Annotated in this window: 39 protein-coding genes, 1 pseudogene and 1 riboswitch (1 of these 41 cut by a window edge); of the genes and pseudogenes, 28 read left to right on the top strand and 12 right to left on the bottom strand. The window is 59.0% G+C overall.

Annotated features, from left to right (window positions below; translation table 11 throughout):
* The 6 genes from IB250_RS24930 to IB250_RS24905 form a co-directional block, all read left to right on the top strand.
* A partial coding sequence (locus IB250_RS24930; RefSeq protein ID WP_192346062.1) for an RHS repeat domain-containing protein occupies positions 1–1,562 on the top strand: 1,562 nt, incomplete at its 5' end.
* Complete coding sequence (locus tag IB250_RS24925; protein WP_192346060.1) at positions 1,559–1,978, top strand: hypothetical protein; 420 nt, start codon at positions 1,559–1,561, stop codon at positions 1,976–1,978. The genes IB250_RS24930 and IB250_RS24925, both read left to right, overlap by 4 nt.
* A 46-nt stretch (positions 1,979–2,024) precedes the next feature.
* Complete coding sequence (locus IB250_RS24920) at positions 2,025–2,525, top strand: hypothetical protein (protein ID WP_192346058.1); 501 nt, start codon at positions 2,025–2,027, stop codon at positions 2,523–2,525.
* Between the two features lie 61 nt (positions 2,526–2,586).
* Complete coding sequence (locus IB250_RS24915; protein ID WP_192346056.1) at positions 2,587–3,003, top strand: hypothetical protein; 417 nt, start codon at positions 2,587–2,589, stop codon at positions 3,001–3,003.
* Between the two features lie 357 nt (positions 3,004–3,360).
* Complete coding sequence (locus tag IB250_RS24910) at positions 3,361–3,684, top strand: hypothetical protein (protein WP_192346054.1); 324 nt, start codon at positions 3,361–3,363, stop codon at positions 3,682–3,684.
* Between the two features lie 308 nt (positions 3,685–3,992).
* Entirely contained in the window at positions 3,993–4,832 is an 840-nt protein-coding gene (locus IB250_RS24905; protein WP_123500052.1) for a 23S rRNA (adenine(2030)-N(6))-methyltransferase RlmJ, read from the top strand.
* A gap of 151 nt (positions 4,833–4,983) precedes the next feature.
* Here IB250_RS24905 and msrA read toward each other — a convergent pair whose 3' ends face one another.
* The 5 genes from msrA to aceE form a co-directional block, all read right to left on the bottom strand.
* The gene (gene msrA, locus IB250_RS24900) at positions 4,984–5,631 is read right to left on the bottom strand and encodes a peptide-methionine (S)-S-oxide reductase MsrA (RefSeq protein ID WP_192346052.1); all 648 of its coding nucleotides are present in this window, start codon (positions 5,629–5,631) and stop codon (positions 4,984–4,986) included.
* Positions 5,632–5,839: 208 nt separating this feature from the next.
* A complete protein-coding gene (locus IB250_RS24895; protein ID WP_192346050.1) occupies positions 5,840–8,533 on the bottom strand; it encodes a putative bifunctional diguanylate cyclase/phosphodiesterase in 2,694 nt (897 codons plus the stop codon).
* A gap of 237 nt (positions 8,534–8,770) precedes the next feature.
* On the bottom strand, positions 8,771–10,165 hold the full coding sequence (locus tag IB250_RS24890) for an alkaline phosphatase D family protein (RefSeq protein WP_192346048.1): 1,395 nt from the start codon (positions 10,163–10,165) through the stop codon (positions 8,771–8,773).
* A gap of 486 nt (positions 10,166–10,651) precedes the next feature.
* Positions 10,652–12,607, bottom strand: a complete 1,956-nt coding sequence (gene aceF / locus IB250_RS24885) for a dihydrolipoyllysine-residue acetyltransferase (RefSeq protein ID WP_192346046.1) — start codon at positions 12,605–12,607, stop codon at positions 10,652–10,654.
* A gap of 11 nt (positions 12,608–12,618) precedes the next feature.
* On the bottom strand, positions 12,619–15,264 hold the full coding sequence (gene aceE / locus IB250_RS24880) for a pyruvate dehydrogenase (acetyl-transferring), homodimeric type (protein WP_123500060.1): 2,646 nt from the start codon (positions 15,262–15,264) through the stop codon (positions 12,619–12,621).
* A 384-nt stretch (positions 15,265–15,648) separates the two neighbouring features.
* On the opposite strand from aceE, the gene glnE reads away from it, so the two are divergent.
* The 9 genes and pseudogenes from glnE to IB250_RS28755 all read left to right on the top strand — a co-directional run.
* Positions 15,649–18,588 carry a bifunctional [glutamate--ammonia ligase]-adenylyl-L-tyrosine phosphorylase/[glutamate--ammonia-ligase] adenylyltransferase gene (gene glnE, locus IB250_RS24875; RefSeq protein ID WP_192346044.1) on the top strand — a complete coding sequence of 980 codons (2,940 nt, stop codon included), beginning with the start codon at positions 15,649–15,651 and terminating at the stop codon, positions 18,586–18,588.
* 286 nt (positions 18,589–18,874) lie between these two features.
* Complete coding sequence (waaF, locus tag IB250_RS24870; protein ID WP_063341776.1) at positions 18,875–19,909, top strand: lipopolysaccharide heptosyltransferase II; 1,035 nt, start codon at positions 18,875–18,877, stop codon at positions 19,907–19,909.
* 1 nt (position 19,910) lies between these two features.
* Positions 19,911–20,972, top strand: a complete 1,062-nt coding sequence (waaC, locus tag IB250_RS24865) for a lipopolysaccharide heptosyltransferase I (protein WP_008074629.1) — start codon at positions 19,911–19,913, stop codon at positions 20,970–20,972.
* The gene (locus IB250_RS24860; protein ID WP_192346042.1) at positions 20,972–22,093 is read left to right on the top strand and encodes a glycosyltransferase family 4 protein; all 1,122 of its coding nucleotides are present in this window, start codon (positions 20,972–20,974) and stop codon (positions 22,091–22,093) included. Before waaC ends, IB250_RS24860 begins: the two co-directional genes overlap by 1 nt.
* A complete protein-coding gene (gene rfaP / locus IB250_RS24855; protein ID WP_192346040.1) occupies positions 22,093–22,899 on the top strand; it encodes a lipopolysaccharide core heptose(I) kinase RfaP in 807 nt (268 codons plus the stop codon). Before IB250_RS24860 ends, rfaP begins: the two co-directional genes overlap by 1 nt.
* Entirely contained in the window at positions 22,899–23,633 is a 735-nt protein-coding gene (locus IB250_RS24850; protein WP_008074633.1) for a lipopolysaccharide kinase InaA family protein, read from the top strand. The genes rfaP and IB250_RS24850 overlap by 1 nt, the downstream gene beginning before the upstream one ends.
* Positions 23,630–24,382, top strand: coding sequence for a lipopolysaccharide kinase InaA family protein (locus IB250_RS24845; protein WP_192346038.1), 753 nt, complete (start codon positions 23,630–23,632; stop codon positions 24,380–24,382). Before IB250_RS24850 ends, IB250_RS24845 begins: the two co-directional genes overlap by 4 nt.
* Entirely contained in the window at positions 24,382–25,833 is a 1,452-nt protein-coding gene (locus IB250_RS24840; protein ID WP_192346036.1) for a lipopolysaccharide kinase InaA family protein, read from the top strand. Before IB250_RS24845 ends, IB250_RS24840 begins: the two co-directional genes overlap by 1 nt.
* 268 nt (positions 25,834–26,101) lie before the next feature.
* A pseudogene (locus IB250_RS28755) lies at positions 26,102–26,271 on the top strand (YceK/YidQ family lipoprotein); the annotation flags it as partial.
* A gap of 113 nt (positions 26,272–26,384) precedes the next feature.
* On the opposite strand, the gene IB250_RS24830 reads toward IB250_RS28755, so the two are convergent.
* Positions 26,385–27,581 carry a hypothetical protein gene (locus IB250_RS24830; protein WP_192346033.1) on the bottom strand — a complete coding sequence of 399 codons (1,197 nt, stop codon included), beginning with the start codon at positions 27,579–27,581 and terminating at the stop codon, positions 26,385–26,387.
* Between the two features lie 378 nt (positions 27,582–27,959).
* Between IB250_RS24830 and IB250_RS24825 the strand changes: the two genes are divergently transcribed.
* From IB250_RS24825 to IB250_RS24815, 3 genes are read left to right on the top strand one after another with little or no spacing between them, the layout of a single operon-like run.
* Positions 27,960–29,714, top strand: coding sequence for a carbamoyltransferase (locus tag IB250_RS24825; RefSeq protein WP_192346031.1), 1,755 nt, complete (start codon positions 27,960–27,962; stop codon positions 29,712–29,714).
* The gene (locus IB250_RS24820; protein ID WP_192346029.1) at positions 29,701–30,612 is read left to right on the top strand and encodes a glycosyltransferase family 2 protein; all 912 of its coding nucleotides are present in this window, start codon (positions 29,701–29,703) and stop codon (positions 30,610–30,612) included. Before IB250_RS24825 ends, IB250_RS24820 begins: the two co-directional genes overlap by 14 nt.
* Positions 30,609–31,895 (top strand): capsule biosynthesis protein, encoded by a 1,287-nt coding sequence (locus IB250_RS24815; protein ID WP_318652703.1) that lies wholly within the window; start codon positions 30,609–30,611, stop codon positions 31,893–31,895. Before IB250_RS24820 ends, IB250_RS24815 begins: the two co-directional genes overlap by 4 nt.
* 19 nt (positions 31,896–31,914) lie before the next feature.
* Here the strand turns inward: IB250_RS24815 and IB250_RS24810 are convergent, their stop codons facing one another.
* Positions 31,915–32,547: a toluene tolerance protein gene (locus tag IB250_RS24810; RefSeq protein WP_192346027.1), complete on the bottom strand. Its 633-nt coding sequence runs from the start codon at positions 32,545–32,547 to the stop codon at positions 31,915–31,917.
* A gap of 282 nt (positions 32,548–32,829) precedes the next feature.
* Between IB250_RS24810 and IB250_RS24805 the strand changes: the two genes are divergently transcribed.
* From IB250_RS24805 to hldE, 6 genes are all read left to right on the top strand, one after another.
* A complete protein-coding gene (locus tag IB250_RS24805) occupies positions 32,830–33,942 on the top strand; it encodes a capsular biosynthesis protein (RefSeq protein WP_192346025.1) in 1,113 nt (370 codons plus the stop codon).
* A gap of 5 nt (positions 33,943–33,947) precedes the next feature.
* Positions 33,948–35,159, top strand: coding sequence for an O-antigen ligase family protein (locus IB250_RS24800; RefSeq protein ID WP_192346023.1), 1,212 nt, complete (start codon positions 33,948–33,950; stop codon positions 35,157–35,159).
* 101 nt (positions 35,160–35,260) lie between these two features.
* On the top strand, positions 35,261–37,051 hold the full coding sequence (gene msbA / locus IB250_RS24795) for a lipid A export permease/ATP-binding protein MsbA (protein WP_008074646.1): 1,791 nt from the start codon (positions 35,261–35,263) through the stop codon (positions 37,049–37,051).
* Positions 37,051–37,947: a GNAT family N-acetyltransferase gene (locus tag IB250_RS24790; protein ID WP_063343903.1), complete on the top strand. Its 897-nt coding sequence runs from the start codon at positions 37,051–37,053 to the stop codon at positions 37,945–37,947. Before msbA ends, IB250_RS24790 begins: the two co-directional genes overlap by 1 nt.
* Before the next feature lie 16 nt (positions 37,948–37,963).
* Positions 37,964–39,385 (top strand): PIG-L deacetylase family protein, encoded by a 1,422-nt coding sequence (locus IB250_RS24785; RefSeq protein ID WP_192346021.1) that lies wholly within the window; start codon positions 37,964–37,966, stop codon positions 39,383–39,385.
* A 76-nt stretch (positions 39,386–39,461) separates the two neighbouring features.
* The gene (gene hldE / locus IB250_RS24780) at positions 39,462–40,883 is read left to right on the top strand and encodes a bifunctional D-glycero-beta-D-manno-heptose-7-phosphate kinase/D-glycero-beta-D-manno-heptose 1-phosphate adenylyltransferase HldE (RefSeq protein ID WP_192346019.1); all 1,422 of its coding nucleotides are present in this window, start codon (positions 39,462–39,464) and stop codon (positions 40,881–40,883) included.
* A gap of 121 nt (positions 40,884–41,004) precedes the next feature.
* Here the strand turns inward: hldE and IB250_RS24775 are convergent, their stop codons facing one another.
* The 4 genes from IB250_RS24775 to IB250_RS24760 all read right to left on the bottom strand — a co-directional run bounded on the left by IB250_RS24775 (position 41,005) and on the right by IB250_RS24760 (position 44,573).
* On the bottom strand, positions 41,005–41,973 hold the full coding sequence (locus IB250_RS24775) for a metal ABC transporter ATPase (protein WP_192346017.1): 969 nt from the start codon (positions 41,971–41,973) through the stop codon (positions 41,005–41,007).
* A gap of 81 nt (positions 41,974–42,054) precedes the next feature.
* Positions 42,055–42,870: an aldo/keto reductase gene (locus tag IB250_RS24770; RefSeq protein ID WP_192346015.1), complete on the bottom strand. Its 816-nt coding sequence runs from the start codon at positions 42,868–42,870 to the stop codon at positions 42,055–42,057.
* Entirely contained in the window at positions 42,867–44,042 is a 1,176-nt protein-coding gene (locus IB250_RS24765) for an NAD(P)/FAD-dependent oxidoreductase (RefSeq protein WP_123500093.1), read from the bottom strand. Before IB250_RS24765 ends, IB250_RS24770 begins: the two co-directional genes overlap by 4 nt.
* Positions 44,043–44,240: 198 nt before the next feature.
* Positions 44,241–44,573, bottom strand: coding sequence for a DMT family transporter (locus IB250_RS24760; RefSeq protein WP_008004867.1), 333 nt, complete (start codon positions 44,571–44,573; stop codon positions 44,241–44,243).
* A 103-nt stretch (positions 44,574–44,676) separates the two neighbouring features.
* Between IB250_RS24760 and IB250_RS24755 the strand changes: the two genes are divergently transcribed.
* Positions 44,677–45,567 carry a LysR family transcriptional regulator gene (locus tag IB250_RS24755; RefSeq protein ID WP_063341763.1) on the top strand — a complete coding sequence of 297 codons (891 nt, stop codon included), beginning with the start codon at positions 44,677–44,679 and terminating at the stop codon, positions 45,565–45,567.
* Positions 45,568–45,589: 22 nt separating this feature from the next.
* Positions 45,590–46,867 carry a lipid IV(A) 3-deoxy-D-manno-octulosonic acid transferase gene (gene waaA / locus IB250_RS24750; RefSeq protein WP_192346013.1) on the top strand — a complete coding sequence of 426 codons (1,278 nt, stop codon included), beginning with the start codon at positions 45,590–45,592 and terminating at the stop codon, positions 46,865–46,867.
* Between the two features lie 103 nt (positions 46,868–46,970).
* On the opposite strand, the gene IB250_RS24745 is transcribed toward waaA, so the two are convergent.
* Positions 46,971–48,410 (bottom strand): TolC family outer membrane protein, encoded by a 1,440-nt coding sequence (locus IB250_RS24745; RefSeq protein WP_192346011.1) that lies wholly within the window; start codon positions 48,408–48,410, stop codon positions 46,971–46,973.
* A gap of 194 nt (positions 48,411–48,604) precedes the next feature.
* A riboswitch (TPP riboswitch) is annotated at positions 48,605–48,710 on the top strand.
* A 166-nt stretch (positions 48,711–48,876) separates the two neighbouring features.
* Between IB250_RS24745 and thiC the strand changes: the two genes are divergently transcribed.
* Both thiC and cytX read left to right on the top strand, forming a co-directional pair.
* On the top strand, positions 48,877–50,766 hold the full coding sequence (gene thiC, locus IB250_RS24740; RefSeq protein ID WP_192346009.1) for a phosphomethylpyrimidine synthase ThiC: 1,890 nt from the start codon (positions 48,877–48,879) through the stop codon (positions 50,764–50,766).
* A 187-nt stretch (positions 50,767–50,953) separates the two neighbouring features.
* Positions 50,954–50,981: the start of a putative hydroxymethylpyrimidine transporter CytX gene (gene cytX / locus IB250_RS24735; RefSeq protein ID WP_192346007.1), read on the top strand. Its footprint extends 1,265 nt past the window's final position; only the first 28 of its 1,293 coding nucleotides appear in the window; it begins with the start codon at positions 50,954–50,956; the stop codon falls past the right edge of the window.

The following is a 50,981-nucleotide window of genomic DNA, read 5'->3' as shown; positions in this document are numbered from 1 at the left end:
CCGGTCGCGAACAAAACCGCCAACAAGGCCTGCTGCTCAGCGAATATGCCTACGACGACCAGGGCCGACTGAAGGCCCACGCCGTCAGCCAACAGCAAAAAAACCTGTACCGCCGCGACTATGCCTACAGCCTCAACGGCAATCTCGACCACATCGCCGACACTCGCCACGGCCAACGCAATTACCAGTACGACCCGCTCAACCGCCTGACCCGCGTCCGCCACTCCCGCGACGATCCGCCGGAAAGCTTCGCCCACGATCCGGCGGGCAACCTGCTGATGCAGGACCGTTCCGGCGCCGCGACCGTCAAAGGTAATCGCCTGCTGATGCAAGGCGACCGGCATTACGACTACAACGCCTTCGGCAATCTGATCCGCGAACGTCGCGGCACCGGGCAGAAACTCGTCACCGAGTATCGCTACGACTGTCAGCATCGCTTGGTCGGCGTCACCGCGCCGGACGGTCGTTTTTCAAGTTACCGTTACGACGCCTTCGGCCGCCGCATCAAGAAAACCGTTGATGGTAAAACCACCGAGTTCTTTTGGCAGGGCGATCAGGTCGTCGCCGAAAGCAGCCGCGAGCATTACCGCAGCTATGTCTACGAACCCGGCAGCTTCCGCCCGCTGGCGATGCTCGACGGCAAAGGCCCGCGCAAGGCTTGCCCGTTCTACTACCAGCTCGATCACCTTGGGACGCCTCAGGAACTGACGGACTTTGGTGGCGAGATTGTCTGGTCGGCGAAGTACAACGCCTACGGCAAAGTAACGCGTCTTGCGTTCGGCGGGGGCGAGCAGCTCGACCAACCGCTGCGCTTTCAGGGGCAGTACTTCGACGCCGAGAGCGGTCTGCACTACAACCGGCATCGGTACTATGATCCGGAGGTTGGACGGTACCTGACGCCTGATCCGATCAAGTTGGCGGGCGGGCTGAACCAGTATCAGTACACGCCGAATCCGACGGGGTGGGTTGATCCGTTGGGGTTGAGCGGGAATTGCCCGCCGCCGAATAAGCTTGCGTGTGGGGCGCCGGATGATACGACTGGCGCTAAGGTTGATGAGGGTGAGCCGGCGCTGCCGAAGCTGACAGGTGATCAGCGGAGGACGCGGATTGATGAGCTGGCTGAGGCGAATGCGAAGCAGAGGGTCGAGAAACTGGAGAGGCAACACAACATGCACACTGTTGAAAAGCACAGTTCAGAAATATCTGATACGGCGCTTAAGCAGCGGGCTATTGATGGTTCAAACCCTCATACGGGTGAGCTTCCCCCGAAGGGACCGAAAGGAAGTTTAAGCTCTCAGTTCAGTAACTGGCGGGTTCATTTCAATGCTTTAAATAAGGCTATGACAAGGGTGGAGTTAGGTTTGAGTCCGCACACCGGATTTGATCATAATAAAACACCGATAGTAAGGATGGAGCTGCCTGGGGCAGGTCGTGGGTATAGGCCGAATAAGAAAGATAATAACAGTCCGATTTTGAATGAGAATTTGAATTGGTTTGAGGTGAAATTTGATAAGCAAGACCAAACACGGCCATTTACAGGTTTTCCAACGGAGAGAAAATGATGTTGCGTGATCCATTTTTAGGTGAAAAATTTGAACCGGATTTGATGTGGTTCATTGGTGTTTTGGATGTCTATGATCGGGAAGAAACTTATGGCGCAGAGCTTGTTGTTTACGATCCTAATGATCGCGATGATAGAGTGGAACTGATTAAAAAATACTGTTTGAATTTGGATTACTTGTCTTATAGGCATAGGTTTTTATTGGTAGAGAATCTGGCTGCAAAATTGAATGATCAAAATTACGATTTTCAGCACTTGTTTGAGATTGATGAAAATGAAGCGTCAAGTTGGCCTCGTAGTGAATGGTACGAGCTAGAGAGTCCTCGGGGTTTTCTTCAGGACGTGTACACATTGGCTACAGAGATTTGGAAGGAGGACCTTCTCAAAGCTAGTCTTGAAGATCATAAAACGTGGTGATACAGCGTGCCGAAAGCACCTCAATCCAGCAGAGTGGATGATGCAGATGTCTGGACAGAAACTGACGCGTGAGTTAATTACAGAGTGGTCCTATGGACGGGCGACTATTGAGTTATCTGAAAGTGACTGCGACGGAGATGCTGCGAGCTTTGATAACGCTGTTGTAAATATTTTCGGAGCTAAAGGGTTATTAGAGTTCGCTGCTGATCCAGATTGTTCGTGTCGGGAGTATTTTGTAGAAAAGCTTGTGACACTGTTCTTATGGCTTTTTCGATCGAGTGGTGAGCTTCCATTTCATTTTTCACGCTTTCGAGGAATCAAGTCTAGAGAAAATTATATGCGTGAAGTGGAAAGCCAAGCGAAAGAGGTCTATGAAGTGTGTTTGGTTTTAGATGGTATGAGATTTATTAAGGAGTCGGCAATACAGTCTCTTTATAAGCAGCTTCTGGATTTTAGATATGATCATACAGAGAGTAATCGTGACTTTTATTGCAGGTGTTGGGCGGCGTTAAATCTTGAGTTGTTCAGTGTGAAAATAGCTGGCTAAAGACTTTGGTGTCGCCGATATCGAAATAAATTAATCTGTCATTTTTCAATTAGGTAGGAAAATGCTTATTGATCCTGGAGCTGGGCAATCGTATACACCCTCTTATTTTTTGGGGTGTTTTGATATTTATGATCGTGAAGAGACTCTGGGTGAGGAACTGGAGGGGTTCGATCCTAATGATCCGACGGACAGGGAGGAGCTAATTCTCAAATATTGCCTACCCAGAAAGCGATCATATCGGCAGAGATTTTTACTTTACAAATGTCTGGAGGAAGCTCTTCAGGACAAAAATTATGATTTCCAATCACTGCTGAAGTATGACCCTGAGGCGTATTCATCATTTCCTGATGGATGGGATGAGATGAAAAATACCAGGGCATTTTTTGACGACATTTTTCGCTTGGCAACTGTTGAGTGGAAAGACGACCTTCAAAAAGCCAGCCTTGAAGATCAACCCACTTGGACGACTGTCGGTTAGTTACGATGACGGTCGTACGTGCTGCGAAATTTCTGGACAAGGTCGTCGGAAGTTTCCTTCAAGTTGTAGCGGCTTTCATGAACTGGTGCGGAGTGAGTTCCATGGATAGTCTTTGGCTGTCACCGCGAAAGTGGTGGCAGGGTGTAGGAGCCCTCTCTCATGGTGCAACAGCTTTGTCGTTTGATTGCGGCGCTTAATTCGTGTCCGTAAGATCGTTCGCGGCGGCTGTGCGCAGGACACGCTTCGGCGTGGCCGAGGTTCATGAGTGCTCGGTACTCCTACTCCTGCGCATGGCTGCCACCCAAACCTGTAGGAGGGTGCGTTGGCAGCTCATATTCATACTCATGGAAATTACAAATGACGACGCTAACGCCAGATCCACCCTACGAAAATCCAATTCCCCACCCCGACAATCGCTTCATGGCACTCACCGGCAACTGCAACGACATGCCCACGCTGTTCGTCGATACCCACGCGCCGCTCGATGTTTTATACGACGCTGCCAACTATCGAATTCGCGCCGTCACGCAGGTGCTGGAGAACATGTCGATGCGCGGTTCAGTCGAGTGCGAATCCTTCATTCTTAGTGACTTTGCCTTGCTCTGCGCCATTCCGTTGCGCGATGGCTGTGATGTGCTGGATGTGATTGGGCGGCGGTTGCGGGCGATGTCTTCGCAATAGCGACTGGCTGCTTTTGTGGCGAGGGGGCTTGCCCCCGTTGGGCTGCGCAGCAGCCCCAAAATCTGCAACCCGGTTTTGTCAGTTGCTCCGAGGGGCTTGGTTTGGCGACTGCTTCGCAGTCGAGCGGGAGCAAGCTCCCTCGCCACAGGTTTTTGTGGGTGCTGGGATGTTTTGGGGTTGCCGCGCAGCCCAACGGGGGCAAGCCCCCTCGCCACAGGGTTTGTGGGGCTGCAAGTGCCCGCTCAGCCGTGAGGTCCTGACGTTCGGCCCCGTACAAGGTAAACTTCCCGGCCTTCGCAGGAGCAATCATGAATTATCGTCACGCCTTCCATGCCGGCAATCACGCCGATGTGTTCAAACACCTGACTTTGACCCGCCTCATCGCCCTGATGTCGCGCAAGGAGCAGCCGTTTGCCTATCTCGACACTCACGCCGGTATTGGTCTGTATGACCTGCAGGGCGATCAGGCGAGCCGTACCGGTGAGTACCTGGAAGGCATCGCGCGGTTGTGGGATCAGCCGGATTTGCCGGCGCTGACTGCCGATTACATGAAGGTGCTGCATGACATGAACCCGGATGGCCAGTTGCGCTATTACCCGGGGTCGCCGGAGTTGGCGCGGCGTCTGACGCGGCCGCAGGATCGGGTGATGCTCAACGAGAAGCACCCTGAAGACGGCTTGCTGCTCAAGGACAACATGGCCGGTGATCGTCGGGTGAAGGTGCACTTGGGTGAAGGCTGGCATGTGCCGCGGGCGATGTTGCCGGTGCAGGAGAAGCGGGCGGTGATGTTGATTGATCCGCCGTTCGAGCAGCTCGATGAGATGCAGCGTTGTGCGGCGTCGTTGAAAGAGGCGATTGGCCGGATGCGCCAGACGGTGGCGGCGATTTGGTACCCGGTGAAGGATCAGCGCATGTTGCGGCGGTTCTATCAGGATTTGGCGGGTACGGGCGCGCCGAAGTTGTTGCGGGTTGAGTTGTTGGTGCATCCGCTGGATACGCCCAATAGCCTGAATGGTTCGGGGTTGGCGATTGCCAATCCGCCGTGGGGGCTGGAAGAGGAATTGCGTGAGTTGCTGCCGTGGTTGTCCAAGAAGCTTGGGCAGACCCAGGGTGGGTGGCAGATGGATTGGTTGATTGCTGAGAGTTGATTGCTGATCAGATGGATTGATGGCGTCTGAAAGGACGCCTTCGCGAGCAAGCCCGCTCCCACAGGGGGGCTATGTCGATCACAAGAGTGTGGTCAGGCACAGATCCAGTGTGGGAGCGGGCTTGCTCGCGAAGCTTTTCAGGGCCCGAAAATCAGATCGGGCAGGTCACGCCTGTACCGCCAATCCCGCAATACCCTTCAGGGTTTTTCGCCAGGTACTGCTGGTGATACGCCTCGGCGAAGTAGAACGTCGGCGCTTCTTCGATTTCGGTGGTGATGGTGCCTTTGCCAGCCTTGGTCAACTCGGCCTGGAACACTTGCTCGCTGTGCTTGGCGGCGGCCAATTGTGCCGGGTTGGTGGCATAGATCACCGAGCGGTACTGGGTGCCGATGTCATTGCCCTGGCGCATGCCCTGGGTCGGGTTGTGCAGTTCCCAGAACATCTTCAGCAACGCTTCGTAGCTGACTTTTGCCGGCTCGTAGACCACCAGTACCACTTCGCTGTGGCCGGTCAGGCCCGAGCAGACTTCTTCATACGTCGGGTTCGGGGTAAAGCCGCCGGCGTAACCCACCGCTGTACTGACCACGCCTTCGCGCTGCCAGAACTTGCGCTCCGCGCCCCAGAAGCAGCCCAGGCCGAAGATTGCGAAATCCACGTCCATCGCGAACGGGCCCAGCAGCGGGGCGTCGTGGACGAAGTGTTTTTCCGGCACGGTCATTGGGGTTTCGCGGCCAGGCAGAGCTTGTTCTTTAGTTGGGAGCACGTTTTTGTTCACCAGGATTTCCGAGCGCAAGACCATGATCAGTCCTCTCAGTCAGGTTTGAATGTAAATACACAGACCACCAGTGTGCCCAATGATGCCAAGTTAATCACTACCCCTGTGGGGGCGGGCTTGCTCGCGAAGGCGGTATGTCAGGCAACAATGATGTCGACTGTCACACCGCTTTCGCGAGCAAGCCCGCTCCCACAGGGTTTTGTGTCCAGGCAGAAAGAGCATTCAGCCTTATTCAGGCGATCGGGCCGCGCGGATAGCGCTTGAGCTTTTCGATCAGCTCGGAACCGGGGATCGGTCGGTCGAACAGGTAGCCCTGGCCGACGTCGCAGCGGTGGCGGCGCAGGAAGGCCAACTGCTCGGCCGTCTCGATGCCTTCAGCCACGACCTTGAGTTTCAGGTTGTGGGCCATGGCGATCACCGCGGAGGTGATTTCCATGTCGTCCTGGTTGTCCGGGATTTCGTGGATGAAGCTTCGATCGATCTTGATGATGTCGATCGGGAATTTTTTCAAGTAACTGAGCGACGAGTAACCGGTGCCGAAGTCATCCATGGCCAGGGTCAGGCCCAGGCGCTTGAGCTGGTCGAGCTGCAAGTGGGTGTCTTCGGTGGCTTCCAGCAGCAGGCCTTCGGTCAGCTCCAGTTCCAGCAAATTCGCCGACAGTTCTTCTTCCTTGAGGATGTTGGCGATGGACGCCACCAGATCCGGGTCGGAGAACTGTTTGGGTGACAGGTTGATCGCCACTTGCAGGTTGCCGAGGCCGGCGGCGGTCAGGTCTTTGCTCATGCGGCAGGCCTGGCGGGCGATCCATTTGCCGATCGGGATGATCAGCCCGGTTTCTTCGGCAACGCTGATGAACTGGTCCGGGCGGATCATGCCTTTTTCCGGATGGTTCCAGCGCAGCAGCGCTTCCATGCCCAGCAAGCGACCGCTGCGCAGGCACAGTTTGGGCTGGTAGAACACGTCCAGCTCGTTCTGGGTCAGGGCGCGGCGCAGGTTGTTTTCGACGAACAGCTTGTAGCTGGCCTCGGCATTCAGCGCTTCGGTGAACACTTGCACCTGATGTTTGCCGTTGGCCTTGGCCTTGTGCAGCGCCAGGCCGGCGTTGCGCATTAGCGTCTGGGGATCACGGCCGTGCAGCGGCGCGCAGGCCAGGCCCACGGAGCCGGTGACGCTGATCAGCTGGTTATCGACGAACATCGGTTTGTCGAGGGTCGCCAGCAATTGGTTGGCGACCTGTTGGCCAGCCAAGAGGTCAGTGTCGTCCAGCAGCACTGCGAATTCGTTGCTGGCGAAACGCGCCAGACTGCCGCTCGGGCTCAGGCTGTTGCGTAGGCGCCGGGCCAGGCTGATCAGCAGTTTGTCGCCGGTCTGGTGGCCGAGGCTGTCGTTGATGCGTTTGAAGTTGTCGATGTCCACCAGCAGCAGGCTGATCGGCGTGTCGCTGTCTCGGGCGAAGCGTTCATCAAGGTTGCGGATGAACGCCGGGCGGTTGCCGAGGTTGGTCAGATTGTCGGTGTAAGCCAGGCGCTCGATGCGCTGCTGGGCGAGCTTGGTCTGGGTGATGTCTTCGTAGATGCCGATGTAGTGCGTCAGCTCACGATTGTCGCCGTAGACCTTGGAAATCGACAACTGGCCCCAGTAGGGTTCGAGGTTTTTGCGCCGGCTCTTGAACTCGCCCTGCCAGCTGTTGCTCTTGGCCAGTGCCGACGGCGCGTCGAACAACAGTTCGCTGAGGTTTTCCAGCGCCGGCAGTTCCGACAGCCGCTGGCCGTGGACTTCCTCGGTGGTGTACTGGGTGATCGCCGTGAAACTTGGATTGACGTACTCCACCACGCCGTCGCAATTGACCAGCAGAAAGGCGTTGGCGCTTTGCTCTACCGCACGTTGGAACAGGTGCAGAGCGCTGGTGGCGGTGCGGCGGTTGTGGTTGTTGATGACCTGGGCGAACTGATCTGCCAGCTCACCGGCAAAGGCGATTTCGTCCGATTGCCAGGCGCGCGTCGCACCGATCTGCTCCAGGCAGAGCACGCCGACCACTTGGCCATCGACGCGGATGCTGGCGTCGAGCATGGCGTTGACATCGCGCGGACGCAGGCTCTCGGCTATTTCCCGGGTGCGCGGGTCGCGCATGGCGTTGTGGGCATCAATGGCGCGACCGGTATGCAAGGCGTCGAGGTAATCGGGAAAACCGCTGACGTCGATCGGCTCGGGCAATTGGTGATTTCGGCTCGCGCGGTGATAGGCCGAGATCGGCGTCAGTAGCGAGCCATCGAGGTTCCACAGGCTGGCGCAGTCGATCTCATAGATGTCGCAGGCGCTGCGGGTGATCAGCTCGGCGGCTTCTTGCAGGGAATTGTTGGTGCTGTAGCGCTGGCGGGTCAGCAGCAGAATCAGATCTTGCTGGGCACGCACCCGGTCCAGGTGCTGCAGTTGTTCCTGCTGGGCGCGCTGATTGAGTTCCAGGGCGATTTGCAGGCGTGAATTCTGGGTTTCCAGATCCAGTACCGGCAGCAACGGCTCATCGATGAACAGGCCGTCCACTACCATCAGATAGCCGCGCAGCAGGTGTCGATTGTGTTGTTTGTAAGCTTCACCCAGTTCCAGCAGGCTCAGTACGCCTGCGGCGGTGTGCAAAGTGTAGCGGATCAGGTAATGCGGGCTTTCGGTGAGTTGCTGCTGGATCGTGTCATGCAGTTGATAGCGCGCTTCGGGCTCCATCAGGCTGGCGTAAGGCGAGCCGACCAGGGCGCAGAGCTCCACTGCCGGCAAGCCGAACTGTCGTTCGCAATTGGGGTCGAGAAACAGCAGCGCCCAGCTCGGTTCATTCAGCCGTTCGAAACGCAGCATGCCGAGCCGCGAGGGCACTGGCAACTGCGTCACTACCTCGGCCACCATACGGCTGGCGGCATCGGGTTGGCTCTTCATATGGAGGGAAACTCGCTTCGAATAGGCTGATCGCGCCGGGCTCTCGCCCTCTTTACTGTTGTCTACGGCAAGGTTGCATCATTGCGACACCGACTGACAAGAGACATGAAGGCCAAGTGCTATAAGAATATGTCGGCAGGCGCGAAGATTTCTCCAGCGAGGCGTCGAAAAGTAATGTTGTGAGTCAAAAGATCGCAGCCTTCGGCAGCTCAACAAGGCTGCGATCTTTTCCGTTAGTCAACGCAACTTGATGCTTATCGACTGCAGTTGCTTGCCATCCCGATCGTGATAATTGACGCAGACCTGTTCAGCATCGACGACCAGATGCGCGAAGTTATCCTGGCTGATCACTTCACTGGTCAGCTCATGCCGATAATCTCCCGCGGCCGTTCGGGCCAACGCCTGGTCGAGGATGAAGGTCGATGCCTTGGCATACGGCAGCAGTTTGCTGTTGCACAGCGGTGAAGACACGATGGTGTGAACTTCAAAATCCGGGTCGGCGCTGTGAGTCAGGCGACTGGTCAGTGAGCCGTGGACATCGCCGGAAATGAACAAGACGTTTTTGATGCCGCGTGTACGAATCGTCTCCAGCAGCCGTAGTCGTTGTTCCGGGAAGGCTTTCCAGGCGTCATCGCCGTTAAGTTTGCGGTCGGGGTAGAACATGACGCTGGTGACCACGAATTTGACCCTGGCCGTGCTGTTGATCAACCATTTGAGCAGCGCCTGTTCCTGTTCTTCATCAAGGATGCGCCGGTCGCTGGCCGACAGATTGCGTCGGGTTCGGCTGTCGGTGATAAACCATTCGATATCGCCATCGGAGAATTGATACCAATACCGTTGCAGTTTCTTGCTTACTTGCCCGTTGGCAAGCAACTCATAAGCAGGGCTGTGGCTGGCTTGATATAACTCATACGCCGCCATGGCGTTTTCGTATAAGTAAGCATCGGCCTTGCTTTCATTGGCGGGCCAGTTGTCTTCAATTTCATGGTCATCGAGGATCATGTAAGTTGGCACGCCGGACATTAACCTGGAGATATGCGGCTGAGAAAAAGCCGTGCGGTATTTGCTGAGGATGTCTTTGTATTCCCGGTCGGGGGCCACGAGGTTCAGGTCATCGACGTAGATTTGGTCGCCAGTCATCAGCATGGCGCTGATCGGCGGCTCGGCGCGTTCCGCCAGGCTTGTGATCGAGGCAAAGATCCGATCGCCCAAATGTGGAGCGAACGCAATGCCGGCGGTCATTCGCAGGTAACGACATGAGCCTGCGATATAGGCCCGTGGCGTGGTGGTTTTGCTGGATTGCGTGCGAAAGCGGTAGATCTCTCGCGGCCATTGCAGTGGCAGTTCCTGGATCGTCTCCACGGTATGCACCGGGCTCATGGGGCTGAACCAGCCCGCCTGGTATTCATAGGCGGTATCAGTGATGAGATCGTTGAGGGCAATTACATCGGACATGTCGCGCAAGATGGTCAGTTTTGCAAATACGCCCTTGGACCACTGTTCCTCACCGGCGCGTCGATAACGAATACCTGCAAATACCAAGGCGTCATTCTGCAATTCGCCGCGCAAGAAAATACGGGTGTGATTAGTTGTAGTGTGGCCAACAATAGGGCCAACAGTCGGTTTGAACATGTTCGAGTCCATTCGAAGTAATGCTAACTAAGCGGAATAAGTTATCGAAGTTTCTATTAGAAACTCTCCTAACTAAGACTAGTTATTGGTTCGCAAAAAATATCGGGCGGAAGTGGACTCGAGTTGTAGGCGGTGTAAGCCCTGAGTGTAGGAATAAAACTCGGAAGAGGGCCCAATGCCAGTCAGTTCAGCCCTAATGCGATCTGTAGCAGCTGTCGAGCCTGCGAGGCTGCGTTCGGCGGCGTAGCCGTCGTGAAACCGGCTAGCGCGGTCTAACCTGATGCACCGCAAGTTCTGATCTGACGACTGCTTCGCAGCCGAACGCAGCCTCGCAAGCTCGACAGCTGCTACCTGGAATGCTGAATCGGGCATGGCTTTCTTCAGGGCAAAAAAAGCCCCGCCAAATTGGCGGGGTTGAGGTACGAGCGTGGCGCTCGGAAAACATGGAACGCGACTGGCCCTCCGATGAGGGAGGGCCGGCCGGTGTTACAGCAGGATGGTGCGGATGTCCGCCAGCAGGTCGCTCAGACGCTTGGTGAAGCGTGCAGCAGCGGCGCCGTTGATCACACGGTGATCGTAGGACAGCGACAGCGGCAGCATCAGTTTTGGCTGGAAGGCTTTGCCGTCCCAGACTGGCTGGATGGTTGCCTTGGAAACACCGAGGATCGCCACTTCCGGCGCGTTGACGATCGGCGTGAAGCCGGTGCCGCCAATGTGGCCGAGGCTGGAAATGGTGAAGCAGGCGCCTTGCATGTCGTCAGCGGTGAGCTTTTTGTCGCGGGCTTTGGCGGCCAGCGCAGCGGCTTCGGCTGCCAGTTGCAACAGGCTCTTCTGGTCGACGTTCTTGATGACCGGTACCAGCAGGCCTTCAGGGGTGTCGACCGCGAAGCCGATGTTCACGTACTTCTTGCGGATAATCGCCTTGCCGCTTGGCGCCAGCGAACTGTTGAAGTCCGGCAGTTCCTTGAGCAGGTGCGCGCAGGATTTGAGCAGCAGCGGCAGGATGGTCAGCTTGACGCCAGCCTTCTCTGCAACGGCTTTCTGAGCGATACGGAACGCTTCCAGCTCGGTGATATCAGCCGAATCGAACTGAGTCACGTGCGGAATGTTCAGCCAGCTGCGATGCAGGCTCGACGCGCCGATTTGCATCAGGCGAGTCATCGGCACTTCTTCGATTTCGCCGAAACGGCTGAAGTCCACAACCGGAATCGGCGGGATGCCCGCGCCGCCGGTTGCGCCAGCAGCAGCGGCCGGTGCTTCCTTGGCCTTCTGCATCATGGCCTTGACGTAAACCTGCACGTCTTCTTTCAGGATGCGACCGTGCGGACCACTGGCGCCAACGGCGCTCAGCTCGACGCCGAATTCGCGGGCCAGTTGACGCACGGCAGGGCCGGCGTGAACTTTTGCACCAGGCTTGGCTGGAGCAGCGGCAGGCGCAGCAGCAGGTGCGACCGAGGCCTGAGCAGCAGGTGCAGCGGCAGGAGCGCTCGGGGCAGCAGCGGCTGGAGCCGGAGCCGCAGCAGGTGCCGCGCCTTTGACTTTCAGCTTCAGGATCAGGTCGCCGGTACCGACTTCGTCATCCAGCTTGATGGCAACGCTTTCCACCACGCCAGCGGCTGGCGATGGAATTTCCATGCTTGCCTTGTCGGATTCCAGGGTGATCAGCGACTGGTCGGCAACGACGGTGTCGCCAGCCTTGACCAGCACTTCGATGATCTTGGCCTTGCCCGACGAGCCGATGTCCGGGACGTGAATGTCCTGAACGGTGTCGGCAACCGGAGCCGCCGGAGCCGCAGCGGCTGGCGCTGGAGCAGCGGCAGCAGGCGCAGCAGCCTGGGCTGGCGCGGCCGGTGCAGCAGCACCCGCCACTTCCAGGTCCAGAATCAGGTCGCCGGTGCCGACTTCGTCGTTGAGCTTGACGCTGATGGCTTTGACTACGCCAGCGGCAGGCGATGGAATTTCCATGCTGGCCTTGTCGGATTCCAGGGTGATCAGAGACTGATCAGCCGCGACGGTGTCGCCGACCTTGACCTGGATCTCGATGATCTGGGCCTTGCCCGACGAACCGATGTCCGGCACGTGCACTTGCTGAATGCTGGCAGCAGCAGCAGGCGCTGCGGCTGGAGCGGCCGGCGCTTTGGCGGCAGCAGGCGCAGCTTCAGCCTTGGCAGCTGGCGCAGCGGCAGCCGCAGGAGCCGGCGCGGCGGCACCTTCGACTTCCAGTTCCAGCAGTTCGTCGCCTTCTTTCAGGCGATCGCCCAGCTTCACTTTCAGGCTCTTGATGATACCGGCCTTCGGCGCAGGCACTTCCATGCTCGCCTTGTCCGACTCAAGTGTCAGGATGCTCTGGTCGGCTTCGATACGGTCGCCGACCTTCACAAACAGTTCAATTACTTCACCTTCACCGCTGCCGATGTCAGGTACGCGAATGAGTTCGCTCACAGAGTGTCTCCTCAGCAGTCCAGTGGGTTGCGTTTTTCCGGGTTGATACCGAACTTGGCGATGGCTTCAGCCACCACTTTAGGTTCGATATCACCACGGTCAGCCAAGGCTTCCAGGGCTGCCAACACCACGAAATGACGGTCGACTTCGAAGAAGTGACGCAGCTTCTTGCGGCTGTCACTGCGGCCGAAACCATCGGTGCCCAGGACTTTGAATTCCTTGGACGGGACCCACTGACGAATTTGCTCAGCGAACAGCTTCATGTAGTCGGTAGAGGCGATGACCGGACCTTTACGGCCGTTCAGGCACTCTTCCACATAGCTCAGCTTAGGCTTCTGGCCCGGGTGCAGACGGTTGGTGCGCTCAACGGCCAGGCCATCGCGACGCAGTTCGTTGAAGCTGGTAACGCTCCACACGTCAGCGCCGACGTTGAACTGTTCACGCAGGATCTTCGCCGCTTCACGGACTTCACGCAGGATGGTGCCGGAGCCCATCAGCTGAACGTGGTGCGCCGCTTCGCGGGTGTCTTCCTCAAGCAGGTACATGCCTTTCTTGATGCCTTCTTCGGCACCGGCCGGCATGGCGGGCTGCTGGTAGGATTCGTTCATTACGGTGATGTAGTAGAAGACGTCCTGTTGCTCTTCGGTCATCTTCTTCATGCCGTCCTGAATGATCACCGCCAGCTCGTAGCCGTAGGTTGGATCGTAGGTGCGGCAGTTCGGGATGGTGGCAGCCAGGATGTGGCTGTGACCGTCTTCGTGTTGCAGGCCTTCGCCGTTCAGCGTGGTCCGGCCGGCGGTGCCGCCGATCAGGAAGCCACGGGTGCGGCTGTCGCCAGCGGCCCAGGCCAGGTCACCGATACGCTGGAAGCCGAACATCGAGTAGAAGATGTAGAACGGCAGCATTGGCTGGTTGTGGCTGGAGTACGAAGTACCGGCAGCGATGAAGGAGCTCATGGCGCCCGCTTCGTTGATGCCTTCTTCGAGGATCTGACCTTTCTGGTCTTCCTTGTAGAACATCACCTGGTCTTTATCGACTGGCTCGTAGAGCTGGCCGACGGACGAGTAGATGCCCAACTGACGGAACATGCCTTCCATACCGAAGGTACGGGCTTCGTCCGGGATGATCGGTACGATGCGCGGACCGATTTCCTTGTCCTTGACCAGTTGCGCGAGGATCCGCACGAAGGCCATGGTGGTGGAAATTTCACGGTCGCCCGAGCCGTCCAGGATCGCCTTGAGGGTGTCCAGTGGCGGGGTCGGGATGTTGAAGCTCTTGGCGCGACGCTGAGGCACGAAACCGCCCAGTGCGGTACGGCGCTCGCTCAGGTAACGGGCTTCGGCGCTGCCTTCTTCCGGTTTGAAGAACGGCAGGTTTTCGAGTTCGTCGTCTTTGACCGGGATATCGAAACGATCACGGAACAACTTCAGGCTGTCGACATCGACTTTCTTGGTGTTGTGCGCGGTGTTTTTCGCTTCGCCGGCACCGGTGCCATAACCCTTGATGGTCTTGGCCAGGATGACGGTCGGTTGTTCTTTGTGGTTGACCGCTTCGTGGTACGCCGCGTAGACCTTGTACGGGTCGTGGCCGCCACGGTTGAGCTTCCAGATCTCGTCGTCGGACAAGTCTGCAACCATCGCCTTGAGTTCTGGCGTGTTGAAGAAGTGTTCACGCACGAACGCGCCGTCTTTGGCTTTGTAGTTCTGGTACTCGCCGTCGATGACTTCGTCCATGCGGCGTTGCAGGATACCGTCGACGTCTTTGGCCAGCAGTGGGTCCCAGAAACGGCCCCAGATGACTTTGGTCACGTTCCACTGAGCACCGCGGAACACGCCTTCGAGTTCCTGGATGATCTTGCCGTTGCCGCGAACCGGGCCGTCGAGGCGCTGCAGGTTGCAGTTGATGACGAAGATCAGGTTGTCCAGCTTCTCGCGGCCGGCCAGGGAGATCGCGCCCAGGGATTCCGGCTCGTCGCACTCGCCGTCGCCCAGGAAGCACCAGACTTTCTGTTTGCCCGGCTGGATGAAGCCACGGTGTTCCAGGTACTTCATGAAGCGAGCCTGGTAGATCGCCTGGATCGGACCCAGACCCATGGATACGGTCGGGAACTGCCAGAAGTCAGGCATCAGCCAAGGGTGCGGGTAGGACGACAGGCCCTGACCGTCGACTTCCTGGCGGAAGTTGTTCATCTGGTCTTCGGTGATGCGGCCTTCCATGAATGCGCGGGCGTAGACGCCTGGCGAGGTGTGGCCCTGGAAGTAGATCAGGTCGCCGCCGTGTTCGTCGCTCGGAGCCTGGAAGAAGTAGTTGAAGCCGATGTCATACAGGGTCGCACTGGAGGCGAAGCTGGAGATGTGACCACCCAGGTCAGAATCTTTCAGGTTCGTACGCATTACCATGGCCATCGCGTTCCAGCGTACCAACGAGCGAATGCGGCGTTCCATGAACAGGTCGCCAGGCATGCGTGCTTCGTGGGTAACGGGGATCGTGTTGCGGTAAGGCGTGGTGATGGCGTAAGGGAGCTGCGAGCCGCTACGGGTCGCGAGTTCGCCCATACGGGTCATCAGATAGTGAGCACGGTCTTCGCCTTCTTTGTCGAGAACCGATTCCAGGGCGTCCAGCCATTCCTGGGTTTCGACGGGATCGAGGTCTTGCATGGCTTGCTCCAGGGCGGAAAGGCTTCCAGAATCGGTTGCCTGAGTTTGCGACTGGCCTTGTGGGCAGACGATATAAATTCTTGGATTGCCGAGAGGTATGTTCCGGCGGCGTGTAGTTTTACTACAAATCATCGGGCATTTCAGCCTTTCGAATGTATAGACGAGTAGTAAAACTACAGAAGATCGGCTTGTGGCCTCCGGCTGCGTTGTGAGAATAATCGTTAAGGTTGGTCTTTTGCCAACCAAAAAAGGTGAAGGCTTGATGATCGCTGCCAAAAATAAACAAATTTCAGCTATTTCTAACCTTTGTTCGACAGTCGGTCGGGTAGCGCATTTTCACAAATCACTACATGCAGCCCTTCACACGCCGATCAAGGATAGACCATGAGCCTCCCTTCGCTTGCCGAACTGCCCGGCGTACTCCTGCCCTTTGTCATCCGTGCCGAGCAGTCGTTCCGTACGGCCGTCGCGCTTCTTCCCGACGATCATGGCCTGTCTGCCTGGACGCCTGAGCGTTGGGCGCAATTTGCCCGCGTCACCGCGGCCAGCGACTTTGTCATCGAACAGAGTGTGCGTGACCCTTTGATGTTGCTGGAACTGGTGCAGTCCGGCGAGCTGGACCGTGGCTTTGCGTCGGGCGAATTGTGCGCACAGATTGCGACGGCAGTGAGCGCTGCCGAAACCGACGACCAGCTCGGCCGCGCCTTGCGTCGTCAGCGCGCACGCCACCAAGTGCGGATCATCTGGCGCGACCTGACCCGCCAGGCTGATCTGATCCAGACCTGCCGCGACCTCTCGGACATGGCCGATGCCAGCATCGATCAGGCCTACCAGTGGTTGTATCAGCGCCATTGCCAGCAATTCGGCACGCCTACCGGGCGGCGCAGCGGCGAGCCGCAACAGATGGTCATCCTCGGTATGGGCAAGCTCGGTGCCGTGGAGCTGAATCTGTCGTCGGACATCGACCTGATCTTCGCCTACCCCGAGGGCGGCGAAACCGTGGGTATGAAGCGGTCGCTGGATAACCAGGAATTTTTCATTCGTCTCGGCCAGCGTCTGATCAAGGCCCTGGACCCGATGACCGTCGACGGTTTCGTGTTCCGCGTCGACATGCGCTTGCGGCCTTACGGTTCGTCCGGCGCGCTGGTGCTGAGCTTCAACGCGCTGGAGCAGTATTACCAGGATCAGGGTCGCGACTGGGAACGCTACGCGATGATCAAGTCGCGCGTGGTGGCCGGCGATCAAGTGGCGGGGGCGCAACTGCAAGAGATGCTGCGCCCGTTCGTTTACCGGCGTTACCTGGACTTCTCGGCGATCGAAGCGCTGCGCACCATGAAGCAGCTGATCCAGCAGGAAGTCCGGCGCAAGGGCATGGCCGACAACATCAAACTCGGTTCCGGCGGCATTCGTGAAGTCGAATTTATCGCCCAGGCCTTCCAGCTGATTCACGGTGGCCGCGACCTGAGCCTGCAGCAGCGTCCTCTATTAAAAGTACTGAGCACCCTCGAAGGTCAGGGTTACCTGCCGCCAGCGGTGGTTAGCGAGTTACGCGAAGCCTACGAATTTCTGCGTTACACCGAACACGCGATCCAGGCCATTGCCGACCGCCAGACCCAGATGCTGCCGGAGGGCGAACAGGATCAGGCGCGCATTGCCTTTATGCTCGGGTTTGCCAACTGGACGGCGTTCCATGAACAGCTGATGTACTGGCGTGGCCGGGTGGCCTGGCACTTTGCTCAGGTGATCGCCGATCCTGATGAAGAGGACGGCGCCGAGAGCGAAGTGGTGGTCGGCGGGGAATGGCTGCCGCTGTGGGAGGAGGCGCAGGATGAGGAGGCCGCGTGCCGTCAGTTAGAAGAGGGTGGTTTCGCCGACGCCTCCAAGGCGCTGAAAGCCTTGGCCAGTCTGCGCGGCAGCCCTCAATTGCGCGCCATGCAGCGCCTGGGGCGGGAACGCCTCGATGCTTTTATTCCGCGCTTGCTGGCTCAGGCTGTGGAACATGCCAATCCCGATCTGGTGCTGGAGCGGGTGCTGCCGCTGGTGGAAGCTGTCGCGCGTCGTTCCGCCTATCTGGTGTTGTTGACCGAGAACCCCGGGGCCCTGCGCCGCCTGCTGACGCTGTGTGCCGCGAGCCCATGGATTGCCGAGCAGATCACGCGCTTTCCGCTGCTGCTCGACGAATTGCTCAACGAAGGCCGGTTGTTCAAGCCGCCGCTGGCGCCGGAATTGGCCGCTGAATTGCGCGAGCGTCTGACGCGGATTCCCGAAGATGACCTCGAGCAACAAATGGAAGCCCTGCGGCATTTCAAACTGGCGCACCGCTTGCGCGTCGCCGCCTCGGAAATCGCCGGCAGCCTGCCCTTGATGAAGGTCAGTGATTACCTGACCTGGCTCGCCGAAGCGATCCTCGAACAAGTGCTGGCCCTGGCCTGGCGCCAGACCGTGGCCAAGTACGGCACGCCGCTGCGCACCGACGGCAGCTTGTGCGACCCTGGTTTCATCATTGTCGGTTATGGGAAAGTCGGCGGCCTGGAGCTGGGGCATAGTTCGGACCTGGATCTGGTGTTCATCCACGACGGCGATCCGCAGGCGGAAACCGACGGGCCGAAGCCTATCGACGGCGCACAGTTTTTTACCCGGCTCGGGCAGCGCATCATTCATTTGCTGACGGCGCAGACCAACTCCGGTCAGCTGTATGAAGTGGACATGCGCCTGCGGCCGTCCGGTGCGTCTGGTTTGCTGGTGAGTTCCCTGGGGGCGTTTGCCCGGTATCAGGAAAACGAAGCCTGGACCTGGGAACACCAGGCGCTGGTGCGGGCACGGGTGCTGGTGGGCAGTCAGGATGTCGGCCAGGCCTTCGAGAAGGTTCGCGCTGCAGTATTGGCCAAGCCGCGGGACCTGCCGACCTTGCGCCAGGAGGTCAGCGAAATGCGCGCCAAAATGCGCGATAATCTGGGCAGCAAGAGCACGGCGGCGGGCACCGCGGCAAATGCCTTCGACGCCACGGCGCCGTTCGATCTCAAGCAGGATGCCGGAGGTATCGTCGATATTGAATTTATGGTGCAATACGCGGCTCTGGCATGGTCTGAAGCGCATCCGTCATTGCTGCGCTATACCGACAATATCCGCATTCTGGAAGGGTTGGAGGAGGTCGGGCTGATGCCCGCCGAAGACGCCAGCCTGTTGCGTGAAGCCTATAAGGCCTTCCGCTCCGCCGCTCACCGGGAGGCCTTGCAGAAGGACGCCGGTGTAATACCGGGCGACCAGTTCGTGGATGAACGACGACAGGTCATGCGGATCTGGCGCGAGCTGGGGTTAAGCTGAGCAGGCAACGAGATTCAAATGTGGGAGCGGGCTTGCTCGCGAAAGCGGAGTGTCAGTCACCATTTATGCTGGATGTGACGGCCTCTTCGCGAGCAAGCCCGCTCCCACAGTAGATCTGCAGTGGCTGGTAGATTGGGACAGCTAAGCTGTATCGCATGGATGTGCACAAAAATTGATCCGACGAGCCCCAATCGGCTCGTCCAAATGACCTGACGGTTCACCCCGAAGGTGCTGGATTCTCGAGGCGGGGAGGCGTATGCCTCCCCGGCTCGTTTTTGGAAACCACATGAAAATTCTGATCGTTGGGCCCAGTTGGGTCGGTGACATGGTGATGGCGCAGACACTTTTTCAGTGTCTCAAGCAGCGCCACCCGCAGTGCGAAATCGACGTGCTGGCCCCCGAGTGGAGCCGGCCGATTCTCGAGCGCATGCCCGAAGTACGTCAGGCCTTGAGCTTCCCGCTCGGCCACGGCGTGCTGGAGCTGGCGACGCGTCGGCGCATCGGTAAATCCCTGGCCGGTCAGTACGACCAGGCCATCCTGCTGCCCAACTCCCTGAAGTCGGCACTGGTACCGTTTTTTGCCGGTATCCCGAAACGCACCGGCTGGCGTGGCGAATTCCGCTACGGCCTGCTCAATGACGTGCGCACGCTCGACAAAGAACGTTACCCGCTGATGATCGAACGCTTCATGGCCCTGGCCATTGAGCCCGGCGTCGAGTTGCCGAAGCCGTATCCACGGCCGAGCCTGCAGATCGACCCGGTGACCCGCGACGGCGCGCTGGCCAAGTTCGGTCTGGCCCTCGACCGTCCGGTGTTGGCGCTATGCCCTGGCGCCGAGTTCGGCGAGTCCAAGCGCTGGCCGTCCGAGCACTACGCCAAGGTCGCCGAAGCGAAGATCCGTGAAGGCTGGCAGGTCTGGCTGTTCGGCTCGAAAAACGATCATGCGGTGGGCGAAGACATTCGTGCGCGGCTGATTCCGGGTTTGCGTGAAGAGTCGGTGAACCTCAGTGGCGACACGTCCCTGGCCGAGGCCATCGATCTGCTGTCCTGCGCCGATGCGGTGGTCTCCAACGACTCCGGCCTGATGCACGTGGCTGCCGCGCTGAACCGCCCGTTGGTGGCGGTGTACGGCTCGACGTCGCCGGGTTTCACACCACCGTTGGCCGAGCACGTCGAGATCGTGCGCCTGGGCATCGAATGCAGTCCGTGCTTCGATCGCACCTGCCGTTTCGGTCATTACAATTGCTTGCGCCAACTCATGCCCAAAGCGGTGAACGAAGCCTTGCAGCGGTTGCTGGGCACTGTGGTCGAGGTCAAATAGTTTGCGGGTACTGTTGATCAAGACTTCTTCGCTGGGCGATGTGATTCACGCGTTGCCAGCGTTGACCGACGCGGCGCGGGCGATCCCCGGCATCACGTTCGACTGGGTGGTGGAAGAAGGCTTCGCCGAGATTCCGACCTGGCACCCGGCCGTGGGCAAGGTGATTCCGGTGGCGATCCGTCGCTGGCGCAAGAACATCTGGCAGACCATCAAGAGTGGCGAGTGGAAGCGCTTCAAGCAAAGCATTCGCGCGACCAAATATGACTTGGTGATCGATGCCCAGGGCTTGCTGAAAAGCGCGTTGCTGACTCGCTACGCCAAAGCACCAGTGGCCGGGCTGGACAAAAACTCGGCCCGCGAACCCATCGCTGCGCGCTTCTATTCCCGACGTCTGGCCGTGGCCCGTGGGCAGCACGCGGTAGAGCGAGTGCGCCAGCTGTTCGCAGTGGCACTGGGTTACGACCTGCCTAAAGGCCTGGGCGACTATGGCCTGAACGTCGAACGACTGGTGGAATTGCCGCGCAAGAATCCGTACGTGGTGTTTCTCCATGGCACCACTTGGGACACCAAGCACTGGCCCGAAGCCTATTGGCGCGAGTTGGCCGAGCGTGTGGGTTACCTTGGTGTAGCGGTCAAGCTGCCGTGGGGTAATCCGGTCGAAAAGGCCCGCGCCGAGCGCATTGCCAAAGATATGAGACATGTCGAGGTGCTGCCCAAACTGAACCTGGCGGGTGTCGGCAAAGTCCTGGCCGGAGCGCAAGCCTGCGTAGCGGTGGACACCGGTCTCGGTCACCTCGCTGCGGCGCTGGACGTGCCGACCCTGTCGCTGTTCGGCCCGACCAACCCGGGCCTGACCGGCGCGTACGGCAAGTCGCAGATTCACATGGCCAGCGACTTCCCCTGCGCACCGTGCCTGCAAAAGAAATGCACCTATCAACCGACGGCCGACGATGCCCGTCGGTTCGACCTGAAACGCGAGTGGCCCCTGTGCTTCACGCGTCTGAATCCCGAGCGTGTCGCGAGCCGACTGAGCACGTTGTTACTGGCTGAGGAGCTGCGCTGATGCAATTGGCATTTGTCCTGTACAAGTACTTTCCCTTTGGCGGTTTGCAGCGCGACTTCATGCGCATCGCTCTGGAGTGTCAGCAGCGCGGTCATCAGATTCGTGTCTATACGCTGATCTGGGAAGGCGACATTCCACCAGGTTTCGAAGTACTGGTGGCACCGGTCAAGGCGTTCTTCAATCATCGACGCAATGAGAAGCTCACTGAGTGGATGGAGGCCGATCTGGTCAAACGTCCGGTGGACCGCCTGATCGGTTTCAACAAGATGCCCGGCCTGGACGTTTACTACGCTGCCGACGGCTGCTTCGAAGACAAGGCGCAAAACCTGCGCAACTCGCTGTACCGTCGTTGGGGCCGCTACCGGCACTTCGCCGAGTACGAGCGCGCGGTGTTCGCCAAGGACGCCAAAACCGAAGTGCTGATGATTTCCGAAGTCCAGCAGCCGCTGTTCATCAAGCATTACGAGACGCCGCTTGCGCGCTTCCATTTGCTGCCACCGGGTATCTCTCTGGACCGTCGCGCGCCGGCCAATGCTGCCGAGATCCGTGCCGGGTTTCGTCGCGAATTCAACCTGAAAGATGATGAACTGTTGCTGGTGCAAATCGGCTCCGGGTTCAAGACCAAAGGCGTGGACCGCAGCCTCAAGGCGCTGGCCGCCTTGCCCGCCGAACTGAGAAAGCGCACCCGGCTGTTTGTAATTGGCCAGGACGACCCCAAAGTATTCCAGTTGCAGAGCGCCACATTGGGGCTCGGCGACAACGTGCAGTTCCTCAAGGGGCGCAGCGATATCCCGCGTTTCCTGCTCGGTGCCGATCTGTTGATCCACCCGGCGTACAACGAAAACACCGGGACGGTGCTGCTTGAAGCGGTAGTGGCCGGCTTGCCGGTGCTGGTGAGCGCGGTGTGCGGCTATGCCCATTACATCGCCGAGGCCGACGCAGGTCTGGTGTTGGACGAACCCTTCGATCAGGCGCAACTGACGCAATACCTGACCGGCATGTTGAATGACGCAAATGCACGGGCGGCCTGGAGCCGCAACGGTCTGGCTTTCGCCGAGACGGCCGACCTCTACAGCATGCCGCAGCACGCGGCCGATGTGATTCTGGCGGAGCACGCTTAATGAAGTTGATGCTGGCTGAACCGTTCAAGAGCCTCTGGGCCGGGCGCGATCCGTTCGCCGAAGTCGAGGCCCTCAAGGGCGAGGTGTACCGCGAGCTTGAAGCGCGCCGGACACTGCGTACTGAAGTAGACGGTCACGGGTTCTTCGTGAAAATCCACCGTGGCATCGGATGGGGCGAGATTTTCAAAAACCTGCTGACCGCCAAGCTGCCAGTGCTTGGCGCGGGCCAGGAGTGGAAGGCCATTCAGCGCCTGCAAGAAGTCGGCGTGCCGACCATGACCGCTGTCGCTTACGGCGAAAAGGGCAGCAATCCGGCGGACCAGCATTCGTTCATCGTCACGCAAGAGCTGGCGCCCACCGTCAGCCTCGAAGATTTCAGCATCGACTGGGTCAAGCAACCGCCCGAGCCAAAACTCAAGCGCGCCTTGATCGCCGAGGTCGCGCGCATGACCGGCATGATGCACCGAGCCGGGGTTAACCACCGCGACTGCTACATCTGTCACTTCCTGCTGCACACCGATAAACCAGTGACAGCCGACGACTTCAAGCTGTCGGTGATCGATCTGCACCGTGCCCAGACCCGTCCGACGATTACCCAACGCTGGCGTAACAAGGATCTGGCGGCGCTGTATTTTTCGGCGCTCGATATTGGCCTGACCCGTCGCGACAAGCTGCGTTTCCTCAAGGGTTACTTCCAGCAGCCATTGCGCCAGATACTGGCTGAAGAAGCAGGATTGCTGGCATGGCTCGAAGGCAAGGCCAACAAGCTCTACGAGCGTAAACAGCGATATGGGGATGCGCTCTGATGTCGGGTTGGACACTGGAACCTGCTTACAGCGATCTGGCAGAAGACTTCGGCAGTCTTGACGCGGTATTCGCACTCGAAGGCGAGCGACTGACCCGTGATCCACTGTCCGAGGTCATTCGCGTCCAGCGCAATGGCGTCAATTATTACGTCAAGCGCTACACAGGCGCAGGTAAAGGCCTGCGCCGTTACCTGGGCAAGCCGCGGGTGAAAGCCGAATGGCAGAACCTCAAGCGTTTCGCCAAATGGGGCATTCCCACCGCCGAAGTAGTGGCCTGGGGGCTGGAACGGCGCGGCGCGGCATACGACCGTGGGGCGATGATCACGCGCGAGCTGCCCAATACCGAAGACTTGTCGGCCCTGGCAGGTCGGCATGATCCGAAACTGGCGGACCGCGCCTGGGTCGACAACATCAGTCGGCAGCTGGCGGGCTATACCCGGACCATGCACCATCATCGTTTTACCCACAATGATTTGAAATGGCGCAACCTGCTGATCGACGATGAGGCGCGGCTGTTTCTGATCGACTGCCCCAACGGTGATTTCTGGCGCGGCTTCTGGCTCAAGTACCGGATCACCAAGGACCTGGCGTGTCTGGACAAAGTGGCCAAGTATCATCTGTCGGCCACCCAGCGCCTGCGCTTCTATCTGCAATACCGCCAAAGCACCCGGCTCGATGCCGCCGACAAGAAACGGATTCGGCACGTAGTGAGATTTTTCGAGGGACGCGAATGACTGATTTTCTGGCTGCTGAAGACCGTGCGCTGCTTGAGCGTCATGGCCTCGGCACCTTCGACGCACTCTGGGCCAAACAGCTTGAGGCGGTGGATGAACCCAATACCGTCGGTGGTGGCTGGAGCAGTGTATTTCGGCTAGAGCTGGAAGGTCATGGTTACTACCTCAAGCGCCAGTGCAACTACCTGACGCGTACATTACATTCTCCCTTTGGTGAGCCGAGTTTTGCCCGTGAGTTTCGCACCATCAGGCGTTATCAGAAACTGGGCATTCCGGCGTTGCAGGCGGCGTTCTTCGGTGAGCGCAAAGTCGGCGGCGAAGTCCGGGCGATTCTGCTGACCCGTGCGCTGGACGGTTGGGATGATCTGGATTCACTGTTGCAGCGCTGGTCCGACCTGAGCTCGGTGCAGCACACGGCAATTCTGAAAGCCTGTGGGCAACTGGCGCGACGCCTGCATGAGGTGCGTCAACTGCACGGGTGCTTCTATCCCAAGCATATTTTTCTCCAGGCCACCGGTGACGGTTACCAGGCTCAGTTGATCGACCTGGAAAAAACCCGGCCATTGCTGTTTGGCCAACGTGATCGAGTCAAGGACCTGGAGCCGTTGCTGCGTCGGGCGTCGGAATGGAGCGAAAGTCAGCTGCGCGAGTTGTTGGCGGCTTATCTGGATCAACCCTTGAACAGTTCGCTGGTGGACAGTTGGGTATCGCGCCTGAGTGCGCGGCGCAGTCACAAGGAGACGCGTTGATGCGTTTGTCCGAACTGAAAAACGCCGGCCGCAGCCCGAGCCTGCCGCTGAACATTCCACTGGCCGATGCCGCGGGGCCTGCAGAGTTGCAATTGCTGAGCCTGCTGCGGGTGTTGCCGGGGCAGCGTTATGTGGGCGCCGGCGTCTGGCGCGGCCGGCCGGTGCTGGCCAAATTGCTGGTCGGCGGTAAAGCGGCGCGGCATTTTCAGCGTGAACTGGACGGCGTGCGTTTGCTCGCCGCTCAGGGGCTGACCACGCCGTTGTTATTGGCGGATGGCCTGAAGGACGGCGAGGGCGGCTGGCTGTTGTTCGATTTCCTTGAGGGCGCCGAGAGCCTGGGGGACGCCTGGAAACAGGTCGAACACTTGCCAGTGCTGGCGGATGAACAATCAGCCGTGCTGGCCGAGGCGTTGGGTGCGATCGCTCATCTGCACAGCAAAGGCCTGTGGCAGGAAGACCTGCATCTGGACAACCTGCTGCGTCATGGCGGTCAGTTGTATTTGATCGATGGCGCCGGCATCTGTGCCGAGACGGCTGGCAAGCCACTGTCGCAGCACAAAGTCCTGGAAAACCTCGGGGTGTTTTTCGCCCAGTTGCCCAAATCGCTGGAACCTTTCACCGAAGAATTGCTGGTGTATTACTTGTTGGGAAACGGCGAGCATGCCTTGCCCATGGAAGCGTTGCAGAAGCAGATCGACAAGGTCCGTCGCTGGCGTTTGAAGGATTTCCTGATCAAGGTTGGCCGCGAATGCACGTTGTTCTGCGTCCAGCGCGGGGCGTTCGGCTTGCGGGCGATTCGCCGTGAAGAAGAGGCGGCGATGTTGCCGGTGCTGGAGCAGGCCGATGCCTTGCTCGATCACGGCCATCTGTACAAGACCGGCGGCGCCGCGAGCGTCGGCAAGGTCGAAGTGGCGGGTCGCACATTGCTGGTCAAACGCTACAACATCAAGGGCTTTGCCCATTGGCTCAAACGTTTCTGGCGCCCGAGCCGCGCCTGGCACTCATGGCGTGAAGGCAATCGCCTGGTCTTCCTGGGCATCGCCACGCCCAAGCCGCTGGCATTGTTGGAGAAGCGTTTTCTCTGGCTGCGCAGCCGGGCGTACCTGGTGACCGAATATTTGCCGGGGCCGGACATCATCGAGCGCTTCGCACCCTACGTGGAAAGCGGCGAAGCGCCGCAAGCTGAGCTGCAGGCCCTGGATCACCTGTTCGCCGAGCTGATTCGCGAGCGCATCAGCCATGGCGATTTCAAGGGCCATAACCTGTTCTGGCAGCAGGATCGCTGGGCGCTGATCGACCTGGATTCGATGTGCCAGCACGGCTCGCTCACCAGTTATGCGCCGGCATATGCGCGGGATCGGGCGCGGTTCATGCGCAATTGGCCTGAAGGCAGTGCCCTTTACCAGGTCATCGATCAGCGTCTGCCCAAAGACATCTCCAGCGCGGCCTGAATTGGACCTTCGGTCCTTTCGCGGGCAAGCCCGCTCCCACAGGGATTTCTGAACGACCGGAACTACTGTGGGAGCGGGCTTACTCGCGAAGAGGCCCGAACAGCCAACCGAGAAAGCAGACAAGTTCTTGTGAACCGTCCTACGCGATCTTGGGAAGCCATGAGCTGTGACCGAAATCGCCCCGATGCTAGTTTGCCTGACGTTCTCGGAGGGAAGGCTGTGACGATCAAAATGGCAGTTTCATTGGGCGTTTTATCCCCGAGTCTAAAGCGGCCTCGCTTATGACTTCTGCGTATTGAACGCACCGTCCGATCCCACGGGTGTCCTTGTACCCCTGATTCTGCTCGATTCGAGTGTGTCGGGCATCCTGGATACGGTGTCCTTGCCGCACACATCAGCGTTGGCAACCTCCAGGTTTACTGGCGCCTCCCTCGCGGCTCTTCAATGCGAAGAGCCAGCGCAGGGCCTGTTGAGTGTGTGGGTGCGAGCTTGCTCGCGATGGCGGCGATGCGGCTTGCGCCTCTCTTAAAAGGCGATGCCCGTTCTGTTTTTTACGTGTTCAGATAGCGCACCATTCCCAGGTGGCTTCCGTTTGGGTGTCCAATCACATCCCCTGTTACTAGAAGCTTTCCGTCGTTTTGTATTTGGATGCGATGGGCCATATCAGTCCCCCCAAGGTTCGTCATGATCCTCCCGTCGGTGCCAAAAGTGGAGTCTACTTTTCCATTTTCGAGATAGCGCATCAGCGTAAAGTTGGCATCGCCGAGCGACGCTCCAGCAGCTACAGCTTTGTTGTCGGACTGTATGCTTATTGTAAAGTGTACGGCGTCGCGGTCATACCCTTCCATGTTAGGTGTCCCCCCGTAAAATGAATCGTCCAACTTTCCATCTGGATGGATGCGAGTTACCAGAGGCCGACTCTTGTCCTCAAAGCGGGCGTGACCCGAGGCGACAAATTTTCCATCCGATTGTTGTGCAATTCCTGAGATTTCCGCTCCAGAACTGCTCTCTACAGGAATGATGGCAACTCCAGCGTTGCCAAAGTAGGTATCAAGCTCGCCATTTTCCAAGTAGCGGGTAAACATCAGCTCGCTATTTTTTGAACCTGCAAACAGCAATCGACCAGACGCCAATGTGAGTATTGACGAGATGTAAATCTTGCCGGCTTTCACGACTCCATTCGAGCCAAACCTGATATCAGGATCACCGTTATCGCGAAGACGTCGGATAAATACTTCATAGTTATCAAAGCCGTAAACAATTGTGCTCACGAACACAATTTTCCTGTCGGCCTGTATTGCAACACAATTAGAGTTTTCCCTTCCAGACGATTGCTCAAAGATGAGTCGACCATCCTTGCCAAATGTGGGGTCAAGATCACCATCAGGCCGAACCCTGATCAGATACACCTTATGCACGAGCTCATCTATATTGCCGAAAGAGCCAAATATAACGGCTTTGCCATCGGGCTGCAGGGTAATCCCTGCTTGTTTGATGTACTTTCCAGGGACAAGGTCGATGTACTTTATTCCCCGATCGCCAAAAAGACCGTCTACAGCGCCGGTATCCAGATGTCGCACGAGCACCAGGCGGTCTTCCGCTCGAGTGACGCTGAGGATTTTTCCATCGGTCTGTAATATGGAAGAGCCAAAAGTTGTTATGCCTGGAATATTGAACAGTACCTTACCTTCATTACCAAAAGTCGGGTCAGGGGCGTTGTTGTTTTTATGGCTGGTGAGTGTGTTCATTGTCGGCTTTCCTGTACCGAATTAATAACAATTGCGCGAGTGGCAATATCTCCCCTCTAGTTATAAGCGTAATGTTTTGTAGTGGGCTACTGTCAGAAATGACAGTGGCGACCAGCGGTAGTAAGGCAGTATTTGTTATCGCTACCGTGCCAGAGAAGCTCTTCAGGAAGTGCGTGAAGGGACGGCGCCGTGGGTGGACATGCCTGCTTGTCGCTCAGGCAAGGCGAAAGCGTTCTCCCCGCGTCAATCAACCTCTGGGTCATTCCCGTCATCTTTACGCTATAATCCCGCCCTTTAGCTGTCTCTCGCCCCTTGCGAGGGCACATTAATTTTTGAGGCGCGTTGCGCCTGCATGCAGACTAAAGAGGCTAGACCCCTGTGGCATTGACGATTCTTGGCCTGTCCGGCGCCCTTAGCCATGATCCTTCCGCAGCCCTGTATATCGACGGCAAGCTGGTCGCTGCGGCTGAAGAAGAGCGCTTCGTGCGCGATAAACATGCAAAGAACCGCATGCCTTACGAATCGGCGAAGTTCTGCCTCGAGCAGGCTGGCATCAAGCCGTCCGACGTTGATGTGGTAGCGATTCCATTCGCGCCGATCAGCTTGTTCGGCAAGGCTCGCTGGCACTACGCCAAGCGTTACTGGTACGCCCCGGACCGCGCCCTCGACGCGATCCTGATGGGCAACCGTCGCTACAAGCGCTATCGCAACAAGATTGTCTGGTGCCTCGAGCAACTGGGCTTCGATCCGAAGAAAATCAAGATCGAGCCGGTCGAGCACCACCTTGCCCACGCCTCCAGTGCCTATCACTGCTCCGGTTTCAAAGAGAAAACCGCGATCCTCGGGATTGATGGCAAGGGTGAGTACGCCACGACTTTCTTCGGTTACGGCGAAAACGGCAAGATCCACAAGATCAAGGAATTCTTCGATCCGGACTCCCTCGGCGGCCTGTATGGCGCGATCACCGAGTTCCTCGGTTTCGAGATGCTCGACGGTGAGTTCAAGGTCATGGGCATGGCGCCGTACGGCGACGCCAGCAAATACGATTTCTCGCGTCTGGCCTCGTTCGAAAACGGCGAGTTGGTGATCAACACCGACTACGCCAACGTCATCGGCCTGCGCCGTTATAAAGAGAAGGGCAAAGGTTTCTACTTCTCGCCGAAGCTGATCGAGTGGCTGGGGCCCAAGCGCGAAGGCGACATCGCCGACGAGCCGTACATCCACTACGCCGCGAGCATGCAGGCGCTGTTCGAGAAACTGGCGTTGCAGATGATCGACCACTACCTGGGCGATGTGCTCAAGGAAACCGGCAAGCTGGCCTTCGCCGGTGGCTGTGCGTTGAACGTCAAGTTGAACCAGAAAATCATTGCCCGCGACGACATCAAAGAGTTGTTCGTTCAGCCTGCGTCCGGCGATGCCGGTACCGCGGTTGGCGCGGCGGCTTACGTGTCCCACGCCCGTGGTGTGCCGGTCGAGAAGATGGAACACGTCTACCTCGGCCCGTCCTACAGCAACGAAGACGTACTCGCCGCCTGTGCCCGTCACCCGAGCAAGCCTGCGTGGCGCAAGCTTGAGAACATGCCGGAGCAGATCGCCAAAATCATGGTCGACGGCAACCCGGTGGCCTGGTTCCAGGGCCGCATGGAGTTCGGTCCGCGTGCCTTGGGCGGTCGTTCGATCATCGGTTGCCCGAGCGCGACCGGCGTGGCTGACCGCATCAACCACCAGATCAAGTTCCGCGAGCGCTGGAGGCCTTTCTGCCCGTCGATGCTCGACACTGTTGCGCCGCAAATGATCAAGATCGATCACCCGGCGCCGTTCATGACCTTCACCTTCGAAGTGGCTGAAGAGTGGAAGACCCGCGTGCCGGAAGTCGTCCACGAAGACGGCACCTCCCGGGCCCAGGTGTTGAAGCGCGAATACAACCCGCGCTACTACGACATGATGAAGGCGCTGGAAGTGCTGACCGGTAACGGCGTGTCGCTGAACACCTCGCTCAACCGTCGTGGCGAGCCGATGATCTGCTCGCCGACCGACGCCTTGAACATGTTCTTCGGTTCTGACCTGCAGTACCTGATCATGGAAGACATTCTGGTGGTCAAAGAAGGTGCGGACGAGTATGCGGTTGACTGACGTGCTGATCAGTGTCGTTATTCCCGCTTATAACTACGCCAAAACCCTGCCGCGTGCGGTGAATTCGGTGTTGGCGCAGTTGGGTGATGCCCAGGCCGAGTTGCTGGTGATCGATGACGGGTCCACTGACGCGACGCCGCAAGTTCTGGAGCAGCTCCTGACTGAACATGCGGGACGCTTTAGAGCTCTGCGCAAACCCAATGGCGGTTTGTCTTCGGTGCGTAATCGCGGGATCGAGGAGGCTCGGGGACAATACCTGATCTTCCTTGATGCCGATGATGAGATGGCGCCTGGTGCGCTGGCTGCGTTGACCCGGCATATCTCCAGCAACCCTGACAGCCGTTTGATTATTGGCGGTCACTGGTCGGTGTTCGACGACGGTCGTCGTGTCCAGCACGCAGTCAAACCCTTGCCAGCCACCCCGCGCCAGCGTGTGCGTGGCTACTTGCTGGACAAGACGGTATCGCTTTCCAACGGCGCCTGCGCGATGCATCGCGAAGTGTTTGCGCCGGGCAACTATCCTGAGCACTTGCGCAACGTTGAAGATATTCCTGTGTTTGCTCAGGTGCTGGCGCGTTTCCCGTGCAGTGTGCTCGATCAGCCGCTGGCGCTGATCTACAAGCATGACGACAGCATGCGCCATGACCTCAAGCAAAGCCTGGCGGCGGGCGTGGGGATGGTTGACGAGGTATTTTCCTCGGCCCGAATGCCTCAAGAACTGCAGGACCTGCGCCAGGCTTTCCTGGCTCAGCGCTGCCTGTCGTTGTTCCGCGATTGCTACAGTGCCGGCGATTATGTCAACGCCAAGGCTTTTTACGCCCGCGCTGTGCGCGCCGATCTGCGCTCGCTCACACGCTGGTCCTACACCCGCAAGGCCATCCGGTTGTTGTTCAAGTGAGTGCGCCGCCATCTGACGCAATTGTGTTCCAGGCTGAGGGATGCTGGGCACAAAAAGCGCGTGAGCTGGATCGTTATCGCTGGAAGCTGCTGCGCGAGCGTCATGGTCGCTGTGGCAGCTTGTTGCGTCTGGTTCGTGATGTGCTGGTGGATGTGGCGGTCGGGATACGCGCCAAGGCGTGCTTGAGTGCTTCGGTGGTTGCTGCACCCTGTGAGGTGCTGTTGCTGCATTCGGCGCCAAAGTCCATGGCGTTGCAACGCAAGAATATTCTGATCGAGGGCCTGCGCAAGCGCGGGCACCACCTGACAGAGGCCGCGTTGCGTTCTCCATCGGACGCCTGCGCCCAGCGCATGCTCCTGGCGCCGCCGCAGCCTGTGCCGCTGCGTTATCTAGTGTACGCCGCCCATGCCCAGTGGCTGGTGACGACGTATTCGCCCAAGGTGCTGATCAATGAACGCAACGGCAGTCTTCATGCGCCGTTCCTGCGCTTGGCATTGGCTGCGCGTGGTGCCCGATTGCTGCAACTGGCCCATGCCACGACGCTGGAATCTTCACGGCGATTAGGGATGAACGATTACGACTATTACGGCGTCTTTGGCCATAGTTCGCTGGTTGCCTTGCAAGAAAGAGCATTGCGGTTCGGTGAGTCGACGGTGGTGTTGATCGGTTCTTACCTCGCCGATGAAACCTATGATCTGCCAGTTGCCGATCCTGCTCTCCATACGTTGTTGATTCTGGGGGTTGGCCCTGATCGGGAAAAAGAGTCGGGCTACCAGCGCACCTATCAGTTACTGCGCGACTGGGCCGAGCAGCATCCGCATTATCGCGTGCTGTTCAAGCGTCATCCGCGCAGCAAGGCGCAATTCTGGAACGATGCCGCTGCGCAGTTAGCCAACATCGACTTGCTGGACAGCAAGTGTTCACTGGCGGACGCTCTGGCGAAGGCCAGCGTTGTCGTCAATATCATGTCCAATGCTGGTATCGAGGCAGGGCTGGCGGGCCGGCCGGTCATCCACGTGAATGCGGGCGGCGATGTGGATATTTTCTCTCACTCGCTGTTTTTTGGGCCTCAAGTGCGCGATGAGCATGAGTTTTCCCGCCAGCTACAAGCGCTTGAGCAGGATTATCCGGGGCATGTGGCCCAAGCCCGACGATTTGCCGATTACCACCTGGTATACGGTTCTCAGGGTTTGGCAAAGACCATTCAACTGGTTGATAACTTGTTGCGAGGCGCAGACCCTGCGCGTGACTTCGAGACCTTCAGGCTGTCTGCCGCCGGCTGACACTGATGGCTTGAAGGGCTTAAGGGGTGAGCGCCAGGCTCAGTTCCCGTCCATTGCACACACGTTGGTGGTTCAGGTAATGCTCAAGGAACTGGTTGTCCTTGAGTAGCCACTCGCGATCCTGGCGATAGCGCAACATATGCTTGAAATTGCGCAGGCGCAGGCCTTTGCGCAGCGGCTTGCGATAGGCGCGCAGGTCAGCGATGTCAATCAGCCCCAGCGTGTTTTCAGGCGTCAATACCACATTGCCCAAGTGCGCGGAGCGAAAGTAAATGCCGTCCTCATGCAGGCGTGCAATGAACTCACCCAGTTGTGCCCGAAGAAATTCGTTGTTATCGGTGCCTAGCAACTGACGCAGCGTGCGACCTGGCAGAGGATCGTAATGCACGGCATCGCGCTCGATGCTGGGGATGCGATAAACCTGGCGTACCGTTGGGCATTCGATATTGCGTTCGCGCAGTGCTCGGCAGTTGTCGGCGAAGCGCCGGGCGTAAGGCGCCCAAAGCGCAGAAGTCAGCAGGCGTTTACGGCGAAACAGCTTGAGCATCGAGCCATCGGCCAGGCACAAGACTTTATCCCCTTTACCATCGGCCTCGAGAACGTCGGCGCCCTCGCGCATGTTGAGATAAGCGGTATGGTCGAGCGTTTGCATCAAGGCTCCAAGGTTTGGCCTGATGGGATGGTCAGCCGGCTATGTTACCGCAGTGCGCATGCTGCAAAAAACCGCTGTGCTACAATCGCCGCACTTTTTAAGAGACAGTTGCCCGTTCACGGGGTTGCCTGGCGCAATACCACAGAGTGCTTGCTTCTGATTCTTGGTTTTATACTTCCATACGCGGACGAGCGAATAACAGGGTGTTGATGTCTGCGGACTTGTCGCACGTGGTTATGTTGCGCTTTGGCGCGTGGATGCGGCCTATTTTCTGGACACCCTATGACGACAATGCTGTTCATTTCCTTGGCCAAGCATCAAGGCCTCTATTTCAATCGGTTACTCAACGAGACCGAGCTACAAGGTAAAGTCGTTACCCCACCACAGATGCCTTGGCCAAGGTTGTCGCAGACATCCAGAGTGCTTTCGCGAATCGACTGGCTGAGCCTGATCGAAGAAAAATGCGAGGAGCGACGCGTCAAGAACAAAAACGATGGTCGCTTGTATCGTCTGTTGTTACGTCTTGAGCTGATTTGGATGGCGCTGCGTGCCCAGGCTTTGCTTGATCGTGAGCGCCCCGACGCGCTGGTGTTCTGGAATGGTTCCCATCGTTACTGCCGATTGCTGACGGCCTTGGCGCCGGCGGGTTGCAAGACGTTCTTTTTCGAGAACGGCTTGTTGCCCGATACCACCACCGTTGATCCGCGGGGCGTGAACTACCTGAATGCCGTTCCGCGCGAAGCCGGTTTTTATCTCAACTATCCTTATCCGGTTCCTGAAAATCAGGCAGCGCCCGTGCTGATTCCACGCCAGCCTCGTACCAGTGGCCCGGCACCGATTGTGCTGCCGGAGCAGTTCGTCTTTATTCCGTTCCAGGACGACCGCGATAGTCAGGTTCGGCTGTTTTCTCCCTGGATCAAGAACATGCGCGAGATGTTCGCCTTGGGCGAGCGCTTGGCCAAAGAGACTGGATTGACAGTGGTGTTCAAGGAGCATCCATCCAGTCGCGAAACGTATCCTGAGTTGCATGAGCGTACTCACGGGCGTCTGTTGTTCGCCAACGGCAACGCCACTCAGCAGTTGATCGAGTCCAGTCAGTTTGTGATCACGCTGAACTCGACGGTTGGCCTGGAAAGCCTCCTCTTGGGTAAGCCCGTGCTGACCCTGGGGCAGGCGTTTTTCAATATCGAGGGGCTGGTAATGCATGCCGATAACGCCGAGCAAGTGATGGAACTGGCACGCACTTTCCCGCAATGGCCGCTCGATGATCGGTTGCGGCGTAATTTTCTCCATTACCTCTCTGAACACTACTGTATCAAGGGTGGCTGGAAGAACGCCGACAAGGCCCAGTTGCAGCGGGTCGCCAATCGAATGCTGGGTAAAGCCGAGTGCTGACAGGAATGAAAAAACTGATCGATAGGAATGCCCTGGCGGCGTGGGCGTCTATCGGTCTTCTCGTGCTGCTGTGCGGGGCATGGGTACTGCCGGACAATAAGCTTTATCACCAAATGATAATTTTCCTGCTCTGGTTACCCGCCATGTTGGCGCTGTTCCATCGGGATTTTCGGCTGATGCTCAAGCAACCGGAGTGCATCCTCTTCGCCATTTTCGTGGCTTGGACATTATTGGTGCTGATGGTTGAGGGGGGCGCTAACGTCGTCGGCAAAAGCAAGGTGACGCTCTACGTGTCCCTTGCCCTCTTAGGCGTGCTACTGGCTGCCCAGAACCGCAAGTGGCGGTTGGAATCCATGTTGTTGTACGCATCGATTATCGGCGGTTTTTTTGCTGCGGCTTCCTGGGTCTACTTTTATGAAACGTCCGCTCGGCCGTTTAGCGGCAGGCTGATTGCCATTGGCTTGTGGGACACTGCGATCATGGCCGCGCACGGGGTGGGGGCTCTGGCGATTCTTGGCGTTTTCACGCTGCAGACCAAGCGCTTCAATCCCTGGGTGATGGTGTTGCTGCTGATTCCGGCGCTGGGGTATGCGTTATTCCTGGGCTTTAGCCAAACCCGTGGTGTATGGATCGGCTTGCTGGCCTGCCTGTTCGTGATGGGCGTGGCGCGACCGACGCGCCTGGGTAGCGGACTGATGATTTTGACGGTTTTGGGGTTGGCGTCCATCGCTGTATTCAAGCCGGAAATCCTCATGCAGCGTGGCGTTTCTTTTCGTCCCGAGCTGTGGTGCGGTGGCGTTCAATTGATGCTGGACCACTGGGTGATGGGGTTGGGATTTCATGAGTACCTGATTCCTGTCCCTGAAATCGGACAGGCATTCAAACATCCCCACAATCTTTTTCTGGATATCGGTGTGCGGCTCGGTGTGCCTGGCCTACTGCTGTTCGGCTGGCTGTGGCTGGTGGTTGGCTGGCGTGGCTGGGTTTCGCGCGCGCAGCCACTGGGGCAGGTGTTGCTGGCGCTCTGGGTGTTTTCCGGGACGTCGTTGATGACCGATGGCATCGGCCTCTGGCTCAAGCCCAACGCGGACTGGTTGATCACCTGGTTACCGATTGCCTTGAGTATCGTATTGGCCACTCGTGGTAGCAATCAAACCAAAACTTCCCTCTGGAGTGTTTCAGCTACTGATACTCCTGGCCCGGTAGCGAAGTGCTGAAGCGTTTTCGGCACCGCGTCCGGGCTGAGCCTATGTTGTAATTCGTTCGCTGTTACAATCCACAGGTTGTCTGTCTTTTTCAAACGTACGAGGCGTGCCGAATGGCCAATTCCGACCAGCAATCAAGCATGAAGATTTACCTGCGGTTGCTGAAATACGTGCTCCCGTACTGGGGCGCTTTCGCCCTCAGTATTGTCGGCTTCGTGCTATTCGCATCCAGCCAGCCGATGCTGGCGGACATGCTCAAGCATTTTCTCGACGCCTTGCAAAAACCCAATGACACCAAGTTTCTGGGTGTCTCGCTGGTACTCGGCGTACCGTTATTGATTGTGCTGATTGCCGTCTACCAGGGTATCGGCTCATTTCTGGGTAACTATTACCTGGCCAAGGTTGCCCGTGGCGTGGTCCACGACCTGCGTTGCGCCTTGTTCGACAACCTGTTGACCCTGCCTAACCGCTACTTCGACAACAACAACTCCGGTCACCTGATTTCCCGTATTACCTATAACGTGACCATGGTTACCGGTGCCGCCACCGATGCGATCAAAGTGGTGATCCGTGAAGGCCTGACGGTGGTGTTCCTGTTCGGTTACCTGCTGTACAGCAACTGGAAAATGACCCTGGTATTGCTGGCAATCCTGCCGGTCATCGCGATTCTGGTAAGTAGCGCCAGCAAAAAATTTCGCAAGCAAAGCAAGAAAATCCAGGTGGCGATGGGCGATGTGACCCATGTGGCTTCGGAGACGATCCAGGGCTATCGCGTGGTTCGCAGCTTTGGCGGTGAGACTTACGAAATCGAGCGGTTCCACAAGGCCAGCGCCGACAACATGAACCGCAGCCTGGGCATGACCCGCACCCAATCGATCTACACCCCAATGCTGCAACTGGTGATTTACATCGGCATGGCCGTGTTGATGTATCTGGTGCTTTACCTTCGCGGGGATGCCTCTGCTGGTGAACTGGTTGCTTACATCACCGCTGCCGGTTTGTTGCCCAAGCCGATTCGTCAGTTGTCGGAAGTCAGCGCCACGATCCAGAAAGGACTGGCCGGTGCGGAGAGCATCTTCGAGCAGCTCGACGAAGAACCGGAAGTCGATACGGGCACCAAGGAAATGGTGCGCGTCAGCGGTCGCCTGGAAGTGCGTAACCTGAGCTTCCAGTACCCTGGCACCGAGAAACTCGTGCTCAACGATATTTCCTTTACCGCCGAAGAGGGCCAGATGGTTGCTTTGGTGGGGCGTTCAGGCAGCGGCAAATCCACCTTGGCCAACCTGATTCCGCGTTTCTATCACCACGACAAGGGCCAGATCCTGCTCGACGGTATGGATGTCGAGGAATACAAGCTGACCAACCTGCGTCGTCACATTGCCCTGGTGACCCAGCAGGTCACCCTGTTCAACGATAGCGTCACCAACAACATTGCCTACGGCGACCTCGCCGGCGCACCGTTCGAAGATGTGCGCAAGGCAGCCGAAGACGCCTACGCCGCCGAGTTCATCGAGCAAATGCCTCAAGGCTACGACACCCTTGTGGGCGAAAACGGTGTGCTGCTTTCCGGCGGTCAGCGCCAGCGTCTGGCGATTGCCCGGGCACTGCTCAAGAATGCGCCATTGCTGATACTCGATGAAGCCACCTCGGCCCTCGATACCGAATCCGAGCGCCACATTCAGGCGGCTCTGGAACAAGTAATGAAGGGCCGTACCACGCTGGTGATCGCTCACCGCTTGTCGACCATCGAGAAGGCTGACCTGATCCTGTTGATGGACCAGGGCCGCATCGTCGAACGCGGCACCCACGCCGAGTTGTTGGCGTTGAACGGTCACTACGCACGCCTGCACGAGAAGGACTTCGTCGAAAGCACCGACGAGGCGATGACGGAGTCCCACGTTTGATTTTGAGTTACTGGCGAGCCTGGAGAGAAAGCGGCTGGGCGCCCATCGATGCAACGGCTTATAGCCAGGCCTGGCAACAGTTCGGCGGCAGCGTGGCGACTCATCCCGAAGTGGTTGAGCGTCTGGCAGGGCTGGTAGGCATCCCGGTGCGTTATCTGGGCTGGTTCGTCGACGGTGAGTTGTGCGCCGCGATGCCGACCTGGGGCCGTCATGTGGCCTTGTCCAAGGAAGTACTCAAGCGTGAAGGCAAACGTGGCCTGCTCGATCTTGGCAATGCCGAGATCATCCTGCCGGTTGCCGAAGACGTCCAGGTTCGTGTGCGGCATCGCGCGCGTTATGTGTCCGAACTCAATGCCCCAAACATCACCGGTCTCGCTGAGCAACCTGAAGGCCTGGCGCTGGCTCGTGAGCCCGAGGACTACAGTAAGAAATTTCGCTACAACCAGCGTCGTGACCAGCGTTTGCTTGAAGAGGCGGGTGGCATCATCCGACCGATGCTGGAGCTGAGCGCCAGCGAACAGGCCACCATCTATGCTGACCTGTTCCAGCGCCGCTGGAACTTTGAAGCACCGGGCAAGGCGCGTCTTTCTGAAGTGTTCAGCCTGTTGCGTGAGTTTATGACCGGGTCCTTGATCTACCTGAACGACGAACCGGTGGCGATCCAGATTCTGTACCGGGTCGAGGCGCCCAAGTGGGTCAGCCTGGAATACATTAACGGCGGTGTCGACCCGCAAAACCGCGAGTTCAGCCCTGGCAGTGTACTCAGTTTCGTCAACACCCAAGCCGCATGGGAGCAGGCCCGCGCCGTGGGCAAGCCGCTGCGTTACTCGTTCGGCCGCGCCGATCGCGAATACAAGGATCGCTGGTGTCACCGGGTTCCGGTCTATCAGGTTTGAGCGAGGACAGGCAGTCATGAGCGCACGCAAGCAACAATTGCTTAAACGCCATCGCCAACGCAAACGTGTGGTGCTGATCGGTGCGTTGTTGGCTGCATTATTATTTGGCATTTTTGTCGCCTGGTGGCCGTTGCCGCTGTTCCTGCTGTTGGGCTGGATCGCCCATGAAGCCTGGTTCGCCGACCATCTGTTCTATGCCCCAGGCGACGATTATCGCTATGACTTCCCGGCGGATACGCCGCAGTTCCCCACCACCCTGGTCAATGGTGCCTTGCAGGTGACGGGGGACTTTGGCGTGGCGCAAACCCTGGTTTTGCAGGTGCGGGTCAAGAGCCATTGGCTGGGTCGCTTTCTTGACCCCCAGGTATGGATCGGTGACGACCGTCAGGATCTGGAGCGCGGTGTCGCGGGAGAGCGTTTTCTCAATCTGTCCGGGCAAGGTTCGGCGCTGGCTGCCGGGACCCTGACCTTACGTGGACGCTTTTGCAGTCTGGCGCCACAGGCAACTTTGCACGCCCTGAATAATCCGGATTTTGCTCAGCAGCGTCTGCTAATCATCGCCCCCCATGCCGATGATGCTGAACTGGCTGCTTTTGGTCTTTATAGCCGGGCGTCCGAGGTGGCTATCGTCACACTGACCCAAGGCGAGATTGAGGCCGAAAACTATCGCGATATGGGCCTCGACACCGCTCAGGCCGCCCGTCTGAAGGGGCGCCTGCGCAGTTGGGATAGCCTGGCGGTGCCGCTGTGGGGTGGGGTGGCGCAACAACAGTGTGTGCAATTGGGCTATTACTGCTTACAACTGAATGCGATGGCGCAGCAGCCGGAGCAAAACTTCGGTTCCCGGGAGTCGGGGGAGAGCGATATACGTGACGTGCGTCGGCACAATGCCCTGCGCCTGCCGGGTGACGTCGATGGTCAGCCCCATTGGCGCAACCTGGTAGCTGATCTGGCGCATCTGCTTGAGCATCACCGTCCCGACGCGGTGCTGACGCCCCATCCCGAACTGGATCCCCACTGCGATCATGTCGCCAGCACGCGCGCCTTGATGGACGCGATTGAACTCAGTACCTGGCGCCCGCGCACCCTGCTGCTCTATGCCAATCACCTGCACGACAACGACCGCTGGCCGATGGGCCCGGCGGGTTATGGCATTGCCCTGCCGCCGACCATCGAGCCGTTGCCGGCTGATGGGCTATGGAGTCCGTTGCTGGACGCGCCAACCCGCATGGACAAAGCCATGGCCTTAGGCATGCAGCACGACTTGCAGGGCCGTCCACCGCTCAAAAGACGTCTGCGCCGGGTGATTCAGCGGTTGTTGGCCGGGCGTCGCTGGCCCCGCACAGGTGAAGACGAGTTCTTCCGCAAAGCAGTGCGCCGACATGAACTTTTCTGGGTGCGTCCGCTGGATGCCCCTCCACAGAATGACCGCCACTGAGCCTGTGTGCTCGGGTGCGGCCGCATTCTTTCGCTATGTTATTATCCGCGACGCTTTTATTGCCCCTGGAGTTTCCATGAAGTTATCCATGCCACGATTCGATCAGGCCCCTGTCCTGGTGGTCGGCGATGTCATGCTCGACCGTTACTGGCATGGTGGTACCTCACGGATTTCCCCTGAGGCGCCGGTACCGGTAGTCAAGGTCGAGCAAATCGAGGACCGCCCGGGCGGTGCCGCCAACGTTGCCCTGAACATTGCCGCGCTCGGTGCGCCGGCCTCGCTGGTCGGCGTGACCGGCGACGACGAGGCTGCCGACAGCCTGGTCAACAGCCTCAAAGGCGCCGGCGTGCGGGCGTTGTTCCAGCGCATCGCGCACCAGCCGACCATCGTCAAGCTGCGGGTGATGAGCCGCCACCAGCAATTGCTGCGTATCGACTTCGAAGAACCTTTCGCAACCGACGCCCTGGCGCTGGGCGAGCAAGTCGACGGATTGCTCGAAGGCATCAAGGTGCTGGTGCTGTCCGACTACGGCAAAGGCGCGCTGAAAAACCATCAGGTGCTGATCCAGGCTGCCCGTGCTCGTGGGATTCCGGTGCTGGCCGACCCCAAGGGCAAGGATTTCTCGATCTATCGCGGCGCGAGCCTGATCACCCCGAACCTCAGCGAATTCGAAACCATTGTCGGTGGTTGCGCCGATGAGCACGAGCTGGTGAGCAAGGGCGCGCAGCTGATGCACGACCTCGACCTCGGCGCCTTGCTGGTGACCCGTGGCGAGCACGGCATGACCTTGCTGCGCCCGGATCATCCGGCACTGCACCTGCCGGCCCGTGCCCGTGAAGTGTTCGACGTGACCGGTGCCGGTGACACGGTGATTTCTACCCTGGCGGCAGCGATCGCCGCTGGCGAAGAACTGCCCCACGCGGTGGCCTTGGCCAACCTGGCGGCAGGCATCGTGGTCGGCAAGCTCGGTACCGCGGCCATCAGTGCCCCGGAATTGCGTCGTGCGATCCAGCGTGAAGAAGGTTCCGAGCGTGGTGTGTTGGGGCTGGAGCAGCTGTTGCTGGCAGTCGACGATGCACGTGCACACAACGAGAAGATTGTGTTCACCAATGGCTGCTTCGACATCCTGCATGCCGGCCACGTGACCTACCTCGAACAGGCGCGTGCCCAAGGCGATCGTCTGATCGTGGCGGTCAACGACGATGCGTCGGTGAGCCGCTTGAAAGGGCCGGGTCGGCCGATCAACAGTGTCGACCGTCGTATGGCCGTACTGGCCGGTCTGGGCGCCGTGGACTGGGTCATCAGCTTCCCTGAGGGCACGCCAGAAAACCTGTTGCGCGAGGTCAAGCCGGATGTGTTGGTCAAGGGCGGCGATTACGGGATCGAGCAAGTGGTTGGCGCAGACATCGTCACTGCTTACGGCGGGACTGTGAAAGTGCTGGGGCTGGTGGAAAACAGCTCGACCACGGCGATTGTCGAGAAGATCCGCAATCACTGATAGCAGTGAGAGTGCTTGATCGTTCCCACGCTCTGCGTGGGAATGCCTCTATCGACGCTCTGCGTCCACTTTGAGACGCGGAGCGTCTCGGGCTGCATTCCCACGCAGAGCGTGGGAATGATCAGGGGCGTGCTGCCTTGCGCGGCACGATTCTTTTCAGCAGTTGCTTTGCTTTTCCGTGCAGGCGGGCTAAACCCGAATCCTTCCCCGGCGGGGTCAAACCCTGTTGCCGCACCCAGTCTTTCCAGCGAATCCGCTCATCCTTCACCAGCCATCCTTCCTGTCGGGCAAAACTCTCCGCCAGATATAGCCCGCGGGTACTCGCCGGGTACAACTGATCTTTTTTCAGGGTATACAGCTCGGCCATCGGCTGGCCGTCCTGCAGTGGCATCAGATACAAATCGGGACGTTTGCGATCGAGCCGGGCCACCAGTTGATCGCCTTCCAGTCGTTCGTCGACATGAAACAGGCTTAGGGATTTGGCTTCCTTGGGCACATCCAGGCGCAAGTCGTAGATCAATTGCAGCGACGCGGTCGGCAAATGCACGTAGGCCCGAGGACGCTCGATCAGCGGCATGTTGGCGCAGCGCACCGGCCGTGCCGAGCCGGACAGCGGTGTCAGGCGAAACGGCAGGGCTTCGCGGTAATGCAGGGCGGATGAGTAGGGTGCGGGCAGCCAGGTGTCGTTGAAACGCCCGCTGAGCCAGCCTTCCGGGGTTTCCAGAAGGCACTCTTCGGCGATTTCCTGGGTCGCCGTGTGCAGCGGCAGGGTCAGTTCATGGGCCGGCACGTAACCCGAGATCAGTTTGAGCACCACATCGCCGCGGTCCTGCCGACGCTGACGCACCAACACCCAGTAATCGCGATTCTGCCAATGCAGGGTCAGGCGCACAGAAACCCCAAGATTCGCCAGTTCCAGGGCAAACCGCTCGCTGTCGGGCACCGTCACCGGGCGGCGACGTTGCAGGGTCTGGGAGAAATTCAGCGGCATCCCGACGCTCTGGTAACTCAGGCCTTCGGGTGTCGCTTCGACGAATAACGGCAGGGTCTTGAAGTTGCTCGGGTTCTTTCTTATCAGCGTACGCGGCATGTCGGCTCCTGCTTAAGGCCGCGTGGGCGGCATCAATGGCTAGGGTCTGTTGACGTTTGGCGTCGCGGTCGTCACCAAACGTCAACAGACCCTACGAAGGACCTGGGCAACGGTCGCGACGTTGTGGGCGAGGTGCAGCGGATTGATGGTCCCGACAATAGCACTGGCCACACCCGGGTGTTCAAACAACAACTCGAAGCTGGCGCGCACCGGGTCCACACCCGGACTCAAGCAGACGTGGCCACTGGCCAGGGCTTTTTTGACCAGGATCGCTTTGCCGTGAGCAGCAGCATAGTCAATGACCGGCTTCTCGTTCTGCTCGTTCAGATTGTAGGTGACCATCGCGCAATCACCTTGTTCCAGAGCCTTCAAGCCGCCTTCGACGGTTTTACCGGAAAAACCGAAACCGCGAATCTTGCCTTCGCGCTTGAGCTCGGCGAGGGTCGCATAGACCTCGCTGCCATTGAGGATCGCCAGGTCGTTGCCGTCGGAATGCACCAACACCAGATCGATAACATCCGTTTCCAGGCGTTGCAGGCTGCGTTCCACCGAGAGGCGCGTATGGGCGGCGCTGAAGTCGTGGTGCGACTGGCCGTCGGCAAATTCTTCGCCAACCTTGCTGACGATCACCCAGTCCTGACGTTGACCCCGCAGCAACGGGCCAAGACGCTCTTCGCTGCGGCCATAGGCCGGCGCGGTGTCGATCAGGTTGATGCCCAGGTCGCGCGCGAGTTTGAGCAGCATGCGCGCTTCGTCATCGCCGGGGATCTGGAAGCCATTGGGGTATTTCACCCCTTGATCGCGGCCAAGTTTCACCGTGCCCAGGCCCAGGGGCGAAACCAGCAGGCCGGTGCTGCCCAAAGGGCGATGCAGATCGTGCAGGGTGGGTTGGCTCATGGCAGCAGTTGCTCCCAGGCAGGGACGCCCATCGGCGGTTTTGGCAGTTCCGGCAGCGGCGCCGGATGGCTCGGCTGGATGCCGTCGCGTTGCAGTGCGGCGAGGACGCGGTCAGCGAAGTCCGGAGCCAGGGCCAGTTTGGTCGGCCAACCCACCAGCAGGCGATCTTGCTCGGCGAGGAAGGCATTGTCCGGGCGGGTCAGGCCTGATTGCAGCGGCTCGGCGCGCTCCACTCGCAAGGTCGCCCACTGCGCGGTGCTCAAGTCGATCCACGGTAGCAGGTTGCCGAGTTCTTTTTTCGCCGTGGCGATTTGCGCCGCAGGATCGCGGGCCACACCTTCGGCTTCGGCGATATCGCCTCCCAGGTACCAGACCCATTGGCCATCGGCGGCCGGGTGGGTGGTCACGGTGATGCGCGGCTTCGGCCCGCCGCCCAGGCAATGGGCGTACAGCGGTTTGAGGCCCGGGCCTTTGACGATGATCATGTGCAGGGGGCGGCGCTGCATGGCCGGCTGACTCAGGCCCAGCGCCGTGAGCAGATCGGCGGTGCCGGCACCGGCGCTGAGGACGATGCGCTGGGCGCGAATCTCGCGCTCGTCGACTTTCAAGCCGACCAGTTCGCCGTTTTCCAACAACGGTTCGATGTGCTGACCCGCCAGCAAGCCGTCGCCAGCCAGATCGGCCAGGCGCTGGATCAGGCTTGGCACATCGACCACCAATTCCGCCAGGCGATAGACCTTGCCCTTGAAACGCTTGTCTTGCAGGGCTGGCGGCAATTGTTCGCCCTTGACCTGATCGACCCGACCGCGCACGGCTTTGCTGGCAAAGAAACTGGTGAGGTTGCCGGCGAGGGTGCCGGGGGACCAGAGGTAATGGGCGTCGGACAGCAGACGCACGCCAGACAGGTCCAGCTCACCGTCGCCGGCCAGCGCTTCACGCCAGCGACGCGGCATGTCGGCAATGGCTTCCGAGGCGCCGGTCAGGGCGCCGTGCAACGCGTACTTGGCGCCGCCGTGGATGATGCCCTGGGACTTCACGCTCTGCCCGCCACCGAGGCTGGCGCTTTCCACCAGCACGGTCGAAAAACCCTGGCGGCGCAGGCGCGCATTCAGCCAGAGGCCGGCGACACCAGCGCCGACAATCAGAACGTCGGTGGAAATAACGGATGGCATGCAGCGACCTCAGTGTTCAAGACGAGGGCGCAGTATACAGACTCGAAGAAAAGGGGATTGTTGGTGATCAATCGGATGGATGCAAAACCTGTGGGAGCGGGCTTGCTCGCGAAAGCGGTGTGTCAGGCAACATAGATGTCGACTGACAACCCCTCTTCGCGAGCAAGCCCGCTCCCACAATGGATCGCACTTCGGGTTTTAATGCCCGGCGGTTTTGGAGAAAAGCTGGATGACTACGACACCCAATACGATGAGCGCCATCCCCAGCATCGCCGGCACATCCAGCTTCTGCCCGTAGATAAACAGCGCCGCAACGCTGACCATCACGATGCCCATGCCGGCCCACACCGCGTAGGCCACGCCCACCGGAACGCTGCGCACCACCAGGGTCAGCATCCAGAAAGCAATGCCGTAACCGACGATGACCAACAGCAACGGCAATGGCGTGCTGAAACCTTTGACCGCTTTCATCGAAACAGTAGCGATCACTTCGGCGCAGATGGCGATGGCCAGGTAGTAGTAAGCGGTCATGGGTCAATCCTCGTGTGAAGCGTTGCTTTCTGAGGTCGGCATTCTAGAGATTCGCCAGATGCGGTAAAGTCATTACCTATCTGTTATGAAGATGGGTTGAGCCATGAACATGCAATGGAATCTGGAACAACTGCGCTTGTTTGTCAGCGTCGCGGAACAACGTTCGTTTTCCGCGGTGGCGCGGGATCAGCGCAAGGCACAGTCGGCGGTCAGCAGTTCGATTGCGCTGCTGGAAGAGGACCTGGGCGTCAGCCTGTTCGATCGCAGCAGTGGTCGTCAGCCGAAACTCACCGAAGCCGGCACCGCCCTGCTTGAGGAGGCGCGGGAAGTGCTGCGTCAATGCGAGCGCCTCAATGGCCGGGCGCTGGCGATGATGCGCGGCCAGGAAGCGAGTCTGCGTGTGGCTCAGGACGAGGCGATGCCCTATCAAGCAGTGGTTGAAAGCTTCGAGGCCCTGGCAGAAAAATTTCCCAGCCTCGAAGTGCAGCTGACCAGCGCCGCCCAAGGTGATGTCGCGCGCAAATTGGTGGAGCGCCGGGCTGATCTGGGCTTGCTGTTTTATCATGAGCAAATTCCCGAAGCCCTCGAGCGGCGAGTGCTGGGTAGCGTCGAAATGGTGACGGTGTGCGGCGTGGGGCATCCCATGGCGAAGCAGGCGCAGGTCGATTGCCAGCAAATGGCGCAGCATCGACAGTTGCTGATGTCCACGCAATCCAGCGTCTATCCCGGCAGTGAGCCGGCCAGCCCGCAGGTCTGGCGCGCCGACAGTTTCTATGTAATGGCTGAATGGGTCATGCGCGGTCTTGGTTGGGCCTGGTTGCCGCGACATGTGGTGCAGTACCCGGCGTATCAGAATCAGATGGTCGAACTGGCCAGCGAATGGACGCCGCCAGCGTTGATTGTCGAACTGGTCTGGCGCCGCGACGAACCCCTCGGCCCGGCGGCCCGTTGGCTGGCTGAACGTTTTGCCGTGCACTTGCAGGCGATCGGCTAAAAAACCGATAAACTCCGCCGCCATGAATAGAACTCTCTACACCGCGCTGTTTTACCTGGGGCTGCCATTGGTAGCGATTCGGCTTTGGCTACGGGCGCGCAAAGCACCGGCATACGCCAAACGCATTGGCGAACGGTTCTCCCTCGCGCTACCGGCAATGAAGCCGGGCGGTATCTGGGTACACGCGGTGTCGGTGGGCGAAAGCATCGCCGCCGCGCCGATGATCCGCGCCTTGCTGCAGCGTTATCCTTCGCTGCCGATCACCGTCACCTGCATGACCCCGACCGGGTCCGAACGGATCCAGGCACTGTTCGCCAACGAGCCGCGCATTCAGCACTGCTATCTGCCTTACGACTTGCCCTGCGCCGCGGCGCGATTCCTTGATCGGGCCCGACCGAAACTGGCGGTGATCATGGAAACCGAGCTCTGGCCCAACCATATCCACCAATGCGCCAAACGCGGGATTCCCGTGGCGCTGGCCAATGCACGACTGTCCGAGCGTTCGGCCAAAGGCTATGGCCGCTTCCATAAACTGACCGGGCCGATGCTCGCCGAGATGAGTCTGTTCGCGGTACAGACCGAAGCCGAGGCACAGCGCTTCCGCGATTTGGGCGCGCGCCCGGAAACCGTCGAAGTGACCGGTTCGATCAAGTTCGACCTGACCATCGACCCGCAACTGCTGCAACGTGCCGCCGAGTTGCGTGGGCAGTGGCAGGCGCAGGATCGCCCGGTATGGATCGCCGCGAGTACCCATGAAGGCGAAGACGACGTGGTGCTGGCTGCCCATCGTCGGCTGCTGGCCAATCATCCCGATGCCTTGCTGATTCTGGTGCCGCGTCATCCGGAGCGCTTCAATCCGGTGTTCGAGTTGTGCCGGCAGCAGGGTTTTGCCACGGTACGGCGTTCGACGGGCGAGCCGGTTACCGCAGACACTTCGGTGCTGTTGGGCGACACCATGGGCGAGTTGCTGTTTCTCTATGCCTTGGCCGATAGCGCTTTCGTCGGCGGCAGCCTGGTGCCCAACGGCGGCCATAACCTGCTGGAACCGGCGGCCCTGGCCAAACCGGTGCTCAGCGGGCCACACCTGTTCAACTTCCTCGAGATCGCCGCGCAGTTGCGTAGCGCCGGGGCATTGGCCGAGGTCGATGATGCCGAAGGTCTGGCGCTGGCGGTGCAGCGGCTGTTCGAATTGCCGAGCGATGCGCAGCGGATGGCAGAGGCGGGGCTGAAAGTGATGCGCACCAATCAGGGCGCGTTGCAGCGGTTGCTGGATGGGTTGGGGCGGTTGATCGAGCGTTAGACAGAGTCGCGCGAATAAAAAAGATCGCAGCCTTCGGCAGCGCCCAACGGGCGCGTAGGAGCTGCCGAAGGCTGCGATCTTTTGATCTTTTGATCTTTTGCTTTTATTGAGCCGGATTAGCCCTCAGCTGCTCCGCCGCAGCCTTGGCCAGATCCGGTGGCAGGAAGTCCTTGTCCGGGTTGTAGTCGGGTTTGAGGTAACGCGTCAGGTCCTGCAAATCCCCCGGGTTCAAGGTGCCGGCGGCCTGCTTCAAGCGCAGGTTGTCGAGGATGTAGTCGTAGCGGGTGTTGTTGTAATTACGCACCGAGGTGTACAGCTGACGCTGGGCATCGAGCACGTCAACGATGTTGCGCGTTCCCACCTGATAACCGATTTCGGTCGCTTCCACCGCGCTCTGGTTGGAGATGATCGACTGTCGGCGGGCCTGTACCTGCTCGACGTCGGTGTTGACGGCGCGATGCAGGTTGCGGGTGTTTTCCACGACCTGACGACGCAGCGCTTCGCGTTGCTGCTCGGACTGAGTCAGCCGCGAGTAGGACTCACGCACCTGCGAACTGGTCAGCCCGCCGCTGTAGAGCGGGATGCTCAGTTGCAGGCCAACCGTGCGCTGCTCGACATCGCCGCCGTAACGCACACCGTTCGGGTTCGGGTTGGTAAAGCCGAGGGCGTCGTTGTCACCTTTCTGGTATTGCGCGACCGCATCCAGGGTGGGCGCGTGTCCGGCCTTGCGCTGCTTGAGGGTTTCCTCGGCGGCGCTCACCGCGTAGTTGCTGGCCAGCAAATTCAGGTTCTGCTTGGCGGCGGTGTCGACCCAGGCTTTTGCATCGTTCGGTGCCGGCGGCAGGATCGGCAAGGTATGGACGATGCCCTGAATCGAGTTGTACTGGCGGTTGGTCAGGGTGATCAGAGCTTCGAACGCGTCATCCACCTGACGCTGAGCAAGAATCCGGTTGGCCCGCGCCGTGTCGTAACTGGCTTGGGACTGCAGCACGTCGGTCTTGTCCGACAGACCGACGTCGAAGCGTTCGTTGGACTGGTCGAGCTGACGTTTGAACGCCGCTTCTTCAGCCTTGGTCGAGGCCAAAGTGTCCTGGCTGCGCAGCACGTTGAAGTAGCTTTCGGCACTTTGCAGAATCAGGTTCTGTTCGGTGGCCGAGAGTTGCAAGGCTGCCTGTTCGTTAACGTCCTTGGCGGCCTGTAACTGGAACCAGCGATCGGCGCGGAAAATCGGTTGCGCGAGAGTCGCCTGATACACCGTGCCACTGCGGGTCGAGGTCAGCGATGGCTGGTCGAGCGAGGTGCGGGTGTTGTTCAGGTCGGCACCGGCGGACAGGTTGGGCAACAGCCCGGCGCGGGCCTGGGGTACGACTTCCTTCTGAGCACCGTATTGGGCGCGGGCAGCGGCGATATCGGCGTTGTTGTTCACCGCTTCCTGATAGACGCTGACCAGGTCAGTCTTGGTCGATAAAGGCGCTTCAGCTGCCCAGGCCATTCCATTGGACGCACAAGACACGGCAAGGGCCAGTGAGAGTTTGCGCAGCATGAGGCCATCCCTAAAAAAATTACGCTGATAATTTGAGCGCCAAGGCTACGGCGCGGCGCCCTGCAGCGTCAAGGCGCAGCACGGCGTAGCGAGTGTAGTTGCACGCAGGCACGGCAACAATCCGGTAATTGCGCCATTCATCATGGTGTTTGCTGCGGAGTTGGCGTTCTTTGCCGGTTGTGTCTAGACTGGCCGGGTTCTTGTCGGGGTGCCTTGCTATGAGGCTGAGATCGAATAATTTCGGATCCCGTTGAACCTGATCAGGTTAGCGCCTGCGTAGGGAACAAGATTTCTCGTCACCCGGCGAGTCCTCTTGTGCTTCGTCCGGGATGTTGTTCGACAATCGAACACCCCTCGAGCACCGAGCACAGCACCAGCTGGTTTTCCCAGCGCCCGTGCGTCCATTCGTTTACAGGTTCGCTCCGACAAAAATCCACTGCCTGGATGTGTGTCTGGAGAGCCCGTGATGACTACAAAATCAAAAATCGAAACCAATCTGAGTGACTCGGCCAAGGTCGATCAGCAATCGGTTCAGCCGTTTACCCGCTCGCAAAAAATCTATGTCCAGGGCTCTCGCCCCGACATCCTTGTGCCGATGCGCGAAATCAGTCTGGACGTGACCCCGACCGATTTCGGCGGCGAAATCAACGCGCCGGTGGTGGTGTATGACACCTCGGGCCCCTATACCGATCCCAACGTCATCATTGATGTGCGCAAAGGCCTCGCTGACGTGCGTTCGCCGTGGATCGAAGCCCGTGGCGACACCGAGCGTCTGCCAGGTTTGAGCTCGAACTTCGGCAAGGAACGCCTCGCAGATCCGGAGCTGACCAAGCTGCGCTTCGCTCACGTGAACAACCCGCGTCGCGCCAAGGCCGGTGGCAACGTCACCCAGATGCACTACGCCCGCAAAGGTATCATCACGCCCGAGATGGAATACGTTGCCATCCGCGAAAACATGAAGCTGGAAGTGGCCCGCGCCGCTGGCTTGCTGGACCAGCAACACGCCGGTCACAGCTTCGGCGCCAGCGTGCCGAAAATCATCACGCCCGAATTTGTCCGTGAAGAGATCGCCCGCGGTCGCGCGATCATTCCCGCCAACATCAACCACACCGAACTGGAACCGATGATCATCGGCCGTAACTTCCTGGTGAAGATCAACGGCAACATCGGCAACAGCGCACTGGGTTCGTCCATCGAAGAAGAAGTGGCGAAACTGACCTGGGGCATTCGCTGGGGCGCGGACAACATCATGGACTTGTCCACCGGTAAGCACATTCACGAAACCCGCGAGTGGATCATCCGTAACTCGCCGGTACCGATCGGTACCGTGCCGATCTACCAGGCCCTGGAAAAAGTCGGCGGCGCCGCTGAAGACCTGACCTGGGAACTGTTCCGCGACACGCTGATCGAACAGGCCGAGCAAGGCGTCGACTACTTCACCATCCACGCCGGCGTATTGCTGCGCTACGTGCCGCTGACCGCCAAACGCGTGACCGGTATTGTTTCCCGTGGCGGTTCGATCATGGCCAAGTGGTGCCTGGCGCACCATAAAGAGAACTTCGCTTACACGCATTTCGAAGAGATTTGCGAAATCATGAAGGCCTACGACGTCAGCTTCTCCCTGGGCGATGGCCTGCGTCCGGGCTCGATTGCCGACGCCAACGACGCGGCACAATTCGGTGAGCTGGAAACCCTCGGCGAGCTGACCAAAATCGCCTGGAAGCATGACGTACAAACCATGATCGAAGGCCCGGGCCACGTGCCGATGCAGTTGATCAAAGAGAACATGGATAAGCAGCTCGAGTGCTGCGACGAGGCGCCGTTCTACACCCTCGGCCCGCTGACCACCGACATCGCGCCGGGCTACGACCACATCACTTCGGGTATCGGTGCGGCGATGATCGGCTGGTTCGGTTGCGCAATGCTTTGCTACGTGACCCCGAAGGAACACTTGGGCCTGCCGAACAAGGATGACGTGAAGACCGGGATCATTACCTACAAGATCGCGGCCCATGCTGCCGACTTGGCGAAGGGGCATCCGGGCGCGCAGATTCGCGACAATGCCTTGAGCAAGGCGCGTTTCGAATTCCGTTGGGAAGACCAGTTCAACCTGGGCCTGGACCCGGACACTGCGCGCTCGTACCACGACGAAACGCTGCCGAAGGATTCGGCCAAGGTCGCGCACTTCTGCTCCATGTGCGGGCCGAAATTCTGTTCGATGAAGATCACCCAGGAAGTCCGTGAATACGCGGCCAACCAGCGGATCGAAACCGTCGATGCGGAAATCGCCCAGGGCTTGGCGGAACAGGCCGAGCGGTTCAAGCAGGAAGGTAGTCAGTTGTACAAGAAGGTTTGATTTGACCTGTGATTGACGGTGCCTGTGCTGCCGTCTTCGCGAGCAAGCCCGCTCCCACATTGGATCTCCTGTAAACACAAATTTTGTGTACGACCGGGATCAAATGTGGGAGCGGGCTTGCTCGCGAAAGCGCCGGTTCATGCACCAAAAATCCCACTGACACACTTATCCCTCTGAGATAACACCCTTGAGCATTCAACCCAGCACTTACTCCC

This window comes from Pseudomonas sp. PDM09 (assembly GCF_014852305.1).
Lineage (GTDB): Bacteria > Pseudomonadota > Gammaproteobacteria > Pseudomonadales > Pseudomonadaceae > Aquipseudomonas.
The sequence above is the reverse complement of the archived record's forward strand: the minus strand, read 5'-3'. Positions and strand labels throughout refer to the sequence as shown.

Excerpts from the sequence above, each read along its gene's own strand:
- IB250_RS24925 (WP_192346060.1), top strand. The coding sequence starts at position 1,559 with ATGATGTTGCGTGATCCATTTTTAGGTGAAAAATTTGAACCGGATTTG.
- IB250_RS24920 (WP_192346058.1), top strand. The coding sequence starts at position 2,025 with ATGTCTGGACAGAAACTGACGCGTGAGTTAATTACAGAGTGGTCCTAT.
- IB250_RS24915 (WP_192346056.1), top strand. The coding sequence starts at position 2,587 with ATGCTTATTGATCCTGGAGCTGGGCAATCGTATACACCCTCTTATTTT.
- IB250_RS24910 (WP_192346054.1), top strand. The coding sequence starts at position 3,361 with ATGACGACGCTAACGCCAGATCCACCCTACGAAAATCCAATTCCCCAC.
- IB250_RS24905 (WP_123500052.1), top strand. The coding sequence starts at position 3,993 with ATGAATTATCGTCACGCCTTCCATGCCGGCAATCACGCCGATGTGTTC.
- msrA (WP_192346052.1), bottom strand. The coding sequence starts at position 5,631 with ATGGTCTTGCGCTCGGAAATCCTGGTGAACAAAAACGTGCTCCCAACT.
- IB250_RS24895 (WP_192346050.1), bottom strand. The coding sequence starts at position 8,533 with ATGAAGAGCCAACCCGATGCCGCCAGCCGTATGGTGGCCGAGGTAGTG.
- IB250_RS24890 (WP_192346048.1), bottom strand. The coding sequence starts at position 10,165 with ATGTTCAAACCGACTGTTGGCCCTATTGTTGGCCACACTACAACTAAT.
- aceE (WP_123500060.1), bottom strand. The coding sequence starts at position 15,264 with ATGCAAGACCTCGATCCCGTCGAAACCCAGGAATGGCTGGACGCCCTG.
- glnE (WP_192346044.1), top strand. The coding sequence starts at position 15,649 with ATGAGCCTCCCTTCGCTTGCCGAACTGCCCGGCGTACTCCTGCCCTTT.
- waaF (WP_063341776.1), top strand. The coding sequence starts at position 18,875 with ATGAAAATTCTGATCGTTGGGCCCAGTTGGGTCGGTGACATGGTGATG.
- IB250_RS24860 (WP_192346042.1), top strand. The coding sequence starts at position 20,972 with ATGCAATTGGCATTTGTCCTGTACAAGTACTTTCCCTTTGGCGGTTTG.
- rfaP (WP_192346040.1), top strand. The coding sequence starts at position 22,093 with ATGAAGTTGATGCTGGCTGAACCGTTCAAGAGCCTCTGGGCCGGGCGC.
- IB250_RS24850 (WP_008074633.1), top strand. The coding sequence starts at position 22,899 with ATGTCGGGTTGGACACTGGAACCTGCTTACAGCGATCTGGCAGAAGAC.
- IB250_RS24845 (WP_192346038.1), top strand. The coding sequence starts at position 23,630 with ATGACTGATTTTCTGGCTGCTGAAGACCGTGCGCTGCTTGAGCGTCAT.
- IB250_RS24840 (WP_192346036.1), top strand. The coding sequence starts at position 24,382 with ATGCGTTTGTCCGAACTGAAAAACGCCGGCCGCAGCCCGAGCCTGCCG.
- IB250_RS24830 (WP_192346033.1), bottom strand. The coding sequence starts at position 27,581 with ATGAACACACTCACCAGCCATAAAAACAACAACGCCCCTGACCCGACT.
- IB250_RS24820 (WP_192346029.1), top strand. The coding sequence starts at position 29,701 with ATGCGGTTGACTGACGTGCTGATCAGTGTCGTTATTCCCGCTTATAAC.
- IB250_RS24810 (WP_192346027.1), bottom strand. The coding sequence starts at position 32,547 with ATGCAAACGCTCGACCATACCGCTTATCTCAACATGCGCGAGGGCGCC.
- IB250_RS24805 (WP_192346025.1), top strand. The coding sequence starts at position 32,830 with ATGACGACAATGCTGTTCATTTCCTTGGCCAAGCATCAAGGCCTCTAT.
- IB250_RS24800 (WP_192346023.1), top strand. The coding sequence starts at position 33,948 with ATGAAAAAACTGATCGATAGGAATGCCCTGGCGGCGTGGGCGTCTATC.
- msbA (WP_008074646.1), top strand. The coding sequence starts at position 35,261 with ATGGCCAATTCCGACCAGCAATCAAGCATGAAGATTTACCTGCGGTTG.
- IB250_RS24785 (WP_192346021.1), top strand. The coding sequence starts at position 37,964 with ATGAGCGCACGCAAGCAACAATTGCTTAAACGCCATCGCCAACGCAAA.
- hldE (WP_192346019.1), top strand. The coding sequence starts at position 39,462 with ATGAAGTTATCCATGCCACGATTCGATCAGGCCCCTGTCCTGGTGGTC.
- IB250_RS24775 (WP_192346017.1), bottom strand. The coding sequence starts at position 41,973 with ATGCCGCGTACGCTGATAAGAAAGAACCCGAGCAACTTCAAGACCCTG.
- IB250_RS24770 (WP_192346015.1), bottom strand. The coding sequence starts at position 42,870 with ATGAGCCAACCCACCCTGCACGATCTGCATCGCCCTTTGGGCAGCACC.
- IB250_RS24765 (WP_123500093.1), bottom strand. The coding sequence starts at position 44,042 with ATGCCATCCGTTATTTCCACCGACGTTCTGATTGTCGGCGCTGGTGTC.
- IB250_RS24760 (WP_008004867.1), bottom strand. The coding sequence starts at position 44,573 with ATGACCGCTTACTACTACCTGGCCATCGCCATCTGCGCCGAAGTGATC.
- IB250_RS24755 (WP_063341763.1), top strand. The coding sequence starts at position 44,677 with ATGAACATGCAATGGAATCTGGAACAACTGCGCTTGTTTGTCAGCGTC.
- waaA (WP_192346013.1), top strand. The coding sequence starts at position 45,590 with ATGAATAGAACTCTCTACACCGCGCTGTTTTACCTGGGGCTGCCATTG.
- IB250_RS24745 (WP_192346011.1), bottom strand. The coding sequence starts at position 48,410 with ATGCTGCGCAAACTCTCACTGGCCCTTGCCGTGTCTTGTGCGTCCAAT.
- thiC (WP_192346009.1), top strand. The coding sequence starts at position 48,877 with ATGACTACAAAATCAAAAATCGAAACCAATCTGAGTGACTCGGCCAAG.